General features: G+C 71.3%; 57 protein-coding genes, 1 pseudogene and 1 riboswitch (2 of these 59 only partly in view). Of the genes and pseudogenes, 31 read left to right on the top strand and 27 right to left on the bottom strand.

Annotated features, from left to right (window positions below; translation table 11 throughout):
• From ACIHFE_RS04915 to tyrS, 3 genes are all read left to right on the top strand, one after another.
• Positions 1–439 carry the end of a TldD/PmbA family protein gene (locus tag ACIHFE_RS04915; protein WP_400104342.1) on the top strand. It extends 1,085 nt beyond the left edge of the window, so only the last 439 of its 1,524 coding nucleotides appear in the window; its start codon lies off the left edge, out of view; it ends in the stop codon at positions 437–439.
• On the top strand, positions 436–1,836 hold the full coding sequence (locus ACIHFE_RS04910; RefSeq protein ID WP_400104341.1) for a metallopeptidase TldD-related protein: 1,401 nt from the start codon (positions 436–438) through the stop codon (positions 1,834–1,836). Before ACIHFE_RS04915 ends, ACIHFE_RS04910 begins: the two co-directional genes overlap by 4 nt.
• A gap of 93 nt (positions 1,837–1,929) precedes the next feature.
• Positions 1,930–3,348: a tyrosine--tRNA ligase gene (tyrS, locus tag ACIHFE_RS04905; RefSeq protein ID WP_400104340.1), complete on the top strand. Its 1,419-nt coding sequence runs from the start codon at positions 1,930–1,932 to the stop codon at positions 3,346–3,348.
• A gap of 52 nt (positions 3,349–3,400) precedes the next feature.
• Here the strand turns inward: tyrS and ACIHFE_RS04900 are convergent, their stop codons facing one another.
• On the bottom strand, positions 3,401–3,679 hold the full coding sequence (locus ACIHFE_RS04900; RefSeq protein WP_400104339.1) for a GlsB/YeaQ/YmgE family stress response membrane protein: 279 nt from the start codon (positions 3,677–3,679) through the stop codon (positions 3,401–3,403).
• 193 nt (positions 3,680–3,872) lie between these two features.
• On the opposite strand from ACIHFE_RS04900, the gene ACIHFE_RS04895 reads away from it, so the two are divergent.
• Together ACIHFE_RS04895 and ACIHFE_RS04890 are read left to right on the top strand one after the other, a co-directional pair.
• A complete protein-coding gene (locus tag ACIHFE_RS04895; protein WP_400104417.1) occupies positions 3,873–4,247 on the top strand; it encodes a DUF3099 domain-containing protein in 375 nt (124 codons plus the stop codon).
• A 202-nt stretch (positions 4,248–4,449) separates the two neighbouring features.
• A complete protein-coding gene (locus ACIHFE_RS04890; RefSeq protein ID WP_400104338.1) occupies positions 4,450–4,671 on the top strand; it encodes a hypothetical protein in 222 nt (73 codons plus the stop codon).
• Between the two features lie 26 nt (positions 4,672–4,697).
• Here ACIHFE_RS04890 and moaA read toward each other — a convergent pair whose 3' ends face one another.
• The 3 genes from moaA to ACIHFE_RS04875 form a co-directional block, all read right to left on the bottom strand.
• Complete coding sequence (moaA, locus tag ACIHFE_RS04885) at positions 4,698–5,687, bottom strand: GTP 3',8-cyclase MoaA (protein WP_400104337.1); 990 nt, start codon at positions 5,685–5,687, stop codon at positions 4,698–4,700.
• Positions 5,688–5,796: 109 nt separating this feature from the next.
• A complete protein-coding gene (locus ACIHFE_RS04880; RefSeq protein ID WP_400104336.1) occupies positions 5,797–7,410 on the bottom strand; it encodes a cation acetate symporter in 1,614 nt (537 codons plus the stop codon).
• Entirely contained in the window at positions 7,407–7,814 is a 408-nt protein-coding gene (locus ACIHFE_RS04875; protein ID WP_400104335.1) for a DUF485 domain-containing protein, read from the bottom strand. Before ACIHFE_RS04875 ends, ACIHFE_RS04880 begins: the two co-directional genes overlap by 4 nt.
• A 526-nt stretch (positions 7,815–8,340) precedes the next feature.
• Here ACIHFE_RS04875 and ACIHFE_RS04870 point away from each other — a divergent pair.
• The gene (locus ACIHFE_RS04870) at positions 8,341–9,855 is read left to right on the top strand and encodes a S8 family serine peptidase (RefSeq protein ID WP_400104334.1); all 1,515 of its coding nucleotides are present in this window, start codon (positions 8,341–8,343) and stop codon (positions 9,853–9,855) included.
• On the opposite strand, the gene ACIHFE_RS04865 is transcribed toward ACIHFE_RS04870, so the two are convergent.
• From ACIHFE_RS04865 to ACIHFE_RS04850, 4 genes are all read right to left on the bottom strand, one after another.
• Positions 9,816–10,517 carry a lysoplasmalogenase gene (locus ACIHFE_RS04865; protein ID WP_400104333.1) on the bottom strand — a complete coding sequence of 234 codons (702 nt, stop codon included), beginning with the start codon at positions 10,515–10,517 and terminating at the stop codon, positions 9,816–9,818. The two genes, ACIHFE_RS04870 and ACIHFE_RS04865, sit on opposite strands and share 40 nt — an antisense overlap.
• The gene (locus ACIHFE_RS04860) at positions 10,514–11,386 is read right to left on the bottom strand and encodes a sterol desaturase family protein (protein ID WP_400104332.1); all 873 of its coding nucleotides are present in this window, start codon (positions 11,384–11,386) and stop codon (positions 10,514–10,516) included. The genes ACIHFE_RS04865 and ACIHFE_RS04860 overlap by 4 nt, the downstream gene beginning before the upstream one ends.
• Positions 11,387–11,420: 34 nt before the next feature.
• Positions 11,421–11,942 (bottom strand): hypothetical protein, encoded by a 522-nt coding sequence (locus ACIHFE_RS04855; protein WP_400104331.1) that lies wholly within the window; start codon positions 11,940–11,942, stop codon positions 11,421–11,423.
• 77 nt (positions 11,943–12,019) lie between these two features.
• Positions 12,020–13,267 carry an RNA-guided endonuclease InsQ/TnpB family protein gene (locus ACIHFE_RS04850; RefSeq protein ID WP_400104330.1) on the bottom strand — a complete coding sequence of 416 codons (1,248 nt, stop codon included), beginning with the start codon at positions 13,265–13,267 and terminating at the stop codon, positions 12,020–12,022.
• A 28-nt stretch (positions 13,268–13,295) separates the two neighbouring features.
• Here ACIHFE_RS04850 and tnpA point away from each other — a divergent pair.
• From tnpA to ACIHFE_RS04825, 5 genes and pseudogenes are all read left to right on the top strand, one after another.
• Positions 13,296–13,705 (top strand): annotated as a pseudogene (gene tnpA, locus ACIHFE_RS04845) (IS200/IS605 family transposase); the annotation flags it as partial.
• A 361-nt stretch (positions 13,706–14,066) separates the two neighbouring features.
• On the top strand, positions 14,067–14,399 hold the full coding sequence (locus tag ACIHFE_RS04840) for an ArsR/SmtB family transcription factor (protein ID WP_400104329.1): 333 nt from the start codon (positions 14,067–14,069) through the stop codon (positions 14,397–14,399).
• Positions 14,396–14,869 carry an SRPBCC domain-containing protein gene (locus ACIHFE_RS04835; protein ID WP_400104328.1) on the top strand — a complete coding sequence of 158 codons (474 nt, stop codon included), beginning with the start codon at positions 14,396–14,398 and terminating at the stop codon, positions 14,867–14,869. Before ACIHFE_RS04840 ends, ACIHFE_RS04835 begins: the two co-directional genes overlap by 4 nt.
• The gene (locus ACIHFE_RS04830) at positions 14,866–15,462 is read left to right on the top strand and encodes a TIGR03086 family metal-binding protein (RefSeq protein WP_400104327.1); all 597 of its coding nucleotides are present in this window, start codon (positions 14,866–14,868) and stop codon (positions 15,460–15,462) included. Before ACIHFE_RS04835 ends, ACIHFE_RS04830 begins: the two co-directional genes overlap by 4 nt.
• Positions 15,463–15,738: 276 nt before the next feature.
• Complete coding sequence (locus ACIHFE_RS04825; RefSeq protein WP_400104326.1) at positions 15,739–17,196, top strand: NF041680 family putative transposase; 1,458 nt, start codon at positions 15,739–15,741, stop codon at positions 17,194–17,196.
• Positions 17,197–17,204: 8 nt separating this feature from the next.
• On the opposite strand, the gene ACIHFE_RS04820 is transcribed toward ACIHFE_RS04825, so the two are convergent.
• Entirely contained in the window at positions 17,205–18,158 is a 954-nt protein-coding gene (locus tag ACIHFE_RS04820) for an IS481 family transposase (protein WP_400104325.1), read from the bottom strand.
• Between the two features lie 34 nt (positions 18,159–18,192).
• Between ACIHFE_RS04820 and ACIHFE_RS04815 the strand changes: the two genes are divergently transcribed.
• A complete protein-coding gene (locus ACIHFE_RS04815; protein WP_400104416.1) occupies positions 18,193–19,050 on the top strand; it encodes a hypothetical protein in 858 nt (285 codons plus the stop codon).
• A 202-nt stretch (positions 19,051–19,252) separates the two neighbouring features.
• Here the strand turns inward: ACIHFE_RS04815 and ACIHFE_RS04810 are convergent, their stop codons facing one another.
• Positions 19,253–19,660 (bottom strand): nuclear transport factor 2 family protein, encoded by a 408-nt coding sequence (locus ACIHFE_RS04810; RefSeq protein WP_400104324.1) that lies wholly within the window; start codon positions 19,658–19,660, stop codon positions 19,253–19,255.
• 146 nt (positions 19,661–19,806) lie between these two features.
• On the opposite strand from ACIHFE_RS04810, the gene ACIHFE_RS04805 reads away from it, so the two are divergent.
• The 5 genes from ACIHFE_RS04805 (at position 19,807) to ACIHFE_RS04785 (ending at position 24,474) form a co-directional block, all read left to right on the top strand.
• Positions 19,807–20,859 (top strand): GlxA family transcriptional regulator, encoded by a 1,053-nt coding sequence (locus ACIHFE_RS04805; RefSeq protein WP_400104323.1) that lies wholly within the window; start codon positions 19,807–19,809, stop codon positions 20,857–20,859.
• Positions 20,841–21,572, top strand: coding sequence for an SDR family NAD(P)-dependent oxidoreductase (locus tag ACIHFE_RS04800; RefSeq protein ID WP_400104322.1), 732 nt, complete (start codon positions 20,841–20,843; stop codon positions 21,570–21,572). The genes ACIHFE_RS04805 and ACIHFE_RS04800 overlap by 19 nt, the downstream gene beginning before the upstream one ends.
• Before the next feature lie 138 nt (positions 21,573–21,710).
• On the top strand, positions 21,711–22,619 hold the full coding sequence (locus ACIHFE_RS04795) for a hypothetical protein (protein ID WP_400104321.1): 909 nt from the start codon (positions 21,711–21,713) through the stop codon (positions 22,617–22,619).
• 534 nt (positions 22,620–23,153) lie between these two features.
• Positions 23,154–23,486, top strand: coding sequence for a hypothetical protein (locus ACIHFE_RS04790; protein ID WP_400104320.1), 333 nt, complete (start codon positions 23,154–23,156; stop codon positions 23,484–23,486).
• Position 23,487: 1 nt separating this feature from the next.
• Entirely contained in the window at positions 23,488–24,474 is a 987-nt protein-coding gene (locus ACIHFE_RS04785; RefSeq protein ID WP_400104319.1) for a tyrosinase family protein, read from the top strand.
• Positions 24,475–24,490: 16 nt separating this feature from the next.
• On the opposite strand, the gene ACIHFE_RS04780 is transcribed toward ACIHFE_RS04785, so the two are convergent.
• From ACIHFE_RS04780 to ACIHFE_RS04770, 3 genes are read right to left on the bottom strand one after another with little or no spacing between them, the layout of a single operon-like run.
• Positions 24,491–25,717, bottom strand: coding sequence for an amidohydrolase family protein (locus ACIHFE_RS04780; protein ID WP_400104318.1), 1,227 nt, complete (start codon positions 25,715–25,717; stop codon positions 24,491–24,493).
• Positions 25,714–26,997 (bottom strand): amidohydrolase family protein, encoded by a 1,284-nt coding sequence (locus ACIHFE_RS04775; protein WP_400104317.1) that lies wholly within the window; start codon positions 26,995–26,997, stop codon positions 25,714–25,716. The genes ACIHFE_RS04780 and ACIHFE_RS04775 overlap by 4 nt, the downstream gene beginning before the upstream one ends.
• Complete coding sequence (locus ACIHFE_RS04770) at positions 26,994–27,794, bottom strand: acetoacetate decarboxylase family protein (protein WP_400104316.1); 801 nt, start codon at positions 27,792–27,794, stop codon at positions 26,994–26,996. The genes ACIHFE_RS04775 and ACIHFE_RS04770 overlap by 4 nt, the downstream gene beginning before the upstream one ends.
• 104 nt (positions 27,795–27,898) lie before the next feature.
• Between ACIHFE_RS04770 and ACIHFE_RS04765 the strand changes: the two genes are divergently transcribed.
• The 5 genes from ACIHFE_RS04765 to ACIHFE_RS04745 all read left to right on the top strand — a co-directional run bounded on the left by ACIHFE_RS04765 (position 27,899) and on the right by ACIHFE_RS04745 (position 33,995).
• Positions 27,899–28,480: a TetR/AcrR family transcriptional regulator gene (locus ACIHFE_RS04765; RefSeq protein WP_400104315.1), complete on the top strand. Its 582-nt coding sequence runs from the start codon at positions 27,899–27,901 to the stop codon at positions 28,478–28,480.
• A 174-nt stretch (positions 28,481–28,654) separates the two neighbouring features.
• Positions 28,655–31,264 carry an MXAN_6230/SCO0854 family RING domain-containing protein gene (locus ACIHFE_RS04760; protein WP_400104314.1) on the top strand — a complete coding sequence of 870 codons (2,610 nt, stop codon included), beginning with the start codon at positions 28,655–28,657 and terminating at the stop codon, positions 31,262–31,264.
• An 87-nt stretch (positions 31,265–31,351) separates the two neighbouring features.
• On the top strand, positions 31,352–32,332 hold the full coding sequence (locus ACIHFE_RS04755; RefSeq protein WP_400104313.1) for a DEDDh family exonuclease: 981 nt from the start codon (positions 31,352–31,354) through the stop codon (positions 32,330–32,332).
• A gap of 44 nt (positions 32,333–32,376) precedes the next feature.
• Complete coding sequence (locus ACIHFE_RS04750; RefSeq protein ID WP_400104312.1) at positions 32,377–33,234, top strand: SURF1 family protein; 858 nt, start codon at positions 32,377–32,379, stop codon at positions 33,232–33,234.
• Positions 33,235–33,239: 5 nt separating this feature from the next.
• Positions 33,240–33,995, top strand: a complete 756-nt coding sequence (locus ACIHFE_RS04745) for an SDR family oxidoreductase (RefSeq protein ID WP_400104311.1) — start codon at positions 33,240–33,242, stop codon at positions 33,993–33,995.
• A 33-nt stretch (positions 33,996–34,028) separates the two neighbouring features.
• Here the strand turns inward: ACIHFE_RS04745 and amaP are convergent, their stop codons facing one another.
• From amaP to ACIHFE_RS04720, 5 genes are read right to left on the bottom strand one after another with little or no spacing between them, the layout of a single operon-like run.
• Positions 34,029–34,634, bottom strand: coding sequence for an alkaline shock response membrane anchor protein AmaP (gene amaP / locus ACIHFE_RS04740; RefSeq protein WP_400104415.1), 606 nt, complete (start codon positions 34,632–34,634; stop codon positions 34,029–34,031).
• A 13-nt stretch (positions 34,635–34,647) separates the two neighbouring features.
• A complete protein-coding gene (locus ACIHFE_RS04735) occupies positions 34,648–35,235 on the bottom strand; it encodes a DUF6286 domain-containing protein (RefSeq protein WP_400104310.1) in 588 nt (195 codons plus the stop codon).
• Complete coding sequence (locus ACIHFE_RS04730) at positions 35,232–35,585, bottom strand: Asp23/Gls24 family envelope stress response protein (RefSeq protein ID WP_400104309.1); 354 nt, start codon at positions 35,583–35,585, stop codon at positions 35,232–35,234. The genes ACIHFE_RS04735 and ACIHFE_RS04730 overlap by 4 nt, the downstream gene beginning before the upstream one ends.
• A 3-nt stretch (positions 35,586–35,588) precedes the next feature.
• Positions 35,589–35,792: a hypothetical protein gene (locus ACIHFE_RS04725; protein WP_400104308.1), complete on the bottom strand. Its 204-nt coding sequence runs from the start codon at positions 35,790–35,792 to the stop codon at positions 35,589–35,591.
• Positions 35,792–36,232 carry an Asp23/Gls24 family envelope stress response protein gene (locus ACIHFE_RS04720; protein ID WP_400104307.1) on the bottom strand — a complete coding sequence of 147 codons (441 nt, stop codon included), beginning with the start codon at positions 36,230–36,232 and terminating at the stop codon, positions 35,792–35,794. The genes ACIHFE_RS04725 and ACIHFE_RS04720 overlap by 1 nt, the downstream gene beginning before the upstream one ends.
• Before the next feature lie 122 nt (positions 36,233–36,354).
• On the opposite strand from ACIHFE_RS04720, the gene ACIHFE_RS04715 reads away from it, so the two are divergent.
• Positions 36,355–36,996: a hypothetical protein gene (locus tag ACIHFE_RS04715; RefSeq protein WP_400104306.1), complete on the top strand. Its 642-nt coding sequence runs from the start codon at positions 36,355–36,357 to the stop codon at positions 36,994–36,996.
• 6 nt (positions 36,997–37,002) lie between these two features.
• On the opposite strand, the gene ACIHFE_RS04710 is transcribed toward ACIHFE_RS04715, so the two are convergent.
• From ACIHFE_RS04710 to ACIHFE_RS04695, 4 genes are all read right to left on the bottom strand, one after another.
• A protein-coding gene (locus tag ACIHFE_RS04710; protein ID WP_400104414.1) for an IS5 family transposase occupies positions 37,003–37,796 on the bottom strand; the annotation gives its coding sequence in 2 pieces (ribosomal slippage) (positions 37,003–37,460 and positions 37,460–37,796; 795 coding nt in all).
• A gap of 219 nt (positions 37,797–38,015) precedes the next feature.
• On the bottom strand, positions 38,016–38,807 hold the full coding sequence (locus tag ACIHFE_RS04705; protein ID WP_400104305.1) for an enoyl-CoA hydratase/isomerase family protein: 792 nt from the start codon (positions 38,805–38,807) through the stop codon (positions 38,016–38,018).
• 117 nt (positions 38,808–38,924) lie between these two features.
• Positions 38,925–39,146, bottom strand: a complete 222-nt coding sequence (locus ACIHFE_RS04700; protein WP_018541244.1) for a helix-turn-helix domain-containing protein — start codon at positions 39,144–39,146, stop codon at positions 38,925–38,927.
• A 368-nt stretch (positions 39,147–39,514) separates the two neighbouring features.
• Positions 39,515–41,113, bottom strand: a complete 1,599-nt coding sequence (locus ACIHFE_RS04695; RefSeq protein ID WP_400104304.1) for an ABC-F family ATP-binding cassette domain-containing protein — start codon at positions 41,111–41,113, stop codon at positions 39,515–39,517.
• Positions 41,114–41,343: 230 nt separating this feature from the next.
• Here ACIHFE_RS04695 and ACIHFE_RS04690 point away from each other — a divergent pair, with 230 nt between their 5' ends.
• A complete protein-coding gene (locus ACIHFE_RS04690) occupies positions 41,344–41,778 on the top strand; it encodes a VOC family protein (RefSeq protein WP_400104303.1) in 435 nt (144 codons plus the stop codon).
• Between the two features lie 19 nt (positions 41,779–41,797).
• Here ACIHFE_RS04690 and ACIHFE_RS04685 read toward each other — a convergent pair whose 3' ends face one another.
• The 3 genes from ACIHFE_RS04685 to ACIHFE_RS04675 form a co-directional block, all read right to left on the bottom strand.
• Complete coding sequence (locus ACIHFE_RS04685; protein ID WP_400104302.1) at positions 41,798–43,201, bottom strand: hypothetical protein; 1,404 nt, start codon at positions 43,199–43,201, stop codon at positions 41,798–41,800.
• A gap of 188 nt (positions 43,202–43,389) precedes the next feature.
• A complete protein-coding gene (locus ACIHFE_RS04680; protein WP_400104301.1) occupies positions 43,390–44,511 on the bottom strand; it encodes an alpha/beta hydrolase family protein in 1,122 nt (373 codons plus the stop codon).
• A gap of 109 nt (positions 44,512–44,620) precedes the next feature.
• Entirely contained in the window at positions 44,621–45,286 is a 666-nt protein-coding gene (locus ACIHFE_RS04675) for a class II aldolase/adducin family protein (protein ID WP_400104300.1), read from the bottom strand.
• A 112-nt stretch (positions 45,287–45,398) separates the two neighbouring features.
• Between ACIHFE_RS04675 and ACIHFE_RS04670 the strand changes: the two genes are divergently transcribed.
• The 7 genes from ACIHFE_RS04670 (at position 45,399) to ACIHFE_RS04640 (ending at position 53,865) form a co-directional block, all read left to right on the top strand.
• Positions 45,399–46,610, top strand: coding sequence for an anion permease (locus ACIHFE_RS04670; RefSeq protein ID WP_400104299.1), 1,212 nt, complete (start codon positions 45,399–45,401; stop codon positions 46,608–46,610).
• Positions 46,611–46,621: 11 nt separating this feature from the next.
• Positions 46,622–46,825: a hypothetical protein gene (locus ACIHFE_RS04665; protein WP_400104298.1), complete on the top strand. Its 204-nt coding sequence runs from the start codon at positions 46,622–46,624 to the stop codon at positions 46,823–46,825.
• Between the two features lie 152 nt (positions 46,826–46,977).
• Positions 46,978–47,051: riboswitch (cobalamin riboswitch) on the top strand.
• Positions 47,052–47,171: 120 nt separating this feature from the next.
• A complete protein-coding gene (locus ACIHFE_RS04660; protein WP_400104297.1) occupies positions 47,172–48,164 on the top strand; it encodes a cobalamin biosynthesis protein in 993 nt (330 codons plus the stop codon).
• A 1-nt stretch (position 48,165) separates the two neighbouring features.
• A complete protein-coding gene (locus ACIHFE_RS04655; RefSeq protein WP_400104413.1) occupies positions 48,166–49,671 on the top strand; it encodes a cobyric acid synthase in 1,506 nt (501 codons plus the stop codon).
• 101 nt (positions 49,672–49,772) lie between these two features.
• On the top strand, positions 49,773–51,881 hold the full coding sequence (locus ACIHFE_RS04650) for a putative cobaltochelatase (RefSeq protein ID WP_400104296.1): 2,109 nt from the start codon (positions 49,773–49,775) through the stop codon (positions 51,879–51,881).
• A complete protein-coding gene (cobO, locus tag ACIHFE_RS04645; RefSeq protein ID WP_400104295.1) occupies positions 51,881–52,477 on the top strand; it encodes a cob(I)yrinic acid a,c-diamide adenosyltransferase in 597 nt (198 codons plus the stop codon). The genes ACIHFE_RS04650 and cobO overlap by 1 nt, the downstream gene beginning before the upstream one ends.
• Complete coding sequence (locus tag ACIHFE_RS04640) at positions 52,474–53,865, top strand: cobyrinate a,c-diamide synthase (protein WP_400104294.1); 1,392 nt, start codon at positions 52,474–52,476, stop codon at positions 53,863–53,865. The genes cobO and ACIHFE_RS04640 overlap by 4 nt, the downstream gene beginning before the upstream one ends.
• Here ACIHFE_RS04640 and ACIHFE_RS04635 read toward each other — a convergent pair.
• A complete protein-coding gene (locus ACIHFE_RS04635; protein ID WP_400104293.1) occupies positions 53,824–54,486 on the bottom strand; it encodes a peptidylprolyl isomerase in 663 nt (220 codons plus the stop codon). The genes ACIHFE_RS04640 and ACIHFE_RS04635 overlap by 42 nt on opposite strands.
• 212 nt (positions 54,487–54,698) lie before the next feature.
• Positions 54,699–54,857, bottom strand: the 3' end of a protein-coding gene (locus ACIHFE_RS04630) for an EF-hand domain-containing protein (RefSeq protein WP_400104292.1). The gene runs 354 nt beyond the window's last position; the window shows 159 of its 513 coding nt (coding positions 355–513); the start codon falls outside the window, past its right edge; it ends in the stop codon at positions 54,699–54,701.

Genomic DNA, 54,857 nt, shown 5'->3' with positions numbered 1-54,857 from the left:
CAACGGCTGCTCCTACGCCGACTCCCCGTCCCATATGCCCATCCAGCGGATGGCCAATGTCTCGCTGCGGCCGGCGCCCGACGGGCCGTCCACCGAGGAGCTGATCTCCGGGGTGAGCGACGGGCTCTACCTGGTCGGCAACCGCTCCTGGTCGATCGACATGCAGCGCTACAACTTCCAGTTCACCCAGCAGCGCGCCTACCGCATCCGTGGCGGGCGGCTGGCCGGCCAGCTGCGGGACGTCGCCTACCAGGCGACCACCACCGACTTCTGGGGCTCGATGACCGCGGTGGGCGGGCCGGGGACCTATGTCCTGGGCGGCTCCTTCAACTGCGGCAAGGCGCAGCCCGGTCAGATCGCGGCGGTCTCCCATGGCTGCCCCGCCGCCCTGTTCGAGCGGGTCAACGTCCTCAACACCACCCAGGAGGCCGGAAAGTGAGTGCTCGTCAGATCAGTGCTCAGGAGATCACCGAGCGGGTGCTGGAGCTGTCCCGGGCGGACGGCTGTGTGGTGATCACCGAGGAGCGCTCCGGCGTCAACCTGCGCTGGGCGGGCAACGCCCTGACCACCAATGGCGTCACCCGGGACCGCTCCGTCACGGTGATCGCCACCGTGCGCGGCGCCACCGGCACCGCCTCCGGAGTGGTCTCCCGCACCGCGGTGAGCGCCGCGGACCTGGCCGGTCTGGTCCAGGACGCGGAGGCCGCGGCCCGGGCGGCCGGCCCGGCCGAGGACGCCCACCCGCTGGTCACCGGAGTGCCGCCCGCCCCGGACTTCGCCGAGCCGCCCGCCGAGACCTCCCCGGCCGTCTTCGACGCCTTCGCCCCCGCCCTGGGCGAGGCCTTCGCCCGCGCCCGCTCGGCCGGCCGGCAGCTGTACGGCTTCGCCCAGCACCGGATGGTCACCAGCTACCTGGCCACCTCCACCGGCCTGCGGCTGCGCCATGACCAGCCCACCGGCCATGTGGAGCTCAACGCCAAGACCCCGGCCGGCGGCTCCTCCTGGCTCTCCCGCGCCACCGCCGGCTTCACCGACGCCGACCCGCTGGCCCTGGACGCCGAACTGGCCGAGCGGCTGGCCTGGTCCGCCGAGCGGATCGAGCTGCCCGCCGGGCGGTACGAGACCCTGCTGCCGCCGACCGCCCTGGCCGATCTGCTGGTCTACCAGCAGTGGCGGGCCTCGGCCCGGGACGCCACCGAGGGCCGCAGCGTCTTCTCGCACCCCGGCGGCGGCACCCGGGTGGGCGAGAAGCTGGCCCGGCTGCCGCTGACCCTGCGCAGCGACCCCGCCGCTCCCGGCCTGGAGTGCGCCCCCTTTGTCCTTACCCACAGCTCCGACGAGGGCCGCTCGGTGTTCGACAACGGCCTGCCGCTGAAGGCCACCGACTGGATCCGGGAGGGGGTGCTGGAGCATCTGCTCACCAGCCGGCACACCGCCGGGACCACCGGCCTGCCGCTCACCCCGTACACCGACAACCTGATCCTGGACGCGGGCGGCACCGCCTCCACCGCGGAACTCATCGCCGCCAGCGGGCACGACCGCCCGGTACTGCTGCTCACCTCGCTCTGGTACATCCGCGAGGTGGATCCGGCCTCGCTGCTGCTGACCGGCCTGACCCGGGACGGCGTGCTGCTGGTGCGCGACGGCCGGGTGGTGGGCGAGGTCAACAACTTCCGTTTCAATGAGTCCCCGGTGAGCCTGCTGGCCCGGGCCACCGAGGCCGGGCGCACCGAGCGCACGGTGCCGCGGGACTGCGGCAAGTACTTCAACCGGGCGGCCATGCCCATGCTGCGCATCCCGGACTTCCATATGAGCTCGGTCAGCAAGGGCGTCTGACGGGGCTGTGGGGGTGGGACAGCCAGGCCCTCCGACGGGTCCGAATAGACTGGCGGACGTCCGAGCTGTCCCCTCTCTCCCGTCAGGAACGCCATGACCCGCCTCGGCGAATCCGTCGCCCGCGCCAGCGAACTCCTCGCACAGGACCTCTCCGCCGATGCCACCGTGCAGCGGCTGCTCACCGAGACCAAGGCACGGCGCTATCTGGATCTGTCGGACCTGTCGGCGAAGGAGCAGGCGGCGCTGATCACCGGCCGGGCGGTCGAGGTGCTGCCGGGCGAGGAGAAGCTGGCCGAGCGGATCGAGAAGCGCCGGGCCGCCGGCAAAAGCCTGCACATCAAGCTGGGCATCGACCCCACGGCGGCCGACGTCCACCTGGGCCACACGGTGCCGATGATCGTCCTCAGCCGCTTCCAGCGGATGGGCCACCGGGTGACGCTGATCATCGGTGACTTCACCGCCAAGATCGGCGACCCCACCGGCCGTACCGCCGAGCGCCCGCCGCTGACCGACGCGGACATCGCCGCCAACCTGGCCGGCTACCGCGAGCAGGTGCGCCCGTTCTTCGACTTCGAGACGGTCGGCTTCCGGCAGAACAGCGAGTGGCTGGCGCCGTACACCTTCCCCGAGCTGCTGGGCCTGCTCACCCAGGTGCCGGTGTCCCAGCTGCTGCAGCGCGAGGACTTCCGCAACCGCCTGGCGGCCGGTTCCGGGCTGACCATGTCCGAGCTGCTCTACCCCATCGCCCAGGGCCTGGACTCGGTGGCGCTGGACTGCGATGTGGAGCTGGGCGGTGCCGACCAGCTGCTCAATCTGCAGATGGGCCGCAAGCTGATGGAGCTGCGCGGGCAGCAGCCGCAGCTGGTGGTCACCATGCCGCTGATCGAGGGCACCGATGGCACCGGCGCCAAGATGTCCAAGTCCAAGGGCAACTATGTGGGCCTGACCGCGCCCGCCGATGATGTCTTCGGCAAGATCATGTCGGTGCCGGACCGGCTGATGGAGCCCTACCTCAAGGCCTGGACCGAGTGGACGGACGCGGAGATCGCCCTGGTCCTGGGCCGGGTCGAGGAGAAGTCCCTGCACCCGATGGACCTCAAGAAGGTCCTGGCCGGTGAGGTGGTGGCGGCGCTCTACGGGGTGGACGCGGCGATGGCCGCCCGGGCCGGCTTTGTGGCCCAGTTCTCCAAGAAGAGCTTCACCGATGTGGAGGCCCTGCCGGTGGTGGACGCCGCCGAGCACGGCGGCGAGCCGGTGACCGCGGTGCTCAGCAAGGTCCTGGGCTTCCAGCCGAGCGCCTCGGCCGCCCGCCGGGTGGCCAAGCAGAACGGTCTGCGGCTGGTGATCGAGACCGGTGCGGGCCAGCAGTCGGTGGTGCTGGCCGAGGCGGAGGCCATCCGTCCGCTGGCCGAGGTGGTCGGCGAGGTGCTGGCCAAGGCCGGTGCGGAGGCCGACGGCGGCAGCGTCTACCTCAAGGCCGGCCGCCGGATCGCCGAGATCCGCGGTCTGTAAGGGGTCGCCCGTAAGGGGAGCTACGGGCCGGTGTGCGCACACCGGCCCGTTCTCATACCCGTTCCCGCCGGCCGCCGCGTACTCCGGTCCACAGCCGGTTGACCAGGGCGACCACGATCACCGCGCCGGCGAGCTGCAGGATATGGCGGATCCAGTCCACCCCATGGGTGTGGCGGACGCCCAGCGCGCTGGCCCCCCAGTTGCCCAGCAGGGCCCCGGCCACGCCGCACAGCACGGTCAGCCAGAGCGGAATCCACTGCTTACCGGGGATGATCGCCTTGGCGATCAGGCCCAGCACCAGGCCGACGATGATGGCCCACACCCAGCTCATGCCGCCTCCCGGTGCCTGGGTCGGTTCTTCCGTCAGTGTCGGGCCACCCCGGACACGGCGCACGCCGAACCCGCCCGTGCGCCGTCTGCGCACGTCGGACGCCGCCCCACTCTCGTCGGGCGGCCGGGCGCGGCGTAACGTTGAGTAGGTACCGGCGCGTGGGGCGTCGGCGAGGGATCGGGCGGTGGATGGAATGCTCAGGCATGGTGGTGCGGAGGTCTACCGGATCACCGGCGCCAGGCGTGGCCTCCAGGAGGACGTGCGCGGGCGTCAGCGCCGGTATGTGATCTCCATGGGCGTCCGGACCATCTCGGTGATCCTCACCGTGGTGTTGTGGAACGTAGAACGTTATGTGGCCCTGGGAACCCTGGTGTTGGGCGCACTGCTGCCCTATGTCGCGGTGGTGATCGCCAACGCGGGCCGGGAGAACGCCCCTTCACTGCCCGGGACCTTCACCCCGGCCGCGACCAGGCCGGTGCTGACAGCCGGACCGGCCGGAACGCCGCAGTCGACGCCGCAGCCCAGGAGCACGGACGAGCCGGAGGGCCAACACACCGAAAGCGCTTGATGCTTCGGCTGTGAGTGGTGATCCGACAAGCTCAAGAAAACCTCAAATCAATCATGTCTTTCGGTGCCCTTCGCGGGGCTCTCCGTGACATACTTCGTAGGCGCTCCGCATCCCCCGTCGGAGCGAATGACCGACGCCGGGCGGCTCCCCCCGTGGCTGCCCGGCGTCGTCGTATTCTTTTGCGGTCGCATAGAGTCTCAGAGTGAACTCCCCTGAATCCGCAGTGATCTGCTCCGCCAAGGGCTGCCGTGCGCCGGCGGTGTGGGTGCTGGCCTGGAACAACCCCAAGCTGCACACCCCCGAGCGCCGCAAGACCTGGCTCGCCTGCGATGAACACCGTGAGCACCTGTCCAACTTCCTTGCGCTGCGCGGCTTTTTGAAGGACGTGGTGACCCTGGAGGAGTGGCAGCGCGATCATTCCTGATCGCCTCTGCCACTGCCCACTGTCCGCTACCCGCCGATCGCCGACATCGGCCGTGCGGGCTGCAGGAACCTCGGATCGTCCAGCCCGGACCCGGCCCGCTTGCCCCACATCGCCGCCCGCCACAGCTCGGCCAGCTCCTCGTCCGGGGCCCCGGAGCGCAGCGCGCCCCGCAGGTCCGTCTCCTGGGTCGCGAACAGACAGTTACGCACCTGTCCGTCGGCGGTCAGCCGGGTCCGGTCGCAGGCGGCACAGAACGGCCGGGTGACCGAGGCTATGACGCCCACCCGGCCGGGGCCGCCGTCCACCAGCCAGCGCTCGGCGGGCGCGGAGCCGCGCCGGCCCGCGCCCTCCTCGGTGAGGGTGAAACGGGTGCGCAGACTCGCCAGGATCTCCTCGGCGGTGATCATGCCTTCGCGCTTCCAGCCGTGCTGGGCGTCCAGCGGCATCTGCTCGATAAACCGCAGCTCATAGTCGTGGGCGAGGGCCCAGGCCAGCAGTTCGGGGGCCTCGTCCTGGTTGAGGCCCGGCATCAGCACGGCATTGACCTTGACCGGGGTGAGCCCGGCGGCATGGGCCGCCGCCAGCCCGTCCAGCACATCCTGGTGCCGCTTGCGCCGGGTGAGCGCCGCGAAGACCTCGGGGCGCAGGGTGTCCAGGGAGACATTGACCCGGTCCAGGCCGGCCGCCTTGAGGGCCGGCGCCACCCGGGCCAGCCCGATGCCATTGGTGGTCAGCGACAGCCGGGGCCTGGGCTCCAGCGCCGCGCACCGCTCCACCAGGGACACCAGCCCGGGCCGCAGCAGCGGCTCGCCGCCGGTGAAGCGCACCTCGGTGATGCCCAGCGAGGTGACCGCGATCCGCACCAGGCGGACGATCTCCTCGTCGGTGAGCAGCTCCGGCTTGGCCAGCCAGGCCAGGCCCTCCTCCGGCATGCAGTAGGTGCAGCGCAGATTGCAGCGGTCGGTCAGGGAAACGCGAAGATCGGTGGCCACCCGGCCGTAGGTGTCGACGAGCACGGTGGCGGCCCCCCTGAGCTGCGGACTGGAACGTTCAACAGTTCCGCAGGGTACGCGATGCCCCTGACACCGCGGTCGGCCGAGGCGTCAGGGGCAGGGGCTGGGCAGCTCAGTGCGCACCGTATCCGGTGAGCGAACGGACCTCCAGCTCTGCGTACTTCCTGGGTTCCACGGCCGTACGGTCGGCCAGTGAGCCCAGCCAGCCCAGCAGGAAACCCAGCGGGATGGAGACCAGCCCCGGGTTGCCCAGCGGGAACCAGTCGAACTTCATGCCGGGGAACAGGGCCTTGGGGTCGCCGGAGACCACCGGGGAGAAGATCACCAGGGTCACCGAGGAGACCAGTCCGCCATAGATCGACCACAGCGCGCCCCGGGTGGTGAAGCGCTTCCAGAACAGGCTGTAGAGGATGGTGGGCAGATTGGCCGAGGCGGCCACCGCGAAGGCCAGCGCGACCAGGGCGGCCGCGTTCAGCTTGTGGGCGAAGATGCCCAGCGCGATGGAGATCCCGCCGATGGCGATGGCGGCGATCTTCGCGGTAAGGATCTCCTCCTTCTCATTGGTCCGGCCCTTGCGCAGCACATTGGCCCATAGGTCATGGGCGAAGGAGGCGGAGGAGGCCAGGGTGAGCCCGGCGACCACGGCCAGGATGGTGGCGAAGGCCACCGCGGAGATCACCGCCAGCAGGATGGCCCCGCCGGTGGAGCCCGCCCCGCCGCCGACCGCCTCGGCCAGCAGCGGGGCCGCCGTGTTGCCCGACTCATTGGACTTGACGATGGCCTTGGAACCCACCAGCGCCGCGGCACCGAAGCCCAGCGCGATGGTCATCAGGTAGAAGGCGCCGATGATGCCGATGGCCCAGTTCACCGAGGTCCGCGCCGCCTTGGCGGTGGGCACCGTGTAGAAGCGGATCAGGATGTGCGGAAGTCCGGCGGTCCCCAGCACCAGCGCCAGGCCCAGCGAGACAAAGTTGAGCTTGGAGGTGCCGTTCTTGCCGTACTGCAGGCCGGGTTGGAGGAATGCCTTGCCCTTGCCGCTCTTGTCGGCGGCGTGTCCCAGCAGGGTGGAGAGGTTCCAGTCGACCTTGTTGAGCACCAGGATGGTGATCAGCAGGGTGCCGGCGATCAGCAGCACCGCCTTGACGATCTGCACCCAGGTGGTGCCCTTCATCCCGCCGATGGTCACATAGAGCACCATCACCAGCCCGACCAGCACAATGATCCAGCGCCGGGCGCCCTCGCCGCTCGCCCCGAGCAGCAGGGCCACCAGGGCTCCCGCACCCACCATCTGGGCCAGCAGGTAGAAGATCGACACCACAATGGTGGACACCCCGGCCGCGGTGCGCACCGGCCGCTGCTTCAGGCGGTGGGCCAGGACGTCCGCCATGGTGAACCGGCCGGAGTTGCGCAGGGGTTCGGCCACCAGCAGCAGGGCGACCAGCCAGGCGACCAGGAAGCCGATGGAGTAGAGGAAGCCGTCATAGCCGAAGAGCGCAATGGCGCCGGCGATGCCCAGGAAGGACGCGGCGGACATATAGTCGCCGGAGATGGCCAGGCCGTTCTGGAAGCCGGTGAAGGAGCGTCCGCCGGCGTAGAAGTCGGTGGCGTCCCTGGTCTGCCGGCCCGCCCAGACGGTGATGCCCAGGGTGATGGCCACAAAGACCGAGAACAGCGTGATGATCAGGGTGCGGTGCTCGCCGGCCCCGCCGCTTGCCGCGAGGTTCATTCCCCCGCCTCCATCCGGGTCCGGATCGCCTCGGCCTTGGGGTCGATACGTTCCGCGGCGTGCCGCGCGTACCACCAGGCGATCAGGAAGGTGGTGAGGAACTGGGCCAGCCCGAGGACCAGCGCGACATTGATGTTGCCCACCAGCTCGGTGCTCATCAACCCGCCCGCGTAGTTGGAGAGCAGGACGTACAGCAGGTACCAGGCGATGAAGGCCGCGGTGAGCGGGAAGGCGAACGACCGGTGGGCGCGCCGGAGTTCACCGAACTCGGCGCTCGCCTGTACCTCGGTGAAACGGTCCGGCTGGGCGGGGATGGTGGGACGGGCGGCCTCGCCCGCCTCCTGGGGATCGGTGTCCGGGGGGCTGTGCCGGCTGTTCTTGTCCACGGCCTCTTCTGAGTCCACGGCCTCTCCTGTACGAAGTGGGGACGGCGGTTCCTGACGACACATGGGGATGGTGATCACAAGCCGATGATGTGAGGCGGATCACGCATCGTAGGGCGACACCGCAGTATGCGACAGGGGGACGGCCATGGAATGGCGCAGCGTGGGCCAAGCGAGGCAATACCGCCCGCCCACAGCCTCGTTGACCTGGGTGTGAGCACCGAGCCGCCGCCTGAGCCACAGTCCCCCGGCCGACGTCCATTCGGAATCGTCAGGTTGACGGCGCCCATCCCGGCCGTCCCCGCCGGCCGTCCCGCCACCACCTCCGGCGCGGGCCGTTGGTACGGACCCCGGGTGCCCCTTCCGCCCCTGAGCATCGACACCCTGCGTGGGTCCTGACGGAGCATCACCATTAATAGCCGTACAGCCTTTCTTGGGGATTTCATTGCCCAACCGGCGTGATCGGCGCTAGCTTCACTCGTCATATACCCGCCGTCCCGGCCCGGCCGGTGCCCGGGCGGCTCGCTACGGACGATGTGGAGTACCCATGGCTCACTCGCGTTCCAGACGCCGACAGGCGCTGCTCGCCGCGCCCGTCGGCCTGGCCCTCACCGCCTCGCTGGGGCTCCTGCCCGGCGCCGCTTCCGCGGCGGCCCCGGCGAAGCACCAGGTCAGGACGGATGGCCCGCTGCTCTCCTATGTGGTCAACACCGGCACCGACCGGGCCGGCCTGTCCCGGGTGAAGCAGGCCGTGGACGCCAACAAGGGCTCCCTGGTGGCCTCCTACGACCGAATAGGCGTGCTGGTCGTCCACTCCAAGAACCCCGACTTCGCCAAGTCGCTGCGCGCGGTGCCTGGTGTGCAGTCGGCGGGCGCCACCCGGACCGCGCCGATCACCTCGGCGGCCACCGATGACATCGGCAAGCCGGAGAAGCTCAAGCTGTCCAAGGCCACCGCGCTGGCCGCGGCCAAGGCCAAGGGCCGGGGCAGCGAGCCGCTGGAGAGCCTGCAGTGGGATCTGCGGGCCATCAAGGCCGACCAGGCCGCGAAGATCAACCCGGGCAGCCGCAAGGTGACGGTCGGTGTCATCGACACCGGTGTGGACGACACCCATCCCGACCTGGCGCCCAACTTCTCCCGTGCGCAGTCGGCCAGTTGTGTCTCCGGCAAGGCCGACACCAGCCCCGGCGCCTGGCGGCCGTTCGTGGCGTCACGCGACTACCACGGCACCCATGTCGCGGGCACCATAGCCGCCGCCCGCAATGGCACCGGGGTCGCCGGTGTCGCCCCGGGCGTCAAGGTCTCCGCCATCAAGGTCAGCTCCAACAGCGCGGGCCGCTACTTCTACGCGGAAAGCGTGGTCTGCGCCTTTGTCTTCGCCGCCGAGCACAACATCGCGGTGACCAACAACAGCTACTACGTTGACCCTTGGCTGTTCAACTGCGCCGATGACCCCGACCAGAAGGCGATAGCCGACGCCATCGGCCGCGCCTCCGCCTACGCCCAGCGCAAGGGCGTGGTCAATGTGGCCGCCGCGGGCAATGACAACATGGACCTGGCGGCCAAGGAGATCAGCGACACCTCCAGCCCCAATGACACCAAGCCCCAGCCGCGGAAGATCGACCCCGCCACCTGCCTGGACATCCCGGCCCAGCTCCCCGGTGTGGTCACCGTCTCCGCCACCGGCGTGAAGTCGCTGAAGTCGTACTACTCCAACTACGGCCGTGGACAGATCGCGGTGGCGGCGCCCGGCGGTGACAACCTCCAGGTGCCGGACGCCCCCGCCAAGGACGGCCGGATCCTCTCCACCCTGCCCGGCGGCGACTGGGGCTGGCTGCAGGGCACCTCGATGGCCAGCCCGCATGTGGCCGGTGTGATGGCGCTGCTGAAGAGCACCCACCCCAAGGCCTCCCCGCAGGAGCTGACCTGGATCCTCAAGGCCCAGGCCAAGAACCCGGGTTGCCCGGTCGCGCCGGCCGACGCCACCTGCACCGGCACCAAGAACATCAACAGCCACTTCGGCTATGGCATCGTGGACGCCCTGGCCGCCGTCCAGGACTGACCCATACTCCCGGGGCCGGGCACCCGCCCGGCCCCTTCTCCGGCCTCCCCGGCCAACAGCCCCTCCGCCAGCAGGAACTGAGCCGCCAGATAGGTCAGCATCACCCAGAACTGCGGCACCGGCGCCTGCGGCCACCCCGCCAGTCCACCGGCGATCAGCCCGTCCGACAGCAGGAACAGCGCACCGCCCACGGCCGCCCGGGTGCCGGTCTGCGCGGCGCCCGCCGCCATGACCGACAGCAGCAGTCCGTACAGCCCCACCGGCAGCCGCAGTTGGGGCGGCAGCCCCGGCCAGAGCGCCGCCGTACTCACCGCCCATACGGCCCCGTACGGCACCGCCAGCCGCCGGTACCCGCCCCGGCCCCGGGTCCCCTGTCGCGCGAACAACGCCAGATAGCACCCGTGCCCGGCCGCGAACGCCGCCATCCCCGCCAGAAACGCCGCCTGGCCCTCGCACTGGAGCAGCGCATCCCCCGCGCACCCCAACAGCAGGGCCACCGCCAGCAGTCGGGGCCCGCCGCGCATCAGCACATACTCCGCCAGCAGCGGCATCAGCACCGGTTTGGTGATCCGCTCCACCCCGCGCCGCCGGGTGAGCAGCGCCCCCAGGTGCACCCCGCCCGCCGCCGCGAGGACCGCCAGCCGCCGCCGTACGCCGCTCATCCGACCCGCTCCGGCGTCCGGGGGGCGGCCTCGTCCGGCACCCGCGGCTGCCACCCGGGCCCCCGGAACACCCGGCCCAGCCGCTCTCCCCAGCTCCGCGCCGCCCGCACATCCCGGGCGATGGCCGCGTACTCATGAGTGGCCACCCGCAGGGGGTTGAAGGTGTGGATGTTCTTGGTCAGCCCGAAGACCGGCCGCTCCACCTCCGCCACAAAGGACCGGAACATCCGGTCCCAAATGATCAGGATCCCGCCGAAGTTGCGGTCCAGATAGCCGCCCTGGGAGGCATGGTGCACCCGGTGATGCGAGGGCGTGTTCAGTACATACTCAAACGGCCGCGGCAGCTTCCGCACCCGTTCCGTATGCACCCAGAACTGATAGACCAGGTTCACCGAAGAACAGAACGCCACCGCCGCCGGATGCACCCCCGCCGCCACCATCGGCACATAGAACGGCCACACCGTCCAGGTCGTCCACGGCTGCCGCAGCGCGGTGGTGAAGTTGAACTTCCGGCTGGAGTGGTGCACCACATGACAGGCCCACAGGACCCGGATGACATGGTGCCCCCGGTGCGACCAGTAGTAGAAGAAGTCCTGCACCAGCAGCATCAACGGCAGCGTCCACCACAGGATGGGCACCCGCAGCGGCGTCAGCTCATAGACCGCCATATAGATGGCGACAATCGGCACCTTCCACAGCGCGTCAAAGACCAGACTGCCCAGCCCCATCCCGACACTGGTCGCCGCATCCCTGGCCTCATACCCCTCGGCCTCCTCGTCCGGATGCAGCCGGTAACTCACCACCTCCACGGCGGTGAGCAGCACAAAGGCAGGTACGGACCACAACACGACATCGGGCAGGTGCGGCATATTCCGCACCATAAGCTGGCCGACTGGCCTGTCGCTAGGGGTTGTTACCCTCGGGTACCAAGTTCTTGTTACCGACGGTCCAAGCGGGCCCATGACGCCCACTGCGCAGCACGGCCCGTACGGCCGCCGCCCCGCGTGCCGTGCTCTCGGCGTGGGCGGCGGTCTGCCCGTCTTCCTCCCTGCACTCCTCGCAGAGGGTCTCCTCCGCCTCGGCCCGGAACAGCCGAGGCTGGATGTGCCGCCCCCGGCACTCGATCATCCCCGCCACCCTCGGCGCCAACGGCGTCTCTGCGGCGGCGGTGCGCTGCCTGGGCACGATCTCCGGCCGCTTGCGCACCAGCCGGTCGCGCAGCAGCGCCGCCGGGCTGTGCACCGGCTGCGGCAGTCCATTGACCAGCGCCTCGCGCAGATCGTCCGCCGCCGCACCACGCAGCAGCCATTCCGCCGCGAGCGGGGCGAGCGACCGGATGTCCCGTCCGGTCAGCCGCAGTTGCCGCTCGGAGTGCGAGATGGCACCCAGGATCTGCGCTCCCCGCCGGACCAGCGGGGCGGGCATCGCGGGTGCGCTGTCCGCTTCTTCCGGCTCCGTCGGCCGGGAGGGCTGGGAGGGCGGGAGTTGACATGCTCCCTGGCCTAAAGGCCAGGGATTCCGGCCTGGGTCGTCTGACCCTTCCGGGGGCTTCCTGCTTCACCGCGCTGTGCCGGGACTTTCGTCCTGGTCTTACCGGCGCTCTGCGAGGCGTTTAGGGTCTCCGCCCGTCCGGCGGCGACGATGCGGCGTCCTTCGAGGAGGACGTTGCGGGCTGCGTTGTGGTCGCGGTCGTGCACGGTGCCGCATGCGCTGCACGTCCACTCGCGGATGTGCAGGGGTTTGGGGCCGTCCCTAAATCCGCAGGCCGAGCAGATCTGCGAGGACGGGAAGGCCCGGCCCACTTTGGCGAAGGCGCGGCCGTGCTTGACCGCCTTGTACGCCAGCATGCCGACGAACGCGGACCATCCCGCGTCGTGCACGGACTTGGCGAGCCGGGTGCGGCCGAGGCCGGACACCGCGAGGTCCTCCACATACACCGCTTGGTTGTCGCGAATGATCTTCGTGGAAGCCTTGTGGTGCCAGTCCCGGCGCCGGTCGGCCACTTTGGCGTGCTGGCGTGCGACCTTGATACGGGCCTTGGCCCGGTTCTTCGACCCCTGGGCCTTGCGGGACAACTCCCGTTGGAGGCGCTTGAGTTTCTTCTCGGCCCGGCGCAGGAAACGCGGGGCGCTGATCTTCGTCCCGTCGGAGAGGACCGCGAACGCGGACAGACCGAGATCGAGACCGGCCTCGGTGTCCAGCTCGGGGAGGATGTCTGCCTCGGTGTCCACGACGAAGCTGAGGAAGTACCGGCCACAGCTGTCCTTGGTGACGGTCAGGGACGTGGGCGCGGCCGGAAGCCGGCGGGACCACGTCACCTTGAGGTTGCCGACCTTGGCCACGTACACCGTGCCATCGTCCTGGACGGAGAAGGCGTTGGTGTTGAGGCGGATCGACTGCCGGGTGTCCTTCTTCGACTTGTAGCGGGGCGGACCGGCCTTGCGGCCCTGCCGCTTGCCCTTGAGGCTGTCGAAGAAGTTCTTGTAGGCCGTGTCCAGGTCCCGCAGGGACTGTTGCAGGACGACCGCCGACACCTCGGCGAGCCAGGAGCGTTCGGCGGTGCGCTTGGCCTGGGTGATACGAAGCCGCGACAACTCGGCCGACGTCACATACGGCAGCCCTGCCGCGTGTGCTTCCTTCCGGTCGCGCAGGCAGTCGTTCCACACCACTCTGGCGCACCCGAACGCCTGGGCCAGCGCACGGCGCTGGCAAGCGTCCGGGTAGGCCCGGTAGTTGTAGCGCAGCTGCACACCCAGGATCCTATCCAGGGTTGGCGTCATGGGTGAGGAGAACGACTACAGGCGTGGAAGACACGTGGTTTCAGCGATGCATGTGCACTTGGTCTTCATGCCGAAGCACCGGCGCCAAATGTTCACCGATGAGAAACTGACGCGCTGCGAAGAGATCACGCGCAAGGTGTGCGAGGACTTCGAGGCGGAGCTGAAGGAGTTCAACGGTGAACGCGATCATGTCCACCTGCTGATCAACTACCCGCCGAAGGCTGCCGTCTCAAGCTGGTCAACAGCCTCAAGACAGTCTCCGCTCGCCGGATACGGCAGGAGTTCACCGGCCGGATCAACCGCGCCGTCATGCATGGGCACTTGTGGTCGCCCTCGTACTTCTCAGCCTCATGCGGCGGAGCGCCGTTGGCGATCGTCCGCCAGTACATCGAGCAGCAAAAGCGTCCGCTCCAGCCTGCGGGTCAGAGCAGTCTTGAGATGCGTTTCATCCCCGGCGTGAACGCCGGGGCTTTCACGCAAGATCACCGGTAAAAGGCGTGGCTCCCACGGAGGTCGGCCGCCGAAGTTCGACAAGGCCGACTACCGCGAGCGCCATGCGGTGGAGTGCGGGATCAATCGACTCAAACGCCACCGGGCCGTGGCCACGAGATACGACAAGCTCGCAGTCCGCTACGAAGCGACTGTGCTGGTCGCTGCCATCAATGAGTGGCTGTGACCAACATTGCCGAGACACGGCCAATCGTTAACCAGATGGTTGAACGATTGGCTGCGAAAGCGTATCGTCAACCACATGGTTGAAGGTGCTCCGGTGCTGGACGTGGTCTTCCACGCCCTGGCGCATGATGCGCGACGCGAGATGCTGCACCGACTCGCCGCAGGCGATCTCACTGTGGGCGAGCTCGCGGCGCCGCTGCAGATGTCGCTGGCGGCGGCGTCGAAGCACTTGAAGGTGCTCGAACAGGCGGGTTTGGTGCGGCGCACCGTCACCGGACGGCGTCACGTGTGCCGGTTGAAGCCAGAGCCGCTATCCGGAGCGGTCGCCTGGCTGCGCTTCTACGAGCACTTCTGGGACGAGCGACTCAACGCCCTGCAGGACGCCGTGGAGCGAGCTAACGCTTTCGATGACGAGGAGTCTCAATGACATCCAGCCCCACTCCCTTCCCGGCCGTCCGGCGTGAGCGCACGCTCTCCGCTCCGCCGGCCACCGTCTACCGGGCCTGGCTAGATCCGGAGATCCTTCAACGATGGCTCGCGCCCGGCACGTTGGAACTCGCCCGCGCCGAGGTCGACGAGCGCGTCGGCGGCCGCTTCCGCGTCTGGCAAACCCAGTCAAACACGCCGATCGGCGGGTTCGACGCCGAGCTGTTGGAGCTCGTGCCGAACGAGCGCATTGTCTTCCGCTGGGGCTTCGTTGGTCCCGACCGCGACGCCGGGCCCCGCTTCGACTCCCTGCTGACGGTTACCCTGCACCCAGTGCCCGAAGGGACCAGACTCATCATCGTCCACGAGCGACTGGACGCGCTCGCCGCCGCCATGCCCGATGTCGCGAAGCAGATCGGCGGCGGTTGGGACTCCGTGCTTGACCAGCTGGCCGTGGCGGTGAAGGCATGACACCAGACCTGCGACCCGCGACGTCGGTCCTGGCCGAGCTCGTCCGGGGCGTGCGCGACAACCAGCTCGACGCGCCGACACCCTGTGGTGGCCTCACGGTCGCCGAGCTCCTCGACCACATCGACAGCCTGTGCATGGCCTTCACCGCCGCCGGGACCAGGGAGTTCCGCACGGACGGTGGCCGGGCCCCCGTGCCGGACGCGTCGAGGCTGGGCACGGACTGGCGCGATCGCCTGCCCGCCCGGCTCGACGAACTGGCGCAGGCATGGCGACCGTCCATTGCCTGGGTCGGCACGACGCAGATCGGCGGTGGCGAACTGCCAGCACAGGCCGCCGGGGCCTCCGCCGTGGACGAGGTAGTGGTGCACGGGTGGGAGCTCGCTGTCGCAACAGGTCAGCCCTTCCCCGGTGGCGACCCATCGCTGACCGAGGCGTTGGAGACGGCTTACGACTGGGTCCGGTCGGTCGTCGAGCAGAACCCTGACGGCAGCCCGGGCCTGTTCGGGCCCCCGTTGCCTGTCCCCGACCACGCGCCGCTACTGGACCAACTCCTTGGCCTGACCGGCCGTTACCCAGGCTGGCGACCGACCTGAGTCGAGCTCAGCTCAGTCCAGCCGGGCCAGGCCCTCTGTGTCCGATCACAGCGGCGAGGGCTACTTCGGATTTGAACTGGTCTTCCCCAAGACCGCAGCACCCACGACGCCAGACCAGCACTTTCGAAACACGCCCTAGCTTGATCTTTAACGTCGATGGGCGAATGCGTCCTCGAACTTGATCACTCGTGACGGTAACTCCCGTACGTGCGGGCGGCCTTCGGCTGATCATGTGCTCCGACCAAGGACACACATGCTCAGCACGAAGGCCGTGGGATGAGTCTGTTGCACAACGCTGCTCTGGTAGAGCCGTTCGCGGAACTGTCACGCTTCCGGGGCGAGTTCTACTCGTGCCTGACCTCGCGTGCGGACGCGCTGTTCGAGTTGGCGGATGCGGTGTTGTGTGCGGACGGCCCGGTCAGGTCGCTGGTCGAGCTGTCGCTGGTGGGCGAACACCGCCGTGGGCACGGCAGCCTGTACTCCGCCCTGTCGACGGGGCGGGTGGACGTCTCCCGGCTGCGTCGGGCCCTGGCAGGGGTGCCGTTGCCGCGGGCGGCTGACGGCCGGCTGGTGCTGGCCGCCGACATCACCTGCTGGCTGCGGCCGGATGCGCATACCTCGCCCGAGAGGATTCTGTGCCACACCTACGGTCGCGGTAAGGACCAGCACATTCCCGTTCCGGGCTGGCCGTACTCGGTGATCTGTGCGCTGGAGACGGGCCGCAGCTCGTGGACCGCGCCGCTGGACGCGCTACGGCTCGCACCGGGCGATGACGGCGCCACGGTGACCGCGCGTCAGATGCGCGAACTCATCGAGCGCCTCATCGAAGCCGGGCAGTGGCACCAGGACGACGCGGACATCCTCATCGTGGTGGACGCAGGCTACGACGTGCCCCGCCTGGCCTTCCTCCTCAAAGACCTGCCAGTGCAGGTACTGGGCCGGATGCGCTCGGACCGCGTCCTGCGCCGGGCCGCCCCACCGCGCGAGCCGCACACCATGGGCCGCCCGCCCCGTCACGGCGGCGAGTTCGTCTTCGGCGACCCGGCCACCTGGGGCACACCCGATGCCCAGACCGTCACCGAGACCCGCCTCTACGGGAAGGCCGCCGCGCAGGCATGGGACCGGCTCCACCCACGACTGACCCACCGCTCCGCGTGGGCCGCCCAGTTGGGCGCCCTCCCGGTCATCGAGGGCACCGTGATCCATCTGAGGGTCGACCGGCTGCCCAGCGGAGCCACCCCGAAGCCGGTATGGCTGTGGTGGTCGGGCACCGACGCCACTACCACGGACGTCGACCGGCTCTGGCAGGCGTTCCTACGGCGCTTCGACATCGAGCACACCTTCCGCTTCTTCAAGCAGACCCTGGGATGGACCTGCCCGAAGATCCGCACCCCGGACGCCGCCGACCGATGGACCTGGCTGATCCTCGCTGTCTACGCCCAACTCCGTCTCGCCCGGCCGCTGGCCGCCGATCTGCGTCGCCCCTGGGAGAAGCCCAGCGAGCCGCACAAGCTCACCCCCGCCCGCGTCCGCCGCGACTTCCGGCACCTCCGCCCCAAAGCCGCCTGCCCCGCCAGAGCACCGAAACCCACCAGCCCCGGCCCGGGACGGCCACCGGGCCGCAAGAACAGTCGCCCCACCCCACGCCACGACGTCCACACAGTTCACAAAACGGACACCGCGAGACGGAAGAAGAAGGCGTCAACTACCCCCCGACCACGGCGCACAGCTTAAAGATCAAGCTAGGTGTATTGCCCTGTGAGGTTGGGGACGCGGCTGGCGGGTGGTTTGCCTCCCAGCGCGGTGTGTCCGCGGTGGTGATTGTAGGTGTGCAGCCACTGGGGGAAGGCGTCGCGTCGTTCCTGTTCGCTGCGGTAGGGCTTCGCGTAGGCCCATTCGTCGAGCAGGGTGCGGTTCAGGCGCTCGACCTTGCCGTTGGTCTGGGGCCGGTAGGGCCGGGTGCGCTTGTGTGTGATCCCGGCCGCCGCCAGCACATCGCGCCACGGGTGTGACATGTAGCAGGCGCCGTTGTCGGTCAGCACCCGCTCGACGGTGATCCCTGCCCCGGCGAAGAACTCCTGGGCACGGGTCCAGAAGGCGGTGGCGGTCTCCTTGCGCTCGTCGGTGTGGATCTCGCTGTAGGCGAGGCGGGAGTGGTCGTCGACGGCGGTGTGGATGTGGCTGTACCCGGCGCCGGAGCGGGTCTTGCGGCCTGCTTGCCGGCCGAGCGCCTTGTGGCCGCCGCCGTCGGGGATGTTGCCGAGTTTCTTGATGTCCACGTGCACCAACTCCCCTGGCCGTGCCCGTTCGTAGCGGCGTATGACGCGGCCAGTGGCGCGGTCCGGGTGCGTCAGGCGGGCCAGGCCGAACCGGGTCAGCACGCGGTGCACGGTCGAGGGGACCAGGCCGAGCAGGTGGGCGATGCGGGCCGGGCCCCACCGGCGCAGGACGCGGACCTTGATGATCCGTCGTTCGGTGCGGGTCGGGGTACGGCGCGGGCTGTGGTGCGGGTGGCTGGAACGGTCGGCCATGCCCGCCTCGCCGTGCCGACGGTAGCGGCCGGCCCACCGCTGGGCCGTGGTCGGTGAGACCTGGAAGCGTTCAGCGGCCCTGCGCAGCGGCCATCCGTCCTCGACCACGCAGCGGGCCAGGCGCAGACGGCCGGTCTGGGTCAGGGGTGCGTTACGGTGAGGCACGAGGGCCTTTCTTGTCGCTGGTGCAGATGTCGCAATCCACACCAGGCCAGAAGGCCCTCACCCATTTCAAGATCCCTCAGCCGAGACCTGCATCACCCATCCACAACCTCCCGGGACAGAACACCTAGGGGCCGAGAACGTCGTCACGGTAGAGGTCGACAAAGCCAGCGCGATTGCCGCCCGCAAGCGGCTCGCGGCAGCCGGTTCCCACCCATTGACGATCGTCGGCGACGGGGCACGGGGATACGCCGACGCCGCCCCGTACGACCGCCTGATCGCCACCTGCTCCGTCGGCCGCGTGCCCCACGCATGGGTGGCCCAGACCAAGCCCGGCGGGCTGATCGTCGCCCCGTGGGGGCCGGTGTACGGAGGGGAGGCGATAGTACGTCTGACGGTCACCGGGAACGGCACCGCGACCGGCTCCTTCATCGGCTCATCCGCGTTTATGCGGCTCCGCGCCCAGCGGACGGAGCGACGGCATGTCCGTGAGTACCTCAAGGGCAGGAAGTGGCCTGCGGACGGAGTGAGGAGCCTGACTTCCCTGTCTCCGGAGGCCGTTGGCGACTGGGCGGTCATGTTCGCCATCGGAGTGCAGGTTCCGGGAGCGTTCCCGTGGATGGAGGAGTACCGGGACGGCTCCTACACACTGTGGTTGCGGGACATGGCCGTCACGTCCTGGGCGACCGTCGACTACGAAGCTGACCGGGCGGAGTTCGAAGTCCATCAGTCCGGACCCCGTCACCTCTGGGACGAGGTACAGGCCGCCTACCAGTGGTGGGCGAAGCAGGGCCGACCGGGCTTCGACCGCTTCGGCCTGACCGTGGACGCAGACGGCGAACGCGTATGGCTGGATTCGCCAGGCAACCCCGCACCCGTCCGGGCGCCCTGCTGAGCGCGCCAACTCGCCTGCGTGCTGACGGAGATGGGTGCAGAGGCCGTATCGCTGATCATTTCAGAATGCGCCCCGGGTCTTGAACTCTCAGCAGGGACGGTACCTGCCTTCACGTCATCGGCGCCCCTTGACATGACGATGACTCTGCGAGGAAGGCAGGTCCGGCAATGCGCTGCTCCTAGTCGTCGATGGCAGCGAGTTGCTAACTACCCGGCCTTGGGGAAGCCTCAGCGGGCGCGATCGCGGCCTGCATCGCCATTCCGTCGACGTATGAGTGCTTTTCCTTCACCGCCCCGTTCTCGACCAGGACGAAGTCCGCAAGGTCGACGTCGAGTTCGGCGCCGGAAGCGGGCGTCCCGGTCATCTTGAACTGGGTCACCCAGAAGTCCTCCCCGACACGCAGCGAGACGCGTTCGAACGTCAGGTCAGGGACGAGCTCGAACATGCCGGCCGCCGCCTGACGGATGGCTGCCCGCCCGCGCGTCGGGGGCTGGCCGGAGTGCAGATGGAACACCGAGTCGACCGTGTGGAGTTCGGCGATCCGATCGGGATCGCGAGCCTCCCAACAAGCGTGGTAGCGCTCGAACAGTTCGCGGGTGGTAGCGGTCATTGCCTGCCCTCCGGTCCATAGACGATCAGCCTTGTTGCATGCAACGTCCCAACCGGTCCTGGGTCAAGGGCCCTCCGTGACTTGTGGCGTGATCTGTGGGTTGCGCGTCGTTGACGCCATTCGCGCAGGTCAGGCAGCCTGCTGCCATGCGTCGGGTGGTTTTCGTGGTGTACGAGGGGTTCCAGGCAGTCGATCTGGTGGGCCCGCATGCGGTGTTCCATTACACACAGCAAGCGGTCGGTGGCTATGACTGCCAGGTGGTGGCGCCTCACGCCGGTCCGGTCCGGTCCTCCAGCGGCCTGCCGATGATCGCCGCGCACGGGATCGGCGAACTCAACCCCAAAGGGCTGGACACCCTCGTCGTGGTGGGCGGACCAGGTGTGAACGACTCGCGCCGCGACCCCGAACTGGTCGCGTGGATCGCCGCCGCGGCGGCCGGTGCCAGGCGGGTCGCGTCGGTGTGCAGCGGCGTGCTCCTCCTCGCCGCCACCGGATTTCTCGCCGGTCGACGGGTCACCACGCACTGGGCCCGGGAACGGCAACTCACCGACGAGCACCCCGAACTGACGGTGGACTGCGACCCGATCTTCATCAGGGACGGTCCGGTGTGGACCTCGGCCGGGGTCAGCGCCGGCATGGACCTCGCGCTCGCCCTGGTGGAGGACGACCACGGCCCGGAGATCGCGCTGGCTGCCGCCCGCGAGATGGTGCTGTATCTGCGACGGCCGGGCAACCAGTCGCAGTTCAGCGTTCCGCTCTGGTCCTCGCAGCCGACCAGCGACCCGATCCGCAAGGCCGTACGGGCGATCCAGGATAATCCCGGCGGCAGGCACACCGTCGCGGCACTGGCCGCCTGCGCCGGCCTGAGCCCGCGTCATCTGCAGCGTCGCTTCACCGCGGAGATCGGCGCGGGACCGGCGGCCTACGTCGAACGCGTCCGGGTGGAGGCGGCCCGACGGGCGCTCACCGAGGCCGACGAGCCGGTGGCCGCACTCGCCCGCCGCCTCGGCTTCGGCACCGCCGAGACCTTGCGCCGCACCTTCCACCGCCGCGTGGGGATCGCCCCCGGCGAATACCGCGACCGCTTCGGCTCAGCCGCAGCGCGAGCGGCCGCCCCCGGCCGGGAGCCGGACGGCGAACGGGCTCGCGCTGAGCTCTCACACAACCTTGGGAGATCGACATGGAAGAACGAGTCGTGACGGTGGTCACGGGCGGAAGTCGCGGGATCGGCGCAGCTGTCTGCGCCCGCCTGGCGACCGAGGGACACGACATCGTCCTCGGCTACCGTTCGGACGGTTCCGCGGCGGAGTCGGTCGCCCAATCGGTCCGACAGGCCGGACGCAGGTGCGTCACTGTCCGTGCGGACACCGCCGACGAAGCGGACGTCGATCGCCTCTTCGACCGTGCCGCCGGCCTCGGTCCCGTCACCGGGCTCGTGAACAATGCCGGAACCAGCGGCCCGAACGGCCGGCTGACCGACGCCGACGCCGCGGGTATCCGCAGGGCACTCGACGTCAATGTCCTCGGATACCTTCTCTGTGCCCGGCGCGCCATCCAGGAGATGGCCGGCAGCGGCGGTGGAGCGATCGTCAACATCTCCTCGGCCGCAGCCACGCTCGGCAGCCCGGGACAGTACGTCCACTACGCCGCCGCCAAGGCTGCCGTCGACGCGATGACGGTGGGGCTGTCGAAGGAGGTCGCCGCCCAGGGCATCCGCGTCAACTGCGTTGCCCCCGGCACCATCTGGACCGACTTCCACCAGGACCCCGAACGCCCCCGGAAGGTTGCGTCCGCCATCCCCCTGGGCCGTGCCGGACAACCGGAAGAGATCGCCGCTGCCGTCTCCTGGCTGCTTTCCGCCGATGCCTCGTATGCGACTGGAGCGATCCTCCGGGTGGCCGGGGGACTGTAGCCCGGCCACCAGTGCGGTCGTGCCATCAGTTCAAACGGCTCGGCGACCTCCGTCAAGGGCGCGACGATCGCAAGCACGATCGAGTGATTGCTCGCCATCTGCCACACACGCCACCATCTATAGCCATACGGTCCGATCATGGTCAGTTCACGCCATGAGGCATCGCACCGGATCTTCCAGGAACGTCCGGAGCTACTGAAACCCATCTTTCAGATCCTGGGCGTCCCCTATCCCGCGAAGGCGGACGTCGAGGTGCTCACCCCCGACGTAACGGAGATCCGGCCACTGGAACGGCGCGTGGACAGCGTGCTGCGCATCAAACCACCCGACGGCAAATGGTTCCTCCTGGCCATCGAGGCACAGGGGCGGCGCGACAAGGACAAGGCGGTCAACTGGGCGTACTACTTGTCGTTCCTCGCGGCGAAGTACCAGCGCCCGGCACTGCTTCTCGTTGTGTGCCAGGACAAGGCGACCGCCACATGGGCGGCTGGGCCCTTTGAGCTCGGCGTCAAGGAATGGACCGCGCTATCCCTGCATCCGCTGGTCCTCGGTCCCGGGAACGTCCCGGAGATCCTCGACGAGGAGGAGGCGGCTCAGGACCTGAGCCTTGCCGCCTTCTCCGCGTTGACGCACGGCCGGAGCGGGAACCTTCCGGCCATACTGGAGGCAGTGGCGCTTGCGCTGGTAACCGCCGACCGGAGTTCCATCTCGTACTTCTCATCGCTACTGGAGATCGGGCTGGGGGAAACCCCGGCAGGAGACGCCTGGAGGGCTCTGATGCAAAACTACTTCCCCGGCCGGGGCACTCTCGTGGAGGAAATGCTGGAGGCAGGCCGGGAGGAAGGTCTGGCGGCGGGCCGGGAGGAAGGCCGGACCCAGGAGAGGGCGGAGGCGGTGCTGCTCGTGCTTGAAATGCGAGGCATCCCCACGCCTCCCGAAACGCAGCAGCGTGTCAAGGAATGCACAGACCTCGACACCCTGGGCCGCTGGCAAAAGCGCGCATTCTCCGTCGCCACAGCCGACGAACTCTTCACCGACGACCACTGACGGCGTCCCCTGGCAGCCATAGGACGCTCGCCCACGGCAAGCCCGCTGCGGCGAGCGTCCGCCGTCATCGCCAAACCCACTGCGGTGCCCACCGCACACATCGGGCTCACAACCCGGCCAGCAGATTCGCCAGCTCCTTTTCATGAACCCGCCGACAGCAAACCACCGTTAGATGAATTGCGTGCAGGTCTCGCTGCTATCGCCGTTGCGGTGGATGCAGGCGCGCGGTGCGGCCCCACGGGTCGTAGTACATGCCGGTTGTGCCCGAGAGCAAAGCTTCGTGGCTGTCGGCTCATCGTTCCCAGCGGATGCAGAGGCGTTGAAGCCGTGGAGCCAGGCAAAGGTGCGTTCAACTACGCCTGGTGAACGACAAATGGGCGACGCACGTCGTTGCCCGGAACGACCGCCGTATGACCACCCCGGTGCTTGCCGGACAGCCGAGTGGACAGCCCGGGCCGAGGTCGCGATGGTGGGAAAGGAGGGATATCCATACTCCCCTGGCCCCTTCGAACCATCGTCATCAGGGAGTCCGTCATGACATCAGCCAACGACTCGGCGGAACTCGCCGCAGCCGTCGCGTCCGACAGCCTCGGAGGCTACCTGGTCGGGTTGGCCCAGTCGGCGGGAGAGCGCTCGCCGGGCCCAGCGCGGTCCGTCCGTACCACGGAGCACAAGGGGCACAAGGTCACAGTGGCCACCAGCTACGACATCGTCGTGGACGGGACACCGGTGACGGCCCGGCTGCACGTGGGTGACAGCGGCCTGCTGTACAGCCCCAGCCTGCCATATCACCGGTTCAGCTCGGCGTTGGACGCCGTCCGGGCACTGATCTCCAGCTACCCCGACCATTTCAAGGGAGGCGCCTGAGATGGCTGTGATCCGGAGGAACATCCTGCACGACCAGGCCTCGCTGGACGGATATATCCGCGGCATCCGCCTGCTCAACCAGGAGCCGACCGGGTGGAAAACCAACAACTACGGCATCCCCGGCCCGCCGGCCCCGGTGTACGTCTACGACCGGTACTCCATCTGGCACTTCTACGCGAACAGGCTCCCGATTCCGCCGAATAGTGACCCAACGGTGCGAAATTTCGCACACCGTGGGCCGGTCTTCCTGCCGTGGCATCGGTACATGCTCCTCTACCTGGAGGCGGATCTTCAACGGGTGCTCAACGACCCCAGTTTTGGGCTGCCGTACTGGGACTGGGCAGCCGACGGTGACCGTGGCTCGCCGACCAATGCCGAGATCTGGACGCCCAAGTACATGGGCGGGGACGGCATCCCGGTCACGAAGGGACCGTTCGTCTTCGACCCGAAAGACCCGAGCTCCTTCACCGTCCGCGTCGAAACCGGCCCCGACGAACAGCTGTACCAGACCAAACGGGGTATATACCGGGACTTCGCCCCCAAGTGGGGCTCGTCGACCCTGCCGACCAGCGTGGATGTGCTAACCGCCCTGAGCTACACGCCGGACGGCCCCAACAGCAAACCGGAAGACCGATACGACACGCTCGACTTCGACCGCGACTCGGACGGCTTCCGCAATCGGCTCGAAGGCTGGTTGCCAGCCGGTCCGGCCCGTATGCACAACCAGATCCATCACTGGGTCGGCGGGGACATGTTTCCGCCGACCTCCCCCAACGACCCGGTGTTCTTCCTGCACCACTGCAATGTGGACCGGATCTGGGAGAGCTGGATGCACCGCTATGGCCGTATCTACGCCCCGGACAAGACGGCCCCGGAGTCGCTCTACGGTGAGCGGATCGACGACCGGATTCAAATCGCGCCTAATCCCGATCGCTCACCGAGGCACATGATGGACCAGCTCGTGTACACCTACGACGCACTGCTCTGAAACCCGCCCGGCCCCCTCACCAAGCCCGCCCCACCACCCCCGCCACAAAAACCGGACTCGTGGCCCCCGCCGGCGCCTCCCCCAGCGGCTCCGCGAGCTCCGCGGCCGTCGGGCCGACCCGTGCCGCGATGGAGTCGAGGAAGCCCAGGTCAAAGCCGTACACGGCGGCCGCGTTGCCGCCCACCATGGCGGCGACCTCTTCCCGTGGCAGGCCCGCGTACGCCGCCCGCAGGGCCTCCCGGGAGTGCGGGTATGTCCCCTCGTCGTGGGGGTAGTCGCTGCCCCACATGACCTTGTCCACCCCGATGCGATGCCGCAACGGCACCTCGTACGGTCGCATAAAGCTGGCGCCGACGAAGCAGTTCTCCCGCCAGTAGGCACTCGGTGCCCGCACGGCCAGCCCTGCCCCGAACTTGGCCTCGGCGGAGTCGAGTTGGGTGCGGGAGGTGGTCAGGCGGGCGTGGTAGTGGTCGAGGGTGGCCAGGACGGGCGGGATCCAGCCGGCGCCCTGTTCGGTGAGGACCAGGCGCAGGGCGGGGTGGCGCTGGAAGGCGCCGCCGAAGCAGAGGTGCCAGAGGGCGCGGTGGGAGAACCAGGTGGTTTCGACCATGAAGACGGCTCTGGCGGCCGGTTCGGTGCCCAGCGGTGGGGAGGCGGAGCCGCCGTGGTGGTTGACGGGGACGCCGAGTTCGGCGCAGACGGCCCAGAGGGGGTCGTAGCCGGTGGAGTGGAGTTCGGGGAGGCCGCTGCCGGGCGGGGTGCCGGGCAGCAGGATGCCGCCGGTGAGGCCGGCGGCATGGGTGCGGCGTACCTCGCGGACCGCCTCGTCCACATCGTTGAGGAGGATCTGGGCTACTCCGGCCCGGCGGCCAGGCGCCAGCGAACAGAAGTCGGCGAGCCAGCGGTTGTGCGCGCGCAGCCCGGCCCAGCGCAGAGTGAACTCCTCCCGGGTGGGTGCGGGGGCCAGCAGGGCGGCGCTGGGGTAGAAGGGCGGGATGGTGTTGGGGTAGACGACCTCGGCGACGATGCCGTCCGCCTCCAGTTCGGCCAGCCGGCGGTCGGAGTTCCAGTTGCGGTCGGCGGTGTCGGCGAGGAGGTCCTCATGGGGGTTGATGTAGTGCGACGCCCAGGCGTCGAAGGCTTCGTGGTGTGCCCGCTCCAAGTAGGGCCGGTAGTCGAGGAGATCGGCGCCGGCGTGGCAGTCGGCGGAGATGACCGTGTAGCGGCGGCGGTCGGCGGTCACGTGTCCCTCCCCAGGGACGGGAAGTCGCGGTCGGTCAGCCAGTGCCGGCCGGTCTCCCGGGAGCGTGCCCAGGACGCCTCCACCGCCGGCTGGTCGGCGCTCTGGCCGAGTTCGGCGGGGGTGGGGCCGATCCGGGCGGCCAGCGGGGCGAGCACGGCGGTGTCGAAGCCGAAGACCTCGGCGGCGGACAGGCCGAGCATCCGCCGGGTCTCACTGACCGGGATGTCATGGAAGGTGTCGCGCAGCCAGCGCCGGGTGTGCGGCCAAGTTCCCTCGGGGTGGGGGAAGTCGGAGCCCCAGAGGATGTTGTCGACGCCGATCTCATAGCGCTGGGCCAGTTCGCGCCGCTTGGTGTTGGTGGCGCAGATAAAGACATTGCGGTCCAGATACTCATGCGGCGGGCGGGGCAGCCCGGAGAAGGGGGAGAGCTTCCGGCCGCCGTGTGCGCCCAGGTAGAGCCGGTCCATGAACCAGAGCAGGTTGGGCAGCCACCAGCAGCCGGACTCGGCGATGCCGAAGCGCAGTCCGGGGTGGCGTTCGAAGACGCCGGACCAGAGCAGGAACCACAGCGGCCGGGCCGGCCACCAGGTCACCTCGGTGACATAGATGCCGAGATGGTCGCCGTACTCCTGGCGCGGGGTGGCGCCGGAGTGGGTGAGCAGCGGCAGGCCCGCCTCGGCCGCCGCCGCCCACACCGGGTCGTAACAGGGGTCGTGGTAGGGCGGGTTGTCGCACCACATGGCGGGGATCAGCAGCGCGCCGAGCCCGGACTCATGGGCCCGGGCGATCTCGGCGAGCACCTGGGGGACCTCGGCGGTCACCGGCAGCAGCGCCACCCCGCGGTGCCGCTCCGGATGTTCGCCGCAGAACTCGGCCAGCCAGCGGTTGTGTGCCCGGGCGCCGGCCAGGCCGAGTTCGGGGTCGTGGTCGCCGGACAGGCCCAGGCCCACGCCGAAGGGGGCGGCGTTGCGGCTGTCCACGGCGTCGGCGTCCGGGAAGACCACCTCGCCGGCCACCCCGTCCCCGTCGAGTTCCTTGATCCGCTGAGTGGGGTCCCAGCCGCCGCGCAGCCCTTCCCGGTGTTCCTCGAACCAGCGGGTGGCGAAGGCTTCATTGCGTACCCCCAGCCGTGTCATCTCGGCCTGCCGGGCGGCGCGTTGGGCCAGGAAGTCGTCGAAGGCGCGGTGGTGGCGGCGCTCCAGGTAGGGGCGGTACTCCTCGGTGGGCAGTCCGGCGTGGCAGTCGGAGGAGATCACCAGATAGGGGTCGGAGTACGTCATCGGTCGCTCGCCTCCGGGGGCCGGGGCCGGTCGAGGATCTGGTGGACGTCGTCATAGCGCTGGTGGACATAGGGCAGCAGGTCGCGGGGGTTGACCTTGGCGGCGACCCGGCCCTGCTGGGTGGTGGCGCGCTCGCCCAGGGTCAGGTCCAGCAGGCGCCGCACCGGCAGGTCGGCCACCGGGTCGTACATCGACTCGCGCAGCACCACATCGCCGGTGACCGATTCCAGCCTGCGCACCCGCTCGGTGCGGGTGCAGTGGATGAGCAGCGGGTCGGCGTCAAAGCCGTCGCCGTCCACGGCGGGCAGGAACTTGAAGTAGAAGTCCAGGCGCTGGGCGGGCGGCGGCAGCGGCAGTTCGCGGGCGACGGCGCCGCGTACCTCCAGGAAGGCGATGCCATGGCGGGCCAGCCGGGCCCGGATCACCAGGCCCTCGCGTTCCAGGACCACCTCGCCGAGCTTCTTGGGTTCGCCGAACACCTCGCGGCCGCCGGTCAGCGCCCGTTCCCCGGTCATCGGCATCACCAGCGGGTACCAGCCGTCCTGTCCGCCGTGCCGGGCGGCGACCGCCACCGAGCCGGCGCCCAGCGGCCGGCCGTGCAGTGCCACGGTGCTGACGGCCGCCCGTACCACCGGGCGCGGACCGGGCTCCAGCGGTGGCGGCAGCACCGCCGCCACCGCGTCCGGGTCGCTCTCCCAGTGCGCCACCAGACCGGTGGACCAGATCTCCGGCACCGCCGCCCGGCGGGCCCCGGCCATCTCCGCCGCGTCGCGCGGGCCGTACCGTACGCGGGTCATTCGCGTCACCGCCCTTGTGTGCCCTGTTGCCTGTCGGGTGTCTGTAACAGGGTTACAGCGGCGCGAGGCAGGGGTAAACACCCTTGCGTGAACGGGAGTTGGGATTGAGCCGCGAGGAGATCCTGCGGGCCGCCGCGCGCCTGGTGCGGGAGGAGGGGCCACGCGCGCTGACCATGCGGCGGCTGGCGGCGGAGCTGGGCACGGCCGTCACGGCGATCTACTGGCATGTGGGCAACCGTGAGGCGCTGCTGGACGCGCTGGTGGAACGTACGCTGCGGGAGTTCGCGGCGATCCATCCCACCGGGCGCACCCCGCGCACCCGGATCGTCTCGCTGGCGCGGGCGCTGCGTGCGGAGCTGCGGGCCCGGCCGCATCTGATCGCCATGGTGCATGAACGGGGGCGCACCGAGCGGCTGTTCCGCCCGGTGCGCCAGGCCCTGGTCAAGGAGGCCCGGGCGGCGGGGCTGCGGGGGGCGCGGGCGGCGGAGCTGGTGCGGGCGGTGGAGTTTCTGGTGGTGGGGTCGGTGCTGGTGGAGCGGGTGTCGGAGGGCGAGCCGGCGGGCGGTGCGGTGGTGCCGGGTGCGGGTGACCGGGCGCTGGAGCGGGCCCTGGCGCGGCCGCCGGATCCCGGGCGGCTCTTCGAGCTGTCGGTGCGGGCGGTGGTGGAGGGACTGCTGGGCCGGTAGCTGCCGAGGCGGGCCGGAAACTCGTTGGCGCCCGGCCGAGTGCCCCGCCTAGCATCGCTGTCGCGGGGGCGGCTCCGCGGTGTGCTTCCTTCTCTGTCTCTTTTAAAGATTGCGCAGTGCGCCCACTCTCCGCCCCCGCTTATTGATGTCCGGGGGATCCAGGGGGAATCGTCCGTGTCCACACTGCAGTCCGTACTGCTGCGTTGCGCCCAGACCTGGTTTGTCGACCATGAACCACCAGCCCGCGCGGGCGGGTTGGACTCGCGCGTGGCCAAGGGGCTGACCGCGCTGGAGGCGGAGCTGCTGGACCGGGGGTACGCGCTCACCGAACCGCTGCGCGGGGCGCTGGCCGCGGCCGGGGCGGAGGCGCTGGCGGACAGCGGCAAGGGCCTGCTGCGGGCGATCGATGAACTGCTGGGCGCGGACCGCACTCATATGCCGCTCTTTCGCGGCTTCCCGCACTCCGTGCCGGAGGACACCCGGGCGCTCTATGTGGACCGGGTGTTCAGCCTGCTGTTGCAGCAGCCCCGGCAGCCCTGTGTGCTGTGCGGCACGGCCGGCAGCGTGCACCCGGTCTCGCCCTGCGCCCATCTGGTGTGCCGTAGCTGCTGGGACGGGGCGGAGTACGCGGGGTGCCCGCTCTGCCACCGCCGTATCGACCGCGGCGACCCCTTTCTGCGGCCCACCGCGATGCCGTCCGGTGCCGAACCGGCCGCCGTGCGGGGCCCGTTGCGCCTGCTGACGCTCGGTACGGACCGGGGCGCCGAGGCGGCCGCCGCACTGGCCGCCCTGCTGGCCCGGCGCACCCCGCTGTCCCCGCAGGACCGCGCGGACCTCGGGGTGCTGCTGGCGCACGCCGCGCCCGGCGGCCTGGACTGGCTGCCGGAGACGATCGCGGTACGGGAGACCAGGGCGCTGGTGCTCGGCGGCCTGCTGGCCATGGGCGCACCGGTGCACGACCGGCTGCCGGGGCTGCTGACCACGGCCACCGATGTGCTGCGGCTGCTGTGCGTCTGGTCGGGCGGCGAGCCGGATCCGCGGGCCGCGCCCCGGATGCGCGGCCTGCCCCGGCCGCTGCGCCGCCGGCTGCTGTCCGTACTGGATGCCCTGGAGGTGTCCGCGCTGGTCGAGGACCTGCTGCGGCATCCCACCGGCTGGAAGCGGGCGGGCGAGGTGCTGCACCCCTTTGAGTGGCACCGGCGGCATCCACGGGCCGCGCTGGCTTTCGCCGTGCTGCGGGAGACGGATGTGTCCCGGCCCGGTGCGCTGGGCGAGGGGCTGCGCGCCACCGCGGCCGGGCATCCGGAGGCGGTGGTGCTGGACGGCGGGCGGATCCGGGCGCGCACCTGGGGCGCGCGGGTGGAGGGAGCATTGCGCACGGGCGACCTGGCGGCGGCGGTGGCGCTGTTGCGCGCGCGGCCCGGTGAGCTGGTGCGCCGGCTGGATCAGCTGATGCGCCGCTACGGTACCGAGCACCTGCCGGCGGAGCCGGCCGAGGCGCTGGCACATGGGCTGCCCTCGGTGGGCCCGGGTCCGCTGCTGTCCGCGCTGGGGCAGTTGCGCGGCCGCCAACTGCCGGGCGGGCGGCGGGTGTTCTTCCCGCGCGGCCAGGTGGCACGGCCCTGGGCGGTGGCCGAGGACCGGGCGCCGCTGCCGGCGGCGGCGGTCGAGGAGGTCTGCGGCCTGCTGTCCGGCGAGGCGCTGCGCCGGCTGGGCGGTGCCACCCGCTACGACCTGGCGGTGCTGGACGCGGAACTGCGCCGGCTGACCGTGCCCTTCGCCGAGCGCTCCACCGCGGCCTCCCTGGTCGCGGTACCGCGCGGCAGTGAACTGCCGTTGCCGGACGGCGAGGTGGTGCGGCTGTTCGTCCACTGGCTGGAGCCCGAGGGCGTCCGGGTGGACCTCGACCTTTCGGTGGCCTTCTTCGACGCCGAGTGGAACTTCACCGGGCTGTGCGACTACACCGAACTGCGCTACGGCCGTACCGCCGCGGTGCACTCCGGCGATCTGACCTCGGCCCCGGCGCCGGACGGCGCGACCGAGTATGTGGACCTGGACCTGGCCGAGCTGGCCAAGGGCGGCGCCCGCTATGCCGTACCGGTCGTCTTCAGCTTCAATGACATCCCCTTCGACCGGCTGCCGGACGCCTTCGCGGGCTTTATGGCGCTGCGGGGGAAAGGGGCGCGCGACTCCGCACATCGCGACGCCTCGTATGACGCCCGGGCCGTGCGCCAGCGCTTCGATCTGGCGGGCCGGTCGCGGATCTGTGTGCCGATGCTGATCGACCTCGCGGAGGGTCATGCCCGGTGGACCGATGTCCACCTTGCGAGTGGTGCGGGATTCCACAACATCTGGCGGCATGGCGAGCGGCTGGGGTGGCTGGGGCGCGATCTATGGCGGTACTTCGCGGCCGGCGGCCGGGTGAGCCTCTGGGAACTGGCCTGCTGGCAGGCGGCGGCACGAGCCGGGGAAGCGGTCGTCCTCAATCCCCTCGCGGATGCGGCCCCTTCCGATGAGGTGTGGATCTATCGCCGGGCGGACGGCGAGAGTCCGGCTGGGTTCGCGGCCCGGTTGTGCGCCCTGGACACCCCGGACGGCCGGCGTCCGCGCGCCGCCGCCGCCACGCTCGCCGAGGGGCGGCACGCCCTGCTGGCCCTGGTCGAGGGCGAGCTCCGGACGGACCGGACGACCGGCACGGTGTACCGGCTGTTCCCCGGCTCCGTCGACGGCTGCACCGGGCTGGTCCGGATCACCGCCGGTGAACTCCTCGCGGATCTGGCCTGAACTCCGCCCCGGACTCTGACCTGATCCATACGCTCCCCGGTCGGCCGGGGACCGCGCTGTCAGTGGTGGCCCTTAAGCTCTTGGACCATGCTCGACGACAGCACCGCAGCCGCCTCGCCCGCCTCCTGGCCGGCCGCGTACCCCGAGGGATACGCGGTCGTCGACGTGGAGACCACCGGGCTCGCCCGGGATGACCGGATAGTGTCGGCCGCGGTGTACCAACTGGACGTCCACGGCCGGGTGGAGGACAGCTGGTACACGCTGGTCAATCCGGAGCGGGATCCGGGTCCGGTGTGGATCCATGGGCTGACCTCCGAAGTCCTGGCGGACGCACCGCTGTTCAAGGAGGTCGCCGCGGACTTCGCGGACCGGCTGGCCGGCCGGGTGCTGGTGGCGCACAACGCGGCCTTCGACTGGTCGATGATCGCCCGGGAGTACGCCCGGGCCGGAATCGAGGCCCCGGTGCGGCAACGGCTGTGCACCATCGCCCTGTCCAAGGAGCTGGGCCTGCCGCTGCCCAACCACAAGCTGGAGTCGCTGGCCGCCCACTACGGCGTGGTGCAGCAGCGGGCGCACCATGCCCTGGACGACGCCCGGGTGCTGGCCGAGGCGTTCCAGCCCAGCCTGCACCATGCCGCACAGGCCGGGCTGCGGCTGCCGCTGCTGGCCTGCCAGCCGCTGACCGAGTGGTCGGACGGACCGTCCGCCGCCTCGGCCCGCATCGGGTACCAGCCCTCGTACCGGTCGTCGAGCTGGCGGCCCAGCCGCCGGCTGCCGCCCTGCCCCTATCCCAACCCCGGCCGCTATGAGCCGGGCGGCCAGCTCGTGCAGGGCATGCGGGTGGCCTTCTCCGGTGACACCTCCATCGACCGGGAGCTGCTGGAGGACCGGACCGTCGAGGCCGGGCTCCATGTGTCCGGCAGTGTCTCCCGGCTCACCAGCCTGCTGGTCACCAATGACCCCGGCTCCCCCACCGGCAAGGTCACCAAGGCACGGGCCTTCAGGACGCCGGTGGTGGACGAGGCGGCCTTCGTCCAGCTGCTCTCCCATGTGACTCCGGCACCCTAGGGCCCACCCGAGGAGCCGCCGGAGGCACCAGGTACCGTCGATGCGTGTACCGCTTTCTGCTGACCCGGCAGTGGGTGATCCTCACGCTTGTGGGGCTCGTCCTCATTCCGGTGATGATCAAACTGGGCTTCTGGCAGCTGCATCGCCATGAGAGCCGGGTCGCACGCAACCACCAGATCGGCCGCCAGCTCACCGCCGCCCCGGTACCCGTCACCGAGCTGAGCTCACCCGGCCGGGATGTGCCCGGGCAGGACGTATGGCGCCGGGTCACCGCGACCGGCAGCTATGACACCAGGGGCGAGGTCGTCGTCCGCTACCGCACCGACGACTCCGGCAAGTCCGGCTTTATGGTGGTCACCCCCCTGGTGCTGGCGGATGGCAAGGCGGTGCTGGTCAACCGGGGCTGGATCCCGGCCGACAGCGGTCAGCTGCAGTACCCGAAGGTCCCGGCCCCGCCCGCCGGCAGGATCACCATCACCGGACGGCTGCGGGCCGACGAGACCACCCACGCCAGCGGCATCAGAAACACCAAGGGTCTGCCGGCCCGGATGGTGATGCTGATCAACAGCCGGCAGCAGGCCGAGGACCTGCACCGGCCGCTGCTCGGCGGCTATGTCGAGCTGGCCGAGGCGCCCTCGGGGAGCGACCAGCCGGAGGTGGTGTCCGCCCCCGACCACAGCAGCATTGGCAACCACATGGCCTATGCGGTGCAGTGGTGGCTTTTCTCCGCGTTTGTACCGGTCGGCTGGGTCATCCTGGCCCGCCGGGAGCGCCGGGACCAGGCGGCGGCCGCCGCCGAGGCGGCCCAGGCGGCCGGCGAGGACGCGGCCGGGAAGACGCCCGGGGAGGCGCCCGAAGAGGCACCCGCCCCTGCCGCGCCGGAGCCCAGCACGGCAGACTGATCCGCATGGATCTTGGGCTCAAAGACCGGGTGTATGTACTGACCGGCGCCAGCCGGGGGCTGGGCTATGCCGCCGCGCGTGAACTGACCGCCGACGGCGCCCGGGTGGTGATCTCCGGGCGGGACGCCGGGGCGGCCGCCGCCGCGGCCGGCCGGCTGGGCGAGGGCGCCCTCGGAGTGGCCGCGGACAATGCCGACCCCGCCACCGCCGAGCGGCTGATCAGCACCGCCCGGGAACGCTTCGGCCGCTTCGACGGCATCCTGATCAGCGTGGGCGGGCCGCCCGCCGGTTCGGCCGACGGGATCGGCGACGAGCAGTGGCGGGCCTCCTTCGAAAGCGTCTTCCTGGGGGCGGTACGGCTGGCCCGGGCGGCCGCGGCGGAACTCTCCGAAGGCGGCGTGATCGGCTTTGTGCTGTCCGGCTCGGTCCATGAGCCCATCCCCGGACTGACCATCTCCAATGGCCTGCGGCCCGGCCTGGCCGGGTTCGCCAAGTCGCTCTCCCTGGAGCTCGGCCCCCGGGGCGTGCGGGTGGTGGGACTGCTGCCCAGCCGGATCGACACCGACCGGGTGCGGGAACTGGACGCGCTCTCCGGCGACCCGGAGACGGCCCAGGCCGAGCACTCGGCCCGGATTCCGCTGCGGCGCTATGGGACGCCCGAGGAGTTCGGGCGGTGCGCGGCGTTCCTGCTGTCGCCCGCCGCCTCCTATCTCACCGGGCTGATGCTGCCGGTGGACGGCGGGGCACGGCGCGAGTTCTGAGGCGCGGCCGGCCAGGGCACGGCGAGGACACCACTACTCCACCCGCTCCGCCCGGTGCCGCACAATCCGCAGCCGCACCCGGGCGGGCAGCTTGGTCAGCCCCACCGAACTGCGCGCATGGTCCAGCGCCTCGGTGCACAAGCGGTGCAGCGCGGCGGCCGGGGCCGAGTGCGCGGCCAGGGTCAGGGTCACCCGGGCCTCGGGGGCGGTGCGCCGCCCGGTCAGGGTGACCACCGCGTCCTCGACCCCGGCCGCCTCCGCCGCCTCGGCGGACATCGCCTCCTCCAGGGCCCCGGCCCGTAGCAGCACCATGTCCGCGTCACCGCTGTCACCGCCATGGACCAGGACCGTGTCCAGCCGGCGCCGCCGCACCTGGGCCAGCAGCCAGCACAGGGCCAGCAGCACCAGCAGCGAGAGCACCGTGATCACCACCGGCCACCACCAGTCACCGCCCCGCCGGCGGCGCCGGGCGGCAGCGCTGAGCAGGACGTCATGGGCCCCGGCGAAGGGCCAGCCGGCGGGCAGCGCAAGCCCCCAGCGCCGCCGCAGGTCCAGCGCACCGACCAGAACCGCCGCGCCCAGCGCCACCAGCAGCAGCCCGGCCAGGGCCAGCAGCACCCGGTTGACGGTCTTCAGCACCACTCTCACCCCCTCACCGCTTCACCGCACGATGCACCCGCACCACGAGCACCGGCTGCCGGTCCAGCCCCAACTCCCTTACCGCTTCGGCCAGTACGGCGTCCACATCGGCCCGGACCTCCGCCAGGTCCCGGAAGTGCGACTGGACGCGGACCCGGATCGCCCGCCGGCCCACCTCGGTACGTACCGAGCGCACCCCGGAGATCTCCATCACCCGGTCCCGGAGTACCAGCGCCGCCGCCCGCCGGTCCAACCCGGCCCGTACCTCCGGCAGTTGGCGCCGCATCGGCAGCACCCCGCGCAGCCCCGGGGTGACGGCCAGCACGATCAGCCACAGCCCCAGCAGCACGGCCAGCACCGCGGCGGTGATCACCCAGCCGTTGCCCAGCGGGCGGTGGGCCAGCTCATGGGCCAGCCGGCGGCGCCAGCGCATGCCGGGGTGGCCGGCGCGTACCGCCGCCACGTCATAGAGGAACAGCGCCGAGACGGCCAGCAGCGCCAGGGCGACGACGGCCGCCGGCACCCGCCGGGCCGACCAGAACCGGCCGGAGGGTTCCGGCTCCGGCGGTGGGCCCTTGCCCAGATGGACGGGACCGCTCATCGCACCCGCTCCGCGCCCGCGCGGTCCAGATGCGGCGAGTGCAGCCGCTCCACCGTGATCACCACCTCCGGCACCCGCATGCCCGCCAACGTCCCGATGCGCTCGGCGACTTGGCGGCGTACCGCACGACATCGGGCACCGAGGTCCGCCGGGTAGCCGAGCTCCATATGAAGTCGTACCCGCGCGGTCTCGTCCCGCACGACCACCGAGGCGGTGGGTGGAGCATGACCCGCGCGCAATTCACCGGCGAGCGCCTCGCGCGCTGCCTGGGAGGCGATTTTCGCCACCACGCGCTCCGCCACCCGGGTGGCCCCCCGCTCTCCCGGCGGTACCTCGCACCCTCCCCCCATCGCCTACCTCCGCCGTCCGTCACGCTCGCGGTCCCTCTCGCGCGGCCGGAAGAAGTCGCCCGGCTCAAGGTCCCCGTCCAGGAACCGGCCGGCCACAAACCCGACGGCACCCAACGCCGCCACCAGCAGAAAGGCCCCGAAGCCGCCGAAGTACCCGGCGAATCCGAGCGCCATACCGGCGATCATGCCGGCCACGGCCATGCTCATCACTGAATCCTCGGCGTCGTCTCTTCCTCTTCCTCATCGGGCAGTTTCACATCGCTCACCGCGATGTTGACCTCCACGACCTCCAGGCCGGTCATCCGCTCCACCGCCGCGATGACGTTCTCCCGCACCGCGCGGGCCACATCCGCGATGGCCACGCCGTACTCCACCACGATCTCCAGGTCGAGCGCGGTCTGTACCTCGCCGACCTCCGCCTTCACTCCCCGGGCGACGGACTTGCCGCCGCCGGGCACCCGGTCGCGTACCGCGCCGAAGGTACGGGCCAGGCCGCCGCCCATGGCATGGACGCCCATCACATCGCGGGCGGCCATCCCGGCGATCTTCTCCACGACCCCGTCGGCGATGGTGGTCCGGCCCCGTTCAGCCGGTGCGACCTGCGGTTCCTTGGCCGGGGTATCGGTGCCTGCCGGATTGTCGGTCATCGTCGATCGCCTCTCTTCCAGGGAAGCGTCCAAGGGAAGGGAAAGTCGTTCACCGGTCCTTTTGTCCACCTTAGGGGCTGCTACGCAGATCGTCGCGGGCTTGACTGCGGCAGGCTGGTGGCATGGATGCGGACTCGCTGGCGGCGGCGGTACGGCGGCAACTCGCCCTGGGCAGGCTGCTGCCGCTGGGCGGCGCGGCGGACGGAGCGTGGATCACCGAGGCGGCGGCCGCCGATGCGCTGCGCCGGGCGGCGGCGTCGGTGCCGGGTGTCCGGCTGGGGGCGCTGCGGCTCTCCCCGGCGCGGCCGGGCGGGACGCACGCCCCTGTGGTGCCGCCTCCGCCCAGCGCCCTGCCGCCGGGGCGGCTGCGGATCGAGGCCGAGCTGACGGCCTCGGGCGACCAGCCGCTCCGGCCGGCCGCCGAGCGGCTGCGGGTGCGGCTGCTGGCGGCGGCCCGGGAAGGGCTGGGGCTGGCGGTCGAGGCGGTGGACCTCCGGGTGACCGGCCTGCTGGACGGCGCCCCGGAGCCTTCCCCCCACGCGGGGCCTCCCAGGAAGCCGGGCCCGGCGCCATCCATCCCGGGCGTCTCCGGCCTGGCCCCGGTCCTGGGCATCGCCCCGGCGGACGAGGGCCACCGCCAGGTGCAGATCGCTGTCGCGGACGGCTTCCGGGCCCTGGATGTGGCCCTGGCGGTACGACGAGCGCTGACCGGTGGCCCGGTGCGCACGGTGGCGGTAGTAGTCACATCGACGGGCGCCCCCTAAGAGGGCCTAACAGAATGTCTTGACTCGTCTGTAGGTGATCAGGCAGCAGGCGAGTTTGAGGAAGGCTTCGTGGATATCGTCGCGGATCTCCCATCGGATGCGGAGGCGGCGGAAGCCGTGGATCCAAGCATTCGTGCGCTCCACGACCCAGCGGACGACGCCCAGTCCAGAGCCATGGGCGACGCCGCGGCGGGCGATGACAGGCTTGATGCCTCGCTTCCACAGCAGTCTGCGGTACTTGTCGAAGTCGTAGCCCCGGTCGGCAAACAGTTGCCGGGGGCGGTGACGGGGCCGGCCTGTACGTCCTCTGATGTGAGGGATCGCGTCGAGCAGGGGCAGCAGCTGGGTGATGTCGTTCCGGTTTCCTGCGGTGAGGGTGATGGCCAGGGGGGTGCCGTGCGCGTCGGTGATCACGTGGTGCTTGGAGCCCGGTCGGGCACGGTCGACCGGGCTCGGACCAGTTTTGGGCCGCCCCTCAGGGCCCTGCGGTGCGAGCCGTCGATCACCGCCCTTGACCAGTCCAGCTTCCCGGCCCGGTGCAGCTCGGTGAGCAACACCCGGTGGAGGCCGTCCCAGACGCCGGCCTCGTTCCAGTCCCGCAGCCGGCGCCAACAGGTCATGCCGGAACCGAAACCGAGTTCCTGAGGGAGCCACTCCCACTGAATGCCGGTATGGAGCACGAACAGGATCCCCTGCAGGCACTTACGGTCGTCGAGCGGGAGACGCCCGGTATGACGCAGACGGCGTCGGCGAACCGGCAACAACGGTGCAACGCGCTCCCACAGGTCATCCGACACCAGCCACGGCGGCCCGCTCTTACTCACATCAGGTCAACGACCATGCCAACCCAGGGACATGGGTCACCCGCCCATTCTGTTAGCTCCTCTAAGGGGCGCGGGGAACTGCGCGATCAACCACCCACAGCCCGCAGCCGGACGGCAGGGTCATCGGCAGACGCCGTATCGCCGCCGGCCGCGGCCCGGTGGGCACCGCACAGCGCGCCCCCAAGGGGGCAACGCCTACTCCCCCACGCCCGCCAGATCCCGCAGCCGGCGCGCCTGCGCGCCCCGCTCGGCGGCGCGCTGTTCCTCATAGGTGCGGCCCACCGCACCACGCAGCAGCGCCTTGGTCTCGACCACCGCGTTCCGCGGGGCGGCCAGCAGGGCCGCGGTCAAGTCCTCGACCGCACCGGCGAGTTCGGCGGCCGGAACGACCACATTGGCCAGCCCGATCAGCTCGGCCTCGGCGGCGTGGACAAAGCGCCCGGTGGCGCAGATCTCCAAGGCACGGGCATAGCCGACCAGTTGGACCAGCGGCTGGGTGCCGCCGAGGTCGGGCACCAGTCCCAGGCTGGTCTCGCGCATCGCGAACTGCACATCGTCCGCGCACACCCGCAGGTCGCAGCCGAGGGCGAGCTGGAAGCCGGCCCCGATGGCATGCCCCTGCACGGCGGCTATGGAGACGATGTCATTGCGCCGCCACCAGGTGAACGCCTCCTGGTAGCGGGCGATTTCGGCGTCCAGGTCGGCATCCGAGCCACGGGCCAGGTCGATAAAGGACGGCTCACCCTCGAAGCCCTCGGGCGTGAACGCCTGCCGGTCCAGCCCGGCGGAGAAGGACTTGCCCTCGCCGCGCAGCACCACCACCCGCACGCTGCCCGGAAGCTGCCGCCCGGCCTCGACCAGGGCCCGCCACAGGGCGGGCGACTGGGCATTGCGCTTCGCGGGGTTGGTGAGGGTAATGGTGGCGACCGCGTCATCGACGGTGAGCCGTACGCCGTCCTGGTCGAGCAGGGCCTTGGGGCCGGTCATGGGAAGCCTCCGAATTCGGCTGCAGTCGCAGTTGGTTGACTGCACAGTAACCACCCGGCCGACTGCTCGGCCGACCGGGTGGCACTGCCCACGTTCGCTGCCCGGACGGTGCGCGGCTCAGACCGAGGCGGCCTTCTTGCCGCGCGTAGCTCCGCCGCGACCCCGCAGGATCACGCCGGATTCGCTGAGCATCCGGTGAACGAAGCCATAGGAGCGGCCGGTCTCTTCGGCCAACGCCCTGATGCTCGCACCGGCGTCGTACTTCTTCTTCAGGTCTGCCGCGAGCTTCTCGCGCGCGGCGCCGGTCACCCGGCTGCCCTTTTTCAGAGTCTCAGCCACCCGTGCCTCCTCATGGGAGATGCGCCTCTTGTCTCTCATGATCACCCCTAGCCGGGATCCTGGCCACCCATTCGGCAAGGTCGATAACAGAAGGTTTCCGGGCGGGAGGCCGAGAAGGGCGCCCGGAACAACCGATTCCGCCCGTTCCGGTCCGTACGGCCGTCCGGGTTGCGCCTTGAATCGGCAGGTCAGGGGTAGCGCGGGGAGCGCGGGGCGGCCGGCCGGCCCGGGCCGGGGCCGGTGCGCGCGCCGGAGCGCGGCACCACACCGGGGGATGAGCCGTCCTCACTCAGATGAAGGATCACGCATCGGCCGAATGATCCGGACCGGGTGATCAATGGGTGACCAGCGGGTGATCAGGCAGACCCTCAGGCGAGGCTGACCAGGTCCGCGTAGTCCGGGCCCCACAGGTCCTCGACGCCGTCCGGCAGCAGGATGATCCGCTCCGGCTCCAGCGCCTCCACGGCGCCCTCGTCGTGGGTCACCAGCACCACCGCGCCGGTGAAGGTGCGCAGCGCGGAGAGGATCTCCTCGCGGCTGGCCGGGTCCAGGTTGTTGGTGGGCTCGTCCAGGAGCAGCACATTGGCCGAGGAGACCACCAGGGTGGCCAGGGCCAGCCGGGTCTTCTCACCACCGGAGAGCACTCCGGCCGGCTTGTCCACGTCGTCGCCGGAGAACAGGAAGGAGCCCAGCACCTTGCGGACCTCGACCAGGTCAAGGTCGGGGGCGGCGGAGCGCATGTTCTCCAGGACCGTGCGGTCGGGGTCCAGGGTCTCGTGCTCCTGGGCGTAGTAGCCCAGCTTGAGGCCGTGGCCCGGGGTGACCTGGCCGGTGTCCGGCTTCTCGGTGCCGGCCAGCAGGCGCAGCAGGGTGGTCTTGCCCGCGCCGTTGAGGCCCAGGATGACCACCCGGGAGCCCCGGTCGATGGCCAGGTCCACGTCGGTGAAGATCTCCAGCGAGCCATAGGACTTGGACAGGCCCTCGGCCATCAGCGGGGTCTTGCCGCAGGGCGCGGGATCGGGGAAGCGTAGCTTGGCCACCTTGTCGGAGGCGCGCGCGGCCTCCAGGCCGGACAGCAGGCGCTCGGCGCGGCGGGCCATGTTCTGGGCGGCCACGGTCTTGGTGGCCTTGGCCCGCATCTTGTCGGCCTGGGCGTTGAGTGCCGCGGCCTTCTTCTCGGCGTTCTGCCGCTCCCGCTTGCGGCGCTTCTCGTCGGCCTCGCGCTGCTGCTGGTAGAGCTTCCAGCCCATGTTGTAGACGTCGATCACCGAGCGGTTGGCGTCCAGGTAGAAGACCTTGTTGACGACCGTCTCCACCAGGTCGACATCGTGGGAGATCACCACAAAGCCGCCGCGGTAGGTCCTGAGGTAGTCGCGCAGCCAGGCGATGGAGTCGGCGTCCAGGTGGTTGGTGGGCTCGTCCAGCAGCAGGGTGTCGGCGTCCGAGAACAGGATCCGGGCCAGCTCCACCCGGCGGCGCTGGCCGCCGGAGAGGGTGTGCAGCGGCTGGGTGAGGATGCGGTCGGGCAGACCCAGGCTGGCGGCGATGGTGGCCGCCTCGGCCTCGGCGGCGTAGCCGCCCTTGGTGAGGAACTCGGTCTCCAGGCGCTCGTACTTCTTCATCGCCTTCTCGCGGGTGGCGCCCTTGCCATTGGCCATCCGGTCCTCGTTCTCGCGCATCTTGCGCAGCACCGAGTCCAGGCCGCGGGCGGAGAGGACGCGGTCGCGGGCGAGCACGTCCAGGTCACCGGTGCGCGGGTCCTGCGGGAGGTAGCCGACCTCACCGGAACGGGCGATGGTGCCCGCGGCCGGCATGCCCTCGCCCGCCAGGCACTTGGTGAGGGTGGTCTTGCCGGCGCCGTTGCGGCCCACCAGGCCGATGCGGTCGCCCTTGGCGATGCGGAAGCTGGCGGACTCGATGAGGACGCGTGCGCCGGCGCGCAGCTCGATGCCGGAGGCGGTGATCAAGGGAACTACTCCTGAGCAGGGTGGACGGCGGTGGGACGGAGGCCTGGGTACGGCCGCGCGCGCCGGTGGGCGGGCGGGCGGCGCCGTCTAATCCGCGAGGAGAGAAGCCATGGAGACGATTCTACCGGGGTGATGCAAGCGGATTTCCGGGGACGGCCGCGGGTACTCGGGACGGAGGCGGTGCCGGACGGGGTGCGACAAGCACCGGGAGACCGGGAGAGGTGGGCGTCATGCCGGATACGACCTCGGGGATGACCGTGGCCAGGCCGGCCGTCTGTCCGGCCCTGCTGTACCGGGACGCCAAGGCCGCCCTCAAACAGCTGATCACGGCCTTTGGCTTCACCCAGTCCGCGTACTACGAGAGCGAGGACGGCACCGTCCTGCACGCCGAGCTGATCCATGGCAACGGCATGGTGATGCTGGGCTCGGCGGACCGCGCGGGCGCCTTTGTGGAGGCGATGGGCAGCGGCGGCCCGGCCGGGATCTATGTGGTGGTGGAGGACGTGGACGCGCACTTCGCCCGGGCCCGGGAGCATGGCGCGGAGATCCTGGCCGAGCCCGCCGACCAGGATTACGGCTCCCGCGACTACATGGCCCGCGATCTGGAGGGCAATGTGTGGACCTTCGGCACCTACGCCCCGTCCGGCCCGGAGACCAGCATCTGATCCCCGGGCCGGGGGCCGGTCAGCTGCCGCCCCGGTGCACCTGGAAGGCGGCCCGGCGGACCGCCTTGGCCAGCGCCGGGTCGGGGTGGGCGGCGGCCAGCGCCACCAGCACCTGCACGGTGCGCGGGTGGCCCACCGCCCGTACCTCCTCCAGCAGGCCGGGCACCGTGCCCTGGACCGCCGAGTCCAGGTGGCGGACCAGCAGCCGGCTCTCCCCGTGGTCGGCGACGGCGGCCGCGGTGTCCACCCAGAGCCAGGTCGCCTCCTCGCGGGTGAGCACCTCGGCGGTCTCCTCGGGGTCGTGCCCCTGCTGCTCGGCCAGCCAGAGCAGGGCGTACGGCCGCAGGCAGGGCTCCTCCACGGTGGCCCGCACCGCGCCCTCGGCGGGTCCGCCCACCGCGCGCAGCGCCTCGAAGGCCAGGCCGCGCACCAGCGCGTCATCGCCGCGGGCGGCCTCCAGCAGCTCGGCCACCGCGCTGCGTACCGGGCGGGCGGCGAGCCAGGCCCGGTACTCGGCGCGGGCCGGGCCGGGGGTGAGGTCGGCGCAGCCGCGCAGCATGGCCTCGGCGGACAGCTCGATATGGCCGGCCGGGCTCTGGGCGGCCACACAGATCTGCTCCAGCTTGACCCATACCGCCCAGTTGCCCAGCGGCGTCAACTGGGCCTGGGCGCTCCCGTCATGACCGTGCGTCTTGAGCGCGCCCACCGAGGCGAGGCCGGCCAGGGCCCAGTTCAGCAGCCCGGCCAGCGGGTCGGGGCCGGCGGCGGGTGGCACGGCCGGGCCGGCGGGCACGGCGGACGGTCCGTCATAGGGGATCTCGCAGCGCTCGGCGCGGATCTCGGCCACCCGCTGCTGGAGCAGGTCCAGCAGCATGGGCACCGGAACCGGGCCGGCCGACAGGTGCATCACGGACAGCAGTTGGGGGGCCGCCTCCACCACTTCGGCGGCGATCGCGGGGTCGGTGCCGGCCGGTTCGGGCAGCACCAGGGACCAGGCGTCGAAGAGGGCGACCCAGCCGCGCAGCACCGCGCTGTCGTCGCGGTCCCAGGCGGTGAGCCGCCAGCCGGGCCGGGCGGTGCCCTCGTGCAGCTCCAGCAGTCCGGCCAGCCGGGCCCGGTCCCATTCGGCGCGCACCTGGTGGGCCGTCATCCGCAGGGCGGCGGCGGCCTGTTCGACCGCCTGGGCGCCGAGGATGACGGGCGCGAGGCCGGGCTCGCACTCCTCGGCCGCCCAGCGGGCCAGCCGGACCGTGCCGGTGAGGTGGGCTCTGGCCTGCCGGGCGAGTTCCGGGCGGGGAGCGATGCCGGCCGGCGGTCGGGGAACCGGTCGGGTGCCGCGGTTCGCCACGGCCCTGCGGGCGGCGGCGATCGGCTGTCGGGGGACGAGTCTGAGCCGGGAGTCGCGCGGAGTACGGGACGTCACAAGAGCAGTCTTGCCGTTCACGCTCCGAAAACCCAATCGGAATGGACGATGCAGCCGGGCCGGCCGGTCGCCTTGCCCGCGAACCGGGTTGACGCCGTGGGGTGATGGCCGCGCAGGCCAGGGACGCGGGAGGCGGTACGGGCCGGTAGCGGAACCTCCGCCTCACCGCCCACCGGGCGTGCCCGGCGCTACATCAGCGGGGTGAGGAAGCGGCGCAGCGCCTCCTCGTAGCGGTGCGGGTCGGCGTTCCAGGCCGCCGCGTGCGGAGCCTCCCGGAACGAGCGCAGGGTGACCAGATCGGGCCGGAGCTCGGCGAGTTCGCGGGAGCGTTCCCAGGGGGCGAAGGCGTCGTCCGGGCCGTGCAGGATCAGGGTGGGTACGGACAGCCTGTCGGGTTCGCCCGCCCTGAGCAGGAGGCCGGGGTCCAGGCCGGCCCGGTGCCGGGCAGCCCGCACCGCATAGGGCACCAGCATCCTGGGCACCCGGTGCCGGGCCAGGGCGCGCAGGGTGGCCTGCCAGTCGAGCACCGGTGAGTCCAGCACCAGGCCGCTGACCCGGTGGCTGAGCGGGGAGTCCAGGGCGGCCAGCAGGGCCATGGTGGCGCCGGTGGACCAGCCGTGCAGCACCACCCGCCGGGCGCCGTTGCGCACCGCGTGCCCGATGGCGGCGTCCAGATCGTGCCACTCCTCGGCGCCCAGCCGGTTGATGCCGTCCAGGGCGGGCGGGGCGCCGGGGTCACCGCGCAGCGCGGGGGCCAGTACCGGCAGCCGCATCCGGTGCAGGAAGGGCAGCACCACCATGGGGTGCCGCCGGGTGGTGCCCAGGCCGTGCACGGCGATCACCCAGGTGTCCCGGGGGCCGGGCAGGAACCAGGCGGGCAGCGGTCCCAGTTCGCCCTCGACGCGTACCTCGGCGTGGTCCAGGCCCAGCGCGTCGCGCGGGTTGCCCGGGTACAGCTGGGGGCTGAACCAGACCTTGGCGCCGTGCTCGAGCCCGCCGTGCGGCACACGTTCCAGGTGCCGGACCACCCGGTCGGGCGGGTGCGCCACCTCGGCGACCGGCGGGCCGACGATGGCGTGCAGGTCCTTGCCGATCAGGGCGTAGGTGCCGGGGCGCACCGAGGCGGCGGTACGGGAGAGGGTGACGGTGGCCGTGTCGGCGGCGTGCACGGTGCAGCGCTCCTCGCCGGGCAGCGGACGGTCCGGGGGAACCCTGAGGGCGGCGTCACCCGCGTACCGCCCGGCGGCCAGTACGGCCGCCCCGGCACCCACCACGGTCGCTGCGGTCGTGGCCGCCTTGCGCAGGAGCATCGCTTCCAGTCTCGGCGCGGCGGCCGGATGCGGCCACCCGGGTGGCGGCGGGCGGGTGACCCGCGCGGCTCGCGGGCGGCCCGCACGGGCCATGAATGGCCCGCGCGGCTCAGTCCCGTCGTTGCCCGTAGCCGCGCAGCTTCTCGGTGGCGGCCGCCAGCCGGGCCGGGGTGAGCAGGGCCGGGGTGCGGCCGGGCACCGCGGCGGCGGTGAGCCAGACCCGGCACATCCATTCCAGCTGGGCGGTGCGGTCGTAGGCCTGGTCCAGCCCGGCGCCGTAGGTCAGCATCCCGTGGTTGGCCAGCAGGCAGCCGGTCCGCCCGTCCAGCGCCCGCAGCGCGCCGGCCGCCAGTTCCTCGCTGCCGTACAGGGCGTAGGGGGCGACCCGTACCGGGCCGCCGAGGGCGCCCGCCATGTAGTGGACGAGCGGCACCTCCTCGACCAGGGTGGAGACGGCGGTGGCGTGCACCGCGTGGGTGTGCACCACGGCGGCCGCGTCGGTGGCCCGGTAGACGGCCAGGTGCAGCGGCAGCTCGCTGGTCGGGGCCAGGGTGCCCAGCACCTGACGGCCGTCCAGGCCGACGCCGGTGATGTCCCCCGGGCCGAGCCGGTCGTAGGGCACCCCGCTGGGCGTGACAAGGACCACGTCGCCCAGGCGGGCCGAGACATTGCCGGAGGTGCCCACCACCAGCCCCTCGGCGGCGGTGCGACGGGCCGTGGCCAGCACTTCCGCCCATCGCGCCCGAACGTCCGGATCTTCCGTGCCACCCCTCATCGGGACCCACCTCCGGTTCGCGTCATCGTCGAGCCCGTCTCAGTTCACCTTCCGTTCACCCTGGCTCCTTACGGTCGCCGCGTACTGACCACCGGACTGATTGCCTGGGTGAATGGAACACATCACGCTTCTCATCGGGATCGTGATCGTCACGGCCTTGGTGTTCGACTTTACGAACGGCTTCCACGACACGGCCAACGCGATGGCCACCACCATCTCCACCGGGGCCCTGAAGCCCAAGGTCGCGGTGGCCATGTCGGCGGCGCTCAACCTCGTCGGCGCCTTCCTCTCCGTGGAGGTCGCCAAGACGATCTCCGGGGGCATCATCGACGAGAAGGCGGGCGTCAGACCAGAGGTGATTTTCGCCGGACTGGTCGGTGCCATCGTCTGGAACCTGCTGACCTGGCTGGCGGGCCTGCCCTCCAGCTCCTCGCACGCGCTCTTCGGCGGCCTGATCGGTGCCACGCTGGTCTCGGTCGGTACGCACGGCGTCCACGGTGATGCCATCGTGATGAAGGTGATCATCCCGGCCGTGGCCGCCCCGATCGTGGCCGGCGCCGCCGCCTGGGCCGCCACCCGGCTGACCTACCGGCTGTCCCGGGGCCGCGACGAGCAGGAGACCGCCAAGGGCTACCGCGCCGGGCAGATCGCCTCGGCCGCCCTGGTCTCGCTGGCCCATGGCACCAACGACGCCCAGAAGACCATGGGTGTGATCACCCTGGCGCTGGTCACCGGCGGTGTCATCGCCCCGCACTCCAACCCGCCGCTGTGGGTGATCGTCTCGGCCGGTCTGGCCATCGCCCTGGGCACCTACCTGGGCGGCTGGCGGATCATCCAGACCCTCGGCAAGGGCCTCACCGACATCCGCCCGGCCCAGGGCTTCGCCGCCCAGACCGGTGCCGCCACGGTGATCCTGGCCTCCTCGCACATCGGCTTCGCGCTCTCCACCACCCAGGTCTGCTCCGGTGCCGTGATGGGCGCCGGCATGGGCCGCAAGGGCGGCGTGGTGCGCTGGTCCACCGCCGGCCGCATGGTCATCGCCTGGTGCCTGACCCTGCCCGCGGCCGGCCTGGTGGCCGGCGGCGCGGCCCTGCTGGCCGACCAGGGCGGCTGGGGCGTGGCCACGGTCGCCGTCCTGGGCCTGGCCGTCAGCGGCGCCATCTGGATGGCCTCCCGCCGCAAGCCGGTCACCCACGCCAATGTCACCGAGCCGGCCCCGGCCGAGCCCGCCGGCGTGGTGACCACCGCCATGCAGGCCGTCGCCCCTCCCCCGGCGGGCCCGATCGCCACCCCCGTAGTCGAGCCGGCCGCGGCCGCCAGCTGAAGGAATCGTTCATGCACATCGACTGGATCGCCTTCGCGCAGGTCTTCGGCGTCAGCCTGGTGATGACCGTCGGACTGGTGGGCGTCTTCACCCTCGGCATCGTGGGCACCTCCGGCTCCTCCCGGAGCACGGCCGCCCGCGCCGGCGCCTACGCCTGCTACGCGCTCTGCGCGGCCGCCGTCGCCTACGGCATCTTCACGATCGTCGGCAAGTAACCTCCGGCGCTCACTCCCCGGCCCCCGGCTTCCGCCGGGGGCTTCGCCGTTGCCGTGACCAGGTGCCCAACCCCGGCCCGCGCGGGGCCCGTACGAAGTTGACGCCCCCCAACTCCCCGTGGTGGACTGCCGAGGCCAAACGGCGACAGCCCAGAGGAAGCCGGTGAGAATCCGGCGCGGTCCCGCCACTGTCACCGGGGAGTCGCTCCCCGGAAGCCAGGAACTCTCGTCGCCGGTCACGTCGAGCCAGGGCGCGGACCCTGAGTGAGGACACACCGCCATGCCCGGCCGCAGCCGTCCCTTGCCCAGCGCACCCCTGTTCCGCCGGAGCATCACCGGCTGACCCATGCGCGCCGACCCCCTCACCTTCGCCTGCGGCGCGACCCTCGGTTTCCTCGGCGACCTCGCCTTCGGCGACCCGCGCCGAGGCCACCCGGTGGCCGCCTTCGGCCGCGCCGCGCTCACCGTCGAACGCCGTCTGTGGCGCGACGACCGCGCCGCCGGAGCCCTGCACACCCTGGTCTGTGCCGGTGGCACCACCCTGGCCGCCGCCCTGCTGGCCCGCGCCGTACACGACCGGCGCCCCGCCTCCGTCGCGCTGACCGCCGCCACCACCTGGGCCGTGATCGGCGGCACCTCGCTGGGCCGGGAGGCCCGCGCCATCGGCCAGGCCCTCCAGGCCGGCGACCTGGCCGCCGCCCGGGCCCGCCTGCCCCACCTGTGCGGCCGCGACCCCCAGTACCTGGACGAGGCCCAGATCGCCCGCGCCGTGGTGGAGTCGGTGGCCGAGAACACCTCCGACGCGGTGGTCGGCGCCCTGGTCTGGGGCGCCCTCGCCGGCGCCCCCGGCCTGGCCGCCTTCCGCGCCGTCAACACCCTGGACGCCATGGTCGGCCACAAGTCGCCGCGTTACCGCCGCTTCGGCTGGGCCTCCGCCCGGCTGGACGACCTGGCCGGCTGGCCGGGCTCCCGGCTCACCGCCGCCCTGGCCGTACTCGCCGGACCCGACCCGCGCGGCGCCTGGCGGATCGCCCGGCGCGACGCCGGAAGCCACCCCAGCCCCAACGCGGGCCCGGTGGAAGCCGCGTTCGCGGGCGCCCTGGGCGTCCGCCTGGGCGGCACCCTGGCCTATGCGGGCCGGGTGGAACACCGGCCGGTGCTGGGCGCGGAGAACCGCCCGGTCGCCGTCCCCGACATCGAACGCGCCGTCCGGCTCTCCCGCCGGGTGTCGGCGCTGGCCCTGGTCACCGCCATATCCGGCCGGGGAATGGGCAGTTTGCTGCGGAAGGCCGCACCGCGGGCCATGCGGCGGACCACAACGAGGAGGAACCGTGGCTGAGTTGGGCGGGGGCCTGCTGGTGGCGGGCACCACCTCGGACGCGGGCAAGAGCGTGGTGACCGCCGGCATCTGCCGCTGGCTGGTCCGCAAGGGCATCAAGGTGGCGCCCTTCAAGGCGCAGAACATGTCGCTGAACTCCTTTGTCACCCGGGACGGCGCCGAGATAGGCCGCGCCCAGGCGATGCAGGCCGCGGCCGCCCGTGTGGAGCCCTCGGCGCTGATGAACCCGGTGCTCCTCAAGCCCGGCAGTGACCGCAGCAGCCAGGTGGTGCTGATGGGCAAGCCGGTGGGCGAGTTGAGCGCCCGCGGCTACCATGCCGGGCGCCAGGAGCAGCTGTTCGGCACCGTCACCGAGTGCCTGGCCGAACTGCGCCGCACCCATGACGCGGTGATCTGCGAGGGCGCCGGCAGCCCTGCCGAGATCAACCTGCGCCGCAGCGACATCGTCAATATGGGCATCGCCCGGGCCGCCCGGCTGCCGGTGGTGGTGGTCGGCGACATCGACCGCGGCGGCGTCTTCGCCTCCTTCTTCGGCACCACCGCCCTGCTCTCCCGCGAGGACCAGGCGCTGATCGCGGGCTATCTGGTCAATAAGTTCCGCGGCGATGTGACCCTCCTCGAGCCCGGCCTGGAGATGCTGCGCGATCTCACCGGCCGCCCCACCCTCGGGGTGCTGCCCTTCGCCCATGGCCTGGGCATCGACGAGGAGGACGGACTCCGGGTCTCCCTGCGCGGCGCGGTACGCGAGTCCGTGGTCGCCCCGCCGCACGGCCGGGACATCCTCCGGGTGGCCGTCTGCGCCATCCCCCTGATGTCCAACTTCACCGATGTGGACGCGCTGGCCGCCGAACCGGGCGTGGTCGTACGGTTTGTGGACCGCCCCGAGGAACTGGCCGACGCCGACCTGGCCGTCATACCCGGCACCCGGGGCACCGTACGGGCCCTGGCCTGGCTCCGCGAACGCGGCCTCGCCGGCGCCCTGGCCCGCCGCGCCGCCGAGGGCCGCCCCGTGCTCGGCATCTGCGGCGGCTTCCAGGTACTGGGCGAACGCATCGAGGACGAGGTGGAGTCCAGGGCCGGCGTGGTCGAGGGCCTGGGCCTGCTGCCGGTACGGATCCGCTTCGCCCCCGCCAAGACCCTGGCCCGCCCGGTGGGTTCGGCCCTCGGCGAGCCGGTGGAGGGCTACGAGATCCACCATGGGGTGGCCGAAGTCCTGGGCGGGGAAACCTTCCTGGACGGCTGCCGGGTCGGCTCCGTCTGGGGCACCCACTGGCACGGCTCCCTGGAGAGCGACGGCTTCCGCCGCGCGTTCCTGCGCGAGGTGGCCCGGCAGGCGGGCCGCTCCTTCGTCCCCGCCCCGGACACCGGCTTCGCGGCCCTGCGCGAGGAGCAGTTGGACCGGCTGGGCGATCTGATCGAAGAGCACGCGGATACGGAGGCCTTGCTCACCCTGATCGAGAAGGGGATGCCGGTGGGTGCCCCCTTCATACCCCCCGGGGCGCCGTAACGGCGGGGTTGTGAGCAGTCGTGCCGCCCATGCGGCACGAGTGGGCACAACCCGGCCACCGGCCCGCACCCGACCGCGAAACCCAGGGAGGAACCCACCCCATGCCCACCGCCACCTACCCCTTCACCGCCATCGTCGCCATGGACGACATGCGGCTGGGCCTCCTGCTCAACGCCGTCTCCCCCGCCATCGGCGGAGTGCTCGTCCGTGGCGAGAAAGGCACCGCGAAATCCACGGCCGTACGAGCCCTCTCGGCGCTGCTGCCGGAGATCGACGTGGTCGCCGGGTGCCGGTTCGCCTGCGATCCATCGGCACCGGACGCGGCCTGCCCGGACGGCCCGCACCCCGCCCCGGAACGCACCGCGCGAGCGGCCCGCATGGTCGAACTCCCCGTCGGTACCTCCGAGGACCGGCTCGTCGGCTCCCTGGACATCGAGCGCGCCCTTGCCGAGGGCGTCAAGGCATTTGAACCCGGCCTGCTGGCCGACGCCCACCGGGGCGTGCTCTATGTGGACGAGGTCAACCTTCTCGGCGACCACCTCATCGACTCCTTGCTCGACGCGGCCGCCATGGGCGCCGCCCATGTGGAACGCGAAGGCGTCTCTGTCCGCCACTCCGCCCGCTTCCTCCTCGTCGGCACCATGAACCCCGAGGAGGGCGAACTCCGCCCCCAACTCCTCGACCGCTTCGGCCTCACCGTGGAGGTCGCCGCCTCCCGTGAGCCGGAGGAGCGGGTGGAGGTCGTCCGCCGCCGTCTCGCCTATGACGAGGACCCGGCCGCCTTCGCCGCCAAGTGGGCCGCCGAGGAAGAGGCGTTGCGCGAGCGCATCGCCGCCGCCCGCGCCCTGCTGCCGGATGTACGGCTCGGCGATGGCGCCCTGCGCCGGATCGCCGCCGTCTGCGCGGGCTTCGATGTCGACGGCATGCGCGGCGACATCGTCACCGCCCGTACCGCCACCGCCCTGGCCGCCTGGGCCGGCCGCACCGAGGTGACCACCGAGGACATTCGCCAGGCGGCCCTGCTCTCGCTCCCCCACCGCCGCCGGCGCAACCCCTTCGATGCCCCCGGCCTCGACCAGGCCAAACTGGACGAGATCCTCAGCCGGTTCGAGGAGGACGAGGACGACCCGGAGCCGCAGGATCCCGGCCCGGACAACCCGGATCCCAACGGCCCGGATCCCGACGGCCCGGGCCCCGACGGTCCCGACGACCCCAATGGCCCCGGCGGCGGACAGCCCCCGCACCACCGGGACACCAACGACCCCGCCGGCCAACTGCCGCCCCAGCGCGAGGACTCCACCGCCGGGCAGGACGCCACCGCCCCCGACGCCGCCGGCGAGCAGCCGCAGGCACAGCCGGCCGGCGCCGCCTCCGACGCCCCACCCGTGTCCCCCACCGACCCCTTCCGCACCCGCAAATTCGACGTCCCCGGCCTGGGCGACGGCGCCGCCGGACGCCGTTCCCGTGCCCGTACCGCGCACGGCCGCACCACCGGCGCCCGCCGCCCCCAAGGCCACCTGTCCCGGCTGCACTTGGCCGCCACCGTCCAGGCCGCCGCCCCGCACCAGCGCGCCCGTGGCCGCTCCGGCCCCGGCCTGGTCGTCCGCCGCGACGACCTGCGCGAGGCGGTCCGCGAGGGCCGCGAGGGCAACCTTGTCCTCTTCCTGGTGGACGCCTCCGGCTCCATGGCGGCCCGCAAGCGGATGAGCGCCGTCAAGGGCGCGGTGCTCTCCCTCCTGCTGGACGCCTACCAGCGCCGCGACAAGATCGGGATGATCACCTTCCGGGGCACCGCCGCCGAGGTGGCCCTGCCGCCCACCTCCTCGGTGGACGCCGGCGCGGCCCGGCTGCGCCAACTGCCCACCGGGGGCCGCACCCCGCTCGCCGCCGGCCTGCTCCAGGCGCATGAGGTGCTGCGGGTGGAGCGGCTGCGCGACCCCTCGCGCCGTCCGCTGCTGGTGGTGGTCACCGACGGCCGGGCCACCGGCGGCGTGGAACCACTGCCCCGGGCACGGCACGCGGCCCGGCTGCTGGCCGGACAGGGCATCGCCTCGGTCGTGGTGGACTGCGAGTCCGGGCCGGTACGCCTGGGCCTGGCCGCCGAACTGGGCCGCGAGCTGCGCGGCCCCGTGGTGACCCTCGATGATGTGCGCGCGGAGAACGTCTCCGCGCTGGTACGGACCGTTCGCGCAGACAGGAGGGCCGCCTGATGCCCAAGGGACAGCCGCTGGTGGTACCCGAGGACGGGCTCACCACCCGCCAACGCCGCAACCGCCCGCTGGTGTTCGTACACACCGGCGTCGGCAAGGGCAAGTCCACCGCCGCCTTCGGCCTGGCGCTGCGCGCCTGGAACCAGGGCTGGCCGATCGGGGTGTTCCAGTTCGTCAAGTCCGCCAAGTGGCGGGTCGGCGAGGAGCGCGCGCTGCGCGTCCTGGGCGACTCCGGTGAGGGCGGCACGGTCGCCTGGCACAAGATGGGCGAGGGCTGGTCCTGGGTGCAGCGGGACATCGCCTCCAGCGAGGAGGCGGCGCGCGAGGGCTGGGAGCAGGTCAAGCGGGACCTGGCGGCCGAGTCCTACCGCCTCTATGTACTGGACGAGTTCGCCTACCCCCTGCACTGGGGCTGGATCGACACGGACGAGGTGGTCTCCGTCCTCCGTGACCGCCCCGGCACCCAGCATGTGGTGATCACCGGCCGCAACGCCCCGGAGAAGCTGGTGGAGTTCGCCGATCTGGTCACCGATATGAGCAAGGTCAAGCACCCCATGGACACCGGCCAGAAGGGCCAGCGGGGCATCGAGTGGTGACGCACGTACCCCGCCTGGTCATCGCCGCCCCGGCCTCCGGCAGCGGCAAGACCACCGTCGCCACCGGCCTGATGCGGGCCTTCACGGACGCCGGGCTGACCGTCTCCCCGCACAAGGTCGGTCCCGACTACATCGACCCGGGCTACCACGCCCTGGCCACCGGCCTTCCGGGCCGCAACCTGGACGCCTACCTCTGCGGCCCGGACCGCATCGCCCCCCTCTTCCTCCATGGCGCGGCGGGCTGCGATCTCGCCATCGTCGAAGGCGTGATGGGCCTCTTCGACGGTGCCAGTGGCCAGGGCGAGCTGGCGTCCACCGCCCATGTCGCCAAACTGCTGCGGGCCCCCGTGGTCCTGGTGGTGGACGCCTCCTCGCAGTCCCGTTCGGTGGCGGCCCTGGTGCATGGCTTCGCCTCCTGGGACCCGGAGGTACGGGTCGCGGGCGTCATCCTCAACAAGGTCGGCTCCGACCGCCATGAGGCTTTGCTGCGCGAGGCCCTGGGCGAGTCGGGGGTGCCGGTGCTGGGCGTACTGCGCCGGGCCCCGGCGATCAGCGTCCCCAGCCGCCACCTGGGCCTGGTCCCGGTCGCCGAACGGCGCACGGACGCACTGGACTCGGTCGAGGCACAGGCCGAACAGGTACGCGCCAGCTGCGACCTGGACGCCCTGCTGGCCCTGGCCCGCAGCACACCGCCGCTGCCGGGCCCGGCCTGGGAGCCACCCCCCTCCGCCGCGGTCCCCGGCTCCCCCGTGATCGCCATGGCCGGCGGCCCCGCGTTCACCTTCTCCTACGCCGAGCACACCGAGCTGCTGACGGCGGCGGGCGCGCAGGTGGTCCCCTTCGACCCTCTGCACGATGAATCCCTGCCCCCCGGCACCTCCGGCCTGGTCATCGGCGGCGGCTTCCCCGAGGTGTACGCCCCGGAACTGTCCGCCAACGAGCCGCTGCGCACGGCGATTTCGGAGCTCGCGGCAAGCGGGGCGCCCCTGGTCGCCGAGTGCGCGGGCCTGCTCTACCTCGCCCGCTCACTGGACGGCAAGCCGATGTGCGGCGTCCTGGACGCCGACGCGCGGATGTCCGAACGCCTCACCCTCGGCTACCGCGAGGCGGTGGCCCTCACCGACAACTCCCTTGCCCTGGCCGGGACCCGGGTACGCGGCCATGAGTTCCACCGCACGGTGACCACCCCCGGCGCGGGCCCGTCCCCCGCCTGGGGCGTGACCCACCCCCAACGCGCCGTCGAGGGCTTCACCCAGGGCGGCGTCCACGCCTCCTACCTCCACCTCCACTGGGCCGGCGCACCGGAGCTCGCCCGGCGCCTGGTGGCGAACGCGGCGGAGCCGCGGCTAACCGGCCGTGAGATGTACGCGCTTGATGTTGACCGATAGCGTGGGGAACCCGTCACCGGGCCCGTTCTGGTCGTCCTCGCCGCCTGCCGCGATCTTCTGCAGCACCTTGAGGCCGCCGGTCACCTTCCCGAACGGCGTGTAGGCGGGCGGGAGTTTGGTGTCCTTCCAGACAAAGAAGAACTGGCTGCCATTGGTGTTGGGCCCGGCGTTGGCCATCGCCACCGTCCCGGCGGGATAGGTGGCTCCGGCCAGATTCTCGTCCGGGAAGGAGTAACCGGGACCACCGCTCCCGGTGCCGGTCGGGTCACCGCACTGCAGCACAAAGATGCCCTTGGTGGTGAGCCGGTGGCAGTGCGTGTGGTTGAAATACGCGTGCTGCGCCAGGAACTTGAACGAATAGGTGGTGCACGGCGCCTTGTCGGTCAGCGCCCGGAAGGTGATGGCGCCCTGGTTGGTGCGCAGCGTGGCTCTGTAGGGTCTGGCGGCCTTGACCGGGTCGAAGACCGGTATCCCCTTGAAGTTGTCCGCGGGGACGGCGGGCGTATAGGTGCAGGCGGCCGGCTGCGCGGGCGGCGGCGCGGTGGCTGCTGCGGCCTGTGTGGCGGCGCCGAGCGGAAGCAGCGCGGCGGCGGCGAGCAGGGCGTACGGCTTACGGGGCACGAGACGGTTCCCTTCTTCCCTTCGGGAGCATCACCTGACGGGCATCGGTGCAACGGCTCGGCAGCTTGCCGTTGTTGGAGTCCGCAGGCAATCCCCTGGGCGGCCCGGGATTTTCCATGGCCACAGCCGAAGGCCGTCCGGCGCCGCCAAACCGCGAGCGCCGCCCGCCATTGCCGCCCCGTGCTCCCCGCCGAAAACCACGGCGGGTCCGATCAGTACAGGACCTCACCCATCGGGGAGCTGTCGCCCACCACATAGGCGCGGATCGCCGCCAGATAGGCATCGCGGGCGACCAGCCCATCGCCATCGGTGTCCAGGGCGTCAAACGCGGCCTCGGCGTTGCCGGGCGGATTGTTCAGCGCGGTACGGAG

This window comes from Streptomyces sp. NPDC052396 (assembly GCF_044593195.1).
GTDB lineage: Bacteria > Actinomycetota > Actinomycetes > Streptomycetales > Streptomycetaceae > Streptomyces.
The sequence above is the reverse complement of the archived record's forward strand: the minus strand, read 5'-3'. Positions and strand labels throughout refer to the sequence as shown.

Coding starts and splice junctions, on each gene's coding strand:
- ACIHFE_RS04660 (WP_400104297.1), top strand. CDS start 47,172: ATGCGCGCCGACCCCCTCACCTTCGCCTGCGGCGCGACCCTCGGTTTC.
- ACIHFE_RS04880 (WP_400104336.1), bottom strand. CDS start 7,410: ATGAACCTCGCGGCAAGCGGCGGGGCCGGCGAGCACCGCACCCTGATC.
- ACIHFE_RS04810 (WP_400104324.1), bottom strand. CDS start 19,660: ATGACCGCTACCACCCGCGAACTGTTCGAGCGCTACCACGCTTGTTGG.
- ACIHFE_RS04835 (WP_400104328.1), top strand. CDS start 14,396: ATGACATCCAGCCCCACTCCCTTCCCGGCCGTCCGGCGTGAGCGCACG.
- ACIHFE_RS04860 (WP_400104332.1), bottom strand. CDS start 11,386: ATGCCGCACCTGCCCGATGTCGTGTTGTGGTCCGTACCTGCCTTTGTG.
- ACIHFE_RS04705 (WP_400104305.1), bottom strand. CDS start 38,807: ATGACCGGCCCCAAGGCCCTGCTCGACCAGGACGGCGTACGGCTCACC.
- ACIHFE_RS04725 (WP_400104308.1), bottom strand. CDS start 35,792: ATGAGCATGGCCGTGGCCGGCATGATCGCCGGTATGGCGCTCGGATTC.
- ACIHFE_RS04665 (WP_400104298.1), top strand. CDS start 46,622: ATGCACATCGACTGGATCGCCTTCGCGCAGGTCTTCGGCGTCAGCCTG.
- ACIHFE_RS04795 (WP_400104321.1), top strand. CDS start 21,711: ATGGTCAGTTCACGCCATGAGGCATCGCACCGGATCTTCCAGGAACGT.
- cobO (WP_400104295.1), top strand. CDS start 51,881: ATGCCCAAGGGACAGCCGCTGGTGGTACCCGAGGACGGGCTCACCACC.
- ACIHFE_RS04865 (WP_400104333.1), bottom strand. CDS start 10,517: ATGAGCGGCGTACGGCGGCGGCTGGCGGTCCTCGCGGCGGCGGGCGGG.
- ACIHFE_RS04800 (WP_400104322.1), top strand. CDS start 20,841: ATGGAAGAACGAGTCGTGACGGTGGTCACGGGCGGAAGTCGCGGGATC.
- ACIHFE_RS04670 (WP_400104299.1), top strand. CDS start 45,399: ATGGAACACATCACGCTTCTCATCGGGATCGTGATCGTCACGGCCTTG.
- ACIHFE_RS04825 (WP_400104326.1), top strand. CDS start 15,739: ATGAGTCTGTTGCACAACGCTGCTCTGGTAGAGCCGTTCGCGGAACTG.
- ACIHFE_RS04755 (WP_400104313.1), top strand. CDS start 31,352: ATGCTCGACGACAGCACCGCAGCCGCCTCGCCCGCCTCCTGGCCGGCC.
- ACIHFE_RS04715 (WP_400104306.1), top strand. CDS start 36,355: ATGGATGCGGACTCGCTGGCGGCGGCGGTACGGCGGCAACTCGCCCTG.
- ACIHFE_RS04870 (WP_400104334.1), top strand. CDS start 8,341: ATGGCTCACTCGCGTTCCAGACGCCGACAGGCGCTGCTCGCCGCGCCC.
- ACIHFE_RS04720 (WP_400104307.1), bottom strand. CDS start 36,232: ATGACCGACAATCCGGCAGGCACCGATACCCCGGCCAAGGAACCGCAG.
- ACIHFE_RS04650 (WP_400104296.1), top strand. CDS start 49,773: ATGCCCACCGCCACCTACCCCTTCACCGCCATCGTCGCCATGGACGAC.
- ACIHFE_RS04675 (WP_400104300.1), bottom strand. CDS start 45,286: ATGAGGGGTGGCACGGAAGATCCGGACGTTCGGGCGCGATGGGCGGAA.
- ACIHFE_RS04735 (WP_400104310.1), bottom strand. CDS start 35,235: ATGAGCGGTCCCGTCCATCTGGGCAAGGGCCCACCGCCGGAGCCGGAA.
- tyrS (WP_400104340.1), top strand. CDS start 1,930: ATGACCCGCCTCGGCGAATCCGTCGCCCGCGCCAGCGAACTCCTCGCA.
- ACIHFE_RS04830 (WP_400104327.1), top strand. CDS start 14,866: ATGACACCAGACCTGCGACCCGCGACGTCGGTCCTGGCCGAGCTCGTC.
- ACIHFE_RS04805 (WP_400104323.1), top strand. CDS start 19,807: ATGCGTCGGGTGGTTTTCGTGGTGTACGAGGGGTTCCAGGCAGTCGAT.
- ACIHFE_RS04690 (WP_400104303.1), top strand. CDS start 41,344: ATGCCGGATACGACCTCGGGGATGACCGTGGCCAGGCCGGCCGTCTGT.
- ACIHFE_RS04745 (WP_400104311.1), top strand. CDS start 33,240: ATGGATCTTGGGCTCAAAGACCGGGTGTATGTACTGACCGGCGCCAGC.
- ACIHFE_RS04770 (WP_400104316.1), bottom strand. CDS start 27,794: ATGACCCGCGTACGGTACGGCCCGCGCGACGCGGCGGAGATGGCCGGG.
- ACIHFE_RS04790 (WP_400104320.1), top strand. CDS start 23,154: ATGACATCAGCCAACGACTCGGCGGAACTCGCCGCAGCCGTCGCGTCC.
- ACIHFE_RS04855 (WP_400104331.1), bottom strand. CDS start 11,942: ATGCCCGCCCCGCTGGTCCGGCGGGGAGCGCAGATCCTGGGTGCCATC.
- ACIHFE_RS04730 (WP_400104309.1), bottom strand. CDS start 35,585: ATGGGGGGAGGGTGCGAGGTACCGCCGGGAGAGCGGGGGGCCACCCGG.
- ACIHFE_RS04785 (WP_400104319.1), top strand. CDS start 23,488: ATGGCTGTGATCCGGAGGAACATCCTGCACGACCAGGCCTCGCTGGAC.
- ACIHFE_RS04775 (WP_400104317.1), bottom strand. CDS start 26,997: ATGACGTACTCCGACCCCTATCTGGTGATCTCCTCCGACTGCCACGCC.
- ACIHFE_RS04895 (WP_400104417.1), top strand. CDS start 3,873: ATGCTCAGGCATGGTGGTGCGGAGGTCTACCGGATCACCGGCGCCAGG.
- ACIHFE_RS04680 (WP_400104301.1), bottom strand. CDS start 44,511: ATGCTCCTGCGCAAGGCGGCCACGACCGCAGCGACCGTGGTGGGTGCC.
- ACIHFE_RS04900 (WP_400104339.1), bottom strand. CDS start 3,679: ATGAGCTGGGTGTGGGCCATCATCGTCGGCCTGGTGCTGGGCCTGATC.